The sequence below is a fragment of the Pseudoduganella flava genome, from assembly GCF_007830495.1.
GTDB classification, from domain to species: Bacteria; Pseudomonadota; Gammaproteobacteria; order Burkholderiales; family Burkholderiaceae_D; genus Rugamonas; species Rugamonas flava.
The window spans coordinates 1-57,671 of sequence record NZ_VLKW01000006.1; the positions used below are offsets into that span (position 1 = coordinate 1).

Consider the following 57,671-nt stretch of genomic DNA (forward strand, 5'->3'; position numbering starts at 1 on the left):
GTCAACGGCTGGCATGGCCGCTTCAAGACCTGGCTGCGCAGATTTTGCGGTGTGGCGAGCCGCTACCTGGCCAATTACGCCGGCTGGCAAATGGTCCTCGACGCCGCAGCACTCATCATCCCCGAGCATTGGCTGCGGGCGGCCGTTGCACCTCGGCAGCAGGAGCGAGCGTAATATCTGCGATAAGTTCCGTTCCGGGATGAAAGCTCAGCTAATGCGAACAGCGCGATAAAAAAAGGCGCCCCGGCGTGCGGCCCGGAGCGCCTTCCCCCCTCCCACCTGTTAAAAGTTGTGGTGTACGCCCAGCGCGTAGTGCCGGCGGCTGACGTCGTCCGTCGCCGTGGCCGCGGCCGGCATCTTCTTCAGCGACAGGTCCAGATACAGGTAGGTGCGCGGCGAGAGGCTGTGCTCGTAACCGACGGACGCCTGCTTCGTCTTGATCACGCCGTCCGGATGCTTCTGGCCGTAGCCCAGCAGGATCTTGCCGACGCCCACCGAGTAGTTCGCGCCCACCAGCCATGAGGTGGTATCGGTATTGGTGAACATCGTGTGGCTCTGGTCCTGGCGCTGGTAGGAGGCCATCAGTTTCAGCGGTTTCATCGCGTAGTACGACGCGGCCACCGAGTACAGCTTCGTTTCGATGGCGTTGCGCTCGTGGCCGAGCATGACGGCGAACGGACCGTTGGTGTACGTGGCGCTGACCGAATACGGGTTGGCGGACGCCATCGCATTCGCCGTGTACTGCGGCGCCGCGGCCGTGCCCTTGCCGATGATCGGATTCTGGTTGCCATTCGCTTCCTTCGATGCCACCGTCACGTTGAGCTGGAAGCCGCTCCAGACCGGCGAGTTGTAGAACACGGCGTTCGAGAAGCGGTTGGCCGAGTTGCCCGTCACGCCCAGCGGATCGCTGGTGTAGCCCGCCACCATCAGGTCGGGCTGGAAGCCGGCCACGTTGGGCAGGCCGTTCCACGGTTCGAACGCGAGGCTCGATTCCTGGTAGGCGGACAGGCCGCGGCCCAGGCGGACCGTGCCGAACGCCCCTTGCAGGCCGACCCGGCTCTGGCCCTGGAACAGCGGGCGCACATTGTTCTCCAGTGCCCCGGTGTCCGGGTCGAAGCGGATCTCCAACTGGAACAATGCCTTCAGGCCGTTGCCGAGGTCTTCGACACCGCGGAAGCCGAGCTTGTTGTTGTCCCGCCGGGTGACCAGCGTGGCATCGTTCGGCACGTGGGTCGTGCGCTGAATGCCGGCGTCGACCGTGCCGTAGATCGTCACGGAGGATTGTGCGTGCGCGCCGCCGATAGCGGCCGCCAGTGCGAGGGCAACCAAGGATTTCTTCATATAGTGTTTCCTTTGTTCAGATTGGATCGGTTTTTTGAGGAACCAGAAACGTGCTGAGCTGCGCATGCTGCGACTCGACAGGGAAACCTTAATGCGGCGCCGGTGTAAAGCCTTCCGATTGGTCGATTCGGGGCGCCGGTGTTGGTAGAAAGAGGGGAAACGCCAATTTCCTGTTGTATTTATGAAACGGTAGTTTTACGGTGCCGCGGCGTGTTCGATTCTTTCATTGGTAAGGTATCCATCGGTAGCGTAGCCGCCACGACGGCTGAACCCGTTTGCGCAGGATCAAGCCAAGGCCGGCTTGTGAGGGAGACGCAACAGTTCGTCGATAGACTGGTTGGCCAGGCAACCGATATTAAAAAAAAAGCTCAGGGCGCAGCCGCATCGACGGCCTGCGCGACAACGCAGCTTTCTGGAGACCGAAATGGCCAATCGTGAAGAGCTGGCAGTGATCCGGGGCGCGCGGTCGGGAGACGCCGCATGCCAACTACAACTCGGCAAGCTGTACCTGACGGGAGGCGCCAGCCTGCCGTGCAGCCTGCCCACCGCGCTGCACTGGCTGGCGCGTGCCGCGGCGCACGGGCTTGATGAAGCCTGGCTGCTGATCGGCCGCCACATTCCCTGGCACTACGCGAGCCACCACCGGGCCACGCTGCTTGACTGGTACGCACGCGCCTGCGACGCGGGCATCGCGGCGGCAGCCGTCACGCTGGGCCATCTGCTGCTGCAGGAACCGCCGATCGCCCATGCGGGCCTGCGCCAGCGGGCGCGGCGTGGGCTGGACGCCGCGGCGGCCGGCGGCTCGATCGAAGCACGCGCGCTGCTGGCGCGCTTGCGTGCCGGCGTTGCCGATGCGGTAGCGGTAGCGGCGGCGCCGGCCATGCCACGGGCCGCCTTGCGCGACGACGACAAGTTCGAAAGCCTGGCCGTCGCGCTGCCCGCCGCGCGGGCGCTGGCGGCGCGGGCTCCGGCAGACCCGGTCGCCTGGCGCGGCACGCCGGCGGACGCGCGGCTGCTGGCCCGCTGCGCCGAAGTCCTTGCACGCCAGGGGGCGGCCGACGAGGCGCAGCGCATGCGTGAACTGGCCGCCGCGGCCGGCGACCGCTGGGCCCAGCTGGCGCTGGGCTTGCGCCTGGCACGGATGGATGCGGAAGGAGCCCGCGTGCCCGACAGCGGCATGGCGAACTTCAAGCGCGCCGTGCGCTGGCTGACGCAGGCCGGCGAACAGGGTGTCGCGGAAGCGTGGTATGCGCTGGCGTGCATCTACGCCAAGCCGGAGTTTTCCCAGCGCAGCGTCAGCGACGCGCAGGCGTGCCTGGAGCGCGCGGCGGAACTGGGTCACGCGGCGGCGCAATTCGAATGCGGCTTGCATGCGTGGCGGCTGCGTCGCGGCGACGAGCGCAACGATGTGAAAGCGGTGTGCTGGCTGCAGAAGGCGGCCGCGCAGGGGTGCGAGCGGGCGCGGGCGATGCTGGCGCGTATTGCGCCGGCCCCGTGCGGGCCGAGCTGGGCGGCGCCATTGCTGCCGCTGGTGACGCGCGAACTGCTGCGCAGCCAGCCGCTGCTCGTCGCGCGTATCGAGCTCGCCGCGCTGTTCCACCTGTCGCGCGCCGAAGCGCTGCTGCTGGACGTTCGCGCGGCGGACCAGGGCCATTGCCTCGTCGTCGACATCCGCGCCGATTATGGACGCAGCCGGCGCCGGCTCGTGCTGGTGGAGAGCGCGCGCCAGCGCCAGGCGCTGGACCGGATCGCCCGGCTGTTCGAGGATGTCCATGCGCAGGCCGAAGGCAATTACCGCCAGCGGCTCTACCGCTTCAAGACGTGGCTGCAATCGGCCGGTGCCGAAGCGGCGCTGCTGGCCGCCTGAGCGGCAGCAGGGTCAGACCGTGATTTCGCCTTCGAACACGGTGACGGCCGGACCGGTCAGGTAGACCGGTTCGCCTTCGCCGGCCCACGCGATCGACAGCTGGCCGCCGCGCGCGTCCACGCGCACGGGCGAATCGAGCAGGCCGCGGCGGATGCCCGCCACCGCCGCCGCGCAGGCACCGGTGCCGCATGCCAGCGTTTCGCCGGCGCCGCGTTCGAATACACGCAGGCGGACGTGATGGCGGTTCACCAGCTGCATGAAGCCCGCGTTGACGCGCTTCGGGAAGTGCGTGTGGTGCTCGATCAGCGGGCCGGTCAGCTCGACGGGCGCCGCGTCGACGTCGGCGACGACCTGCACCGCATGCGGATTGCCCATCGACAGCACCGACACGAGCACGGTCTCCTTTTGCCCGGCCAATTCCAGCACGAGCGGCCACAGCGTATCGTTGCCTTCCGGCTGGCCCTGCAGGCCCTCGGTGTCGAAGGGCACGCGCGCCGGTTCGAACACGGGAGCGCCCATGTCGACGGTGACGCTACCGTCGTCTTCCAGGCGCGGCGCGATGACGCCGGACATCGTTTCGACTGAGATGCTGCGCCGGTCCGTCAAGCCCTTCTCGGCCACGAACTTGACAAACGCCCGCGCGCCGTTGCCGCACTGTTCCACTTCACCGCCGTCGCTGTTGAAGATGCGGTAGCGGAAGTCGCAGCTCGGGTTGGTCGATTTCTCGACGACGAGCAACTGGTCGGCGCCGACGCCGAAGCGGCGGTCCGCCAGCGCCTTCCACTGGGTAGGGGTGAAATCGATCTGCTGGTTGATGGCGTCGATCACGACGAAGTCGTTGCCGGCGCCATGCATCTTGGTGAATTTGAGTTTCATCGCTTGTTCGAATAGAAGGACGGTTCGCCGTTCGGACGCGTCTTGTAGCGTTTATGCGTCCAGAAATATTCCGCCGGTGCTTCGCGCACGCGCTCCTCGATGAACTCGTTCATGCGGCGCGTGGCGGCTACCATGTCGGTACCGGGATAATTGTCCCACACCGGGTAGAACTTGACGCGCCAGCCTTGATAATTTGGCAGGAAAGTCGCGATCACCGGCATCACTTGCGCGCCCGTCGTCGCGGCGATGCGCGCCGTGGCCGTCAGTGTCGCGGCGGGCACGCCGAAGAACGGCACGAACTCCGCATCCTTTTCGCCGAAGTCCATGTCGGGCAGCATGAAGTAGGGCAGGCGCTCGCGCAGCGCGCGCAGGATCGGCTTGATGCCGTCCTGGCGCGTGAACAGTTTCACCGGCTTGAAGCGGGCCCGGCCAGCCCGCAGCACCGCGTCGAATGCGGCATTCTTCTGCTGCACGTACATCGACGACGCGGAAGCTTCCATCGCGATCGATGCACCGGCCACGTCGAGGCAGACGAAGTGCGGGCACAGCAGGATGGTCGGCTTGTCCGTCATCGCCGCCACGGGAATTTCGCCCGGCGGCATGCCCGCGCTCGTCTCGATGTGGATCAGGCGCTTCAGGCGTGCCTCGGAGGCCCACCACAGCACCCCGCGCTCCAGCACGCTGCGCGAATACGCCTGGAAGTGGCTGCGCACCAGCGCGCGGCGCGCGTCCTCGGACAGCTCCGGCATCGCCAGGCGCAGGTTGACGAGCGCGATGTCGCGGCGCGCCCCCATCACGCGGAACAGCAGCGCACCGATGCCTTCACCCAACCGGCCGAGCACCGGCAGCGGCAGCCAGTGCAGCAGCCACACGAACCCCAGCAGCACCTTCATGCGGCCTCCCGGGATGCGCCCGGCGCGGCGACGCCGGCGGGAATCTTGTAGCGGTTGTAGCTCCAGTAGTACTGGGCCGGGCAGCCGGCGATCAGCTGTTCCATCGCCGCGTTGATCGCGCGGGCCTGCTGCGCCGCGTCGCCGTCCAGCGAGCCGGTGAACGGCACAAAGTGGATCAGGAAGCCGCGGCCGCGCGGCAGGCGCTCGGCATAGGTCAGCACGATCGGCGCATCGCCGCCCAGCTTGGCCATCTTGGCCGGCAAGGTCATCGTGTAGGCGGGGCGGCCGAAGAAATCGGCCCACACGCCTTCGCCTTCCTGCGGCACCTGGTCGGGCAGGATGCCGATCGGCTTGCCGGACTTGAGGAACTTGGCCAGCATCCGCACGCCGGACAGGTTGGCCGGCGCCAGCAGCATCTGGCCGCGCGCCCGGGCGCCTTCGACCAGCGGTTTGATCGCCTGCTGCTTCGGCGGGCGGTACATCACCATCAGCGGCGTGTCGTGCGAGACACGCTGGGCGGTGATCTCGAAGCAGCCCAGGTGCGGCGTCAGGAACACGATGCCGCACCCGGCGGCAAGGTGCTGTTCGACGAGCGAATAGTCCTTGACGAACACCCGGCGGGCGATGCGGGCGTCGGATGCAAGCCACACGAACGGCAGTTCAGCGATGGCTTTGCCGGCCTCGGCCACGGCTTGCCGCAGGTGGCCAGCGAAGCCGGCTCGCGCGATGTTCTCGCGCATCCGGCGGCGGTAGGAGGGCGACGCCAGGTAAACCAGCCAGCCCAATACGCTGCCCAGTGCGTGCAGCACGGGCAGGGGAAATATCGAGAAGAAACGGAAGATTCGTAACAGCATGAACTAGGAAAAATGAGCGCAACAGTTCGCGTTGCTCTACCCAAAAATTTTTGAAGAAGCGTAAAATACCACGTAAGCAGTAACCGCTGAGTTAATAGACAACTTGCGAAGCGGTATAGAAACTTCGCTAAAGCGTCGCAAGCCGTGAGGGTTGTTGCGACAGTGTAATCAACCAAACCAGGAGCTTGCGATGTCTTCCATCGACTACCTCTTCACCTCCGAATCCGTTTCGGAAGGCCATCCCGACAAAGTCGCCGACCAGATTTCCGACGCCATCCTCGACGCCATTCTGGCGCAGGATCCGAAGGCGCGCGTTGCCGCCGAGACACTTTGCAATACGGGCCTCGTCGTGCTGGCGGGCGAGATCACCACGCACGCCAACGTGGATTATATTCAGATCGCCCGCGAGACCATCAAGCGCATCGGCTACGACAACACCGACTACGGCATCGATTACAAGGGCTGCGCCGTGCTGGTCGCCTATGACAAGCAGTCGCCGGACATCGCCCAGGGCGTCGACGAAGGCGCCGGCCTGGACCTCGACCAGGGCGCCGGCGACCAGGGCCTGATGTTCGGCTACGCCTGCGACGAAACGCCGGAACTGATGCCGGCCGCGATCTACTACGCGCACCGCCTCGTCGAGCGCCAGTCGCAGCTGCGCAAGGATGGCCGCTTGCCGTGGCTGCGTCCGGATGCCAAGTCGCAAGTCACCCTGCGTTACGTGAACGGCCGCCCGGTGGCTGTGGACACCGTCGTGCTGTCGACCCAGCACGCCCCGGACATCCAGCACAAGCAGATCGAGGAAGCGGTGATCGAGGAGATCATCCGCCCGGTGCTGCCGAAGGAATGGCTGCAGGGCACGAAATACCTGGTCAACCCGACCGGCCGCTTCGTCATCGGCGGTCCGCAGGGCGACTGCGGCCTGACCGGCCGCAAGATCATCGTCGACACCTATGGCGGCGCGGCGCCGCACGGCGGTGGCGCGTTCTCCGGCAAGGACCCGTCGAAAGTCGACCGCTCGGCAGCCTACGCGGCCCGCTACGTGGCGAAGAACGTCGTCGCCGCCGGCCTGGCGCGCCAGTGCCAGGTGCAGGTGTCGTACGCGATCGGCGTTGCGCGCCCGATCAACATCACCGTGTACACGGAAGGCACGGGCGTGATTTCGGACGAGAAGATCGCGGAACTGGTGCAGGAACACTTCGACCTGCGCCCGAAAGGCATCGTGCAGATGCTCGACCTGCTGCGCCCGATCTACCAGAAGACGGCCGCCTACGGCCACTTCGGCCGCGAAGAGCCGGAGTTCAGCTGGGAGCGCACCGACAAGGCTGCCGCGCTGCGTGCCGCCGCCGGGCTGGCCTGATTTTTGGCACGCCGCTGACACCTGCCAAAACCAACGGCAGAAGCCGGGGTCAGACCCGCCGGGTCTGACCCCAGGGTTTGCTTTTGGGTTGCTTCTTGCATTCCGGGCGCGCAAGAATGCTAAAATGCTCGTTCTCCGAGGAGCGTTGCGACGGGTCGCTCGACCCGCCAGGCTCGGACACTTCTGCAACCGCGCTCACGTCAACTTTTTTCAACTTGAAAGGAGGGCGTGATGAACGCCGTACTCAAAGATTCCCAGGATTACATCGTTGCCGACATCGGCCTGGCCGGCTGGGGCAACAAGGAAATCAAGATCGCCGAAACCGAGATGCCGGGCCTGATGGCGATCCGCGAGGAATACGCCGCATCCCAGCCGCTGAAGGGCGCGCGCATCACCGGCTCGCTGCACATGACGATCCAGACCGCCGTGCTGATCCAGACGCTGGAAGCGCTGGGCGCGCAAGTGCGCTGGGCCTCGTGCAACATCTACTCGACGCAGGACCACGCCGCCGCCGCGATCGCCGCGAACGGCACGCCGGTGTTCGCCATCAAGGGCGAAACGCTGGACCAGTACTGGGAATACACCCACCGCATCTTCGAATGGCCGGGCGAAGGCGTGTACTCGAACATGATCCTGGACGACGGCGGCGATGCCACGCTGCTGCTGCACCTGGGCGCGCGTGCCGAGAAGGACATCTCCGTGCTGGACAAGCCGGGCTCGGAAGAAGAGATCTGCCTGTTCAACTCGATCAAGGCGCACCTGGCCAAGGACCCGCAGTGGTACTCGAAGCGCCTGCCGCACATCATGGGCGTGACGGAAGAAACCACGACCGGCGTGCACCGCCTGTACCAGATGCACAAGGAAGGCAAGCTGGCCTTCCCGGCCATCAACGTCAACGACTCCGTCACGAAGTCGAAGTTCGACAACCTGTACGGCTGCCGCGAATCGCTGGTCGACGGCATCAAGCGCGCGACCGACGTGATGATCGCCGGTAAGATCGCCGTCATTGCCGGCTACGGCGACGTGGGCAAGGGCTCGGCGCAAGCGATGCGCGCGCTGTCCGCCCAGGTGTGGGTCACCGAGATCGATCCGATCTGCGCGCTGCAGGCCGCGATGGAAGGCTTCCGCGTCGTGACGATGGATTACGCGTGCGAGCACGGCGACATCTTCGTCACCTGCACGGGCAACTACCACATCCTGACCGAGCAGCACATGCTGCGCATGAAGGACCAGGCGATCGTCTGCAACATCGGTCACTTCGACAACGAGATCGACGTCGCCGCGCTGAAGAAATACCAGTGGGAGAACATCAAGCCGCAGGTCGACCACGTGATCTTCCCGGACGGCCACCGCATCATCCTGCTGGCCGAAGGCCGCCTGGTGAACCTGGGTTGCGCAACGGGCCACCCGTCGTACGTGATGAGCTCCTCGTTCGCGAACCAGACGATCGCGCAGATCGAGCTGTTCCAGCACAAGGACAAGTACCCGGTCGGCGTCTACACGCTGCCGAAGCACCTGGACGAAAAGGTCGCCCGCCTGCAGCTGAAGAAGCTGAACGCGCAGCTGACGACGCTGACGGAAGAACAGGCCGCCTACATCAACGTGAAGGTCGAAGGCCCGTACAAGCCGGAACACTACCGCTACTGATCCAGTAAGGCTGAGGCCGGCAATCGCCGGCCTTTTTTTACCCACTGCTGTTCATACGAGGCTTTTCTTTTTATGCGTTTGGTCCTGACCTGGTTCATCAATGCCGCGGCGCTGTTCGCAGTGCCTTACCTCATGCATTCCGTCGACGTCACGAGCGTCACGGCAGCCCTGATCGCAGCGCTCATCCTCGGGCTCGTCAACACGCTGATCCGGCCGCTGCTGCTCCTCCTGACCCTGCCCGTGACCGTGCTCACGCTGGGCCTGTTCATCTTCATCGTTAACGGCTTCACGTTCTGGCTGGTGGCGCAATGGGTGGAAGGCTTCACGGTGACGAGCTTCTGGGCGGCGGTTGGCGGTGCACTGCTGTACAGCGTGATCTCCTGGGCCCTGTCCTCACTGTTGTTGAAAGACGCCGATGGCTGATCATAATTTTAGTATCGAGTTCTTCCCGCCGAAGACGGCGGAAGGGGCGGAAAAGCTGCGCGTGACGCGCGCCAAGCTGTCCGAGCTGCACCCGAAGTATTTTTCCGTGACGTTCGGTGCCGGCGGCACCACCCAGCAGGGCACGCTGGATACCGTGCTGGAAATCCTGGCCGCGGGCGAACAGGCCGCGCCGCACCTGTCCTGCGTGGGCGGCACGCGCGAATCGATCCGCGCCATCCTGGCGCAGTACAAGTCGCACGGCATCCGCCGGCTGGTGGCGCTGCGCGGCGACCTGCCCAGCGGCTACGGCGCGGCCGGCGAATTCCGCTATGCGAACGAGCTGGTGGAATTCATCCGCGCCGAGACGGGCGACTGGTTCCACATCGAAGTGGCCGCCTACCCGGAAGTGCACCCGCAGGCGAAATCGCCGCAGGCCGACCTGGACGCGTTCGTGCGCAAGGTGAACGCCGGCGCCAACGCCGCGATCACGCAGTACTTCTACAATGCCGACGCGTACTTCCAGTTCGTCGACTCCGCAACAAAGGCCGGCGTGACGGTGCCGATCGTGGCCGGCATCATGCCGATCACGAACTACACGCAGCTGATGCGCTTCTCGGACATGTGCGGCGCCGAGATCCCCCGCTGGGTGCGGCTGAAACTGGCCAGTTTCGGCGACGACACGGCGTCGATCAAGGCCTTCGGCCTGGACGTCGTGACTGCCCTGTGCGAACGCCTGCTGGCCGGCGGCGCCCCGGGCCTGCACTTCTACAGCATGAACCAGGCAGCCGCGACGACGGCGCTGTGGCAGCGGCTGGTGAAGTAAACTCGAAGCGCCGATCGGTTTGCCTTCACCCCAGAGGCAAACCCTGGGGTCAGACCCGGCGGGTCTGACCCCGGCTTCTGCCGTTGGGGTTAAAATCCGCCGGCGACCTGCAAGCCTTCTTCCGTAATAATCCGATCCAGCGGCACATCGTGCCCGTCGTTGTCGAACCGTGCCGCCAGGCACGAGTAAGCGATGCCGATCGTCGCCGGCCGCGGGGCCGTTTCCAGCGTGCGGTCGTAGAAGCCGCCGCCATATCCCAGCCGGTAGCCTTGTCCGTTGAAACCCAGGCAGGGCACCAGCAGCGCCGGCGGCGTCGGTTCGATGCGCAGGTCGGCCGGGATGGCGATGCCCATCGCGTCCTTGACCAACGGCTCGCCGATCCGCCACAGCGCGAAGTCCAGCGGCGCATCCTTTTTCATTACGACGGGCAGCAGCAATTGCACGCCCAGGCGGGCCAGTTCCGCATAGGCCGGATGCAGGTCCGGCTCGTCGCGCAGCGGCCAATACACACCCAGCGCTTGTACCTGGGCCTGGCGCCACCAAGTGACGATATGCCGGCAGATGTCGCGATCCCATTGGGCGCGCGTCTCGGCGGGAATGTTGCGGCGGGTACTCAGCAGTTCCTTGCGCAACAGTGCTTTCGATGTCGCGGCTGTCTGTGCGGTCGGTGCTGGTAGCCCTTCAGGCAGGCGTGTTATTCTAGGGTCGCTGGTCATGTCACTACTTGAGAGTCGTATCTTGATTTCCCCGTCGAAATGGATAGCCGGCGCACTGTTCGCGATCGCCTGCGCCGCCGCACCGCTCGCCACCCCGCAGGAATTGAATGGCGACAGCCGCAAGGAGGACGATGCGTTCCTGCTGCTGCGCGATTCCGTGCGCCGTGGCGACGCCGCGAAGGCCGAATTCTACGCGGCCCGGCTGACCGACTACGGCATTGCTTCGTACGTCGACTATTATCGGCTCAAATCCCACCTGCGTGACGCCACCACGGCCGAGATCCTCGGCTTCCTGCAGAAATACGAAGGCAGCGCGATCGCCGACCGCCTGCGCAACGACTGGCTGCTGGAGCTGGGCCGCAAGCGCGAATGGGCGCTGTTCGACCAGCAGTTCCCCCTGTTCGTGCTGCAGGACGATACCCAGGTCAAATGCTATGCGCTGCTGTCGCGCCTCGCCAAGGGCGAGAACGTCGCGGCGGATGCCCGCGCCCTGCTGATCTACCCGCCATATTACGGCGACGCTTGCGGCGCGCTGATCGCCGCGCTGGCGCAGACCCGCCAGTTCACGGAAGACGATCTGTGGGCCCAGGTGCGCCTGGCCGGCGAGACCAATGCGACCGGCCCCGCGCGCCGCACGATCATGCTGCTGAACGGCTCCGATAAAAAGGTCGCGCAGGCGATCGACGTACCCGCGCTGGTGCTGGCCAAGGGCGCCGGCGACACGAAGGCCGATCACGAGATCTTCCTGATCGCGCTGGGCCGCGCCGCGAAGACGAGCGTCAAGCTGTCCGTGCTGGCGCTGCAGAAGGCGCTGCCCCGCCTCACGCCGCAGGAGCAGGCGATCGGCTGGGCCAATATCGCGTTGCAAGCGTCGTACACGGTCGAGCCGGAAACGTCGGATTACTGGCGCCGCGCCGCCGGCGCGCCGCTGTCGATCGACCAGCACCAGTGGCGTACCCGCTATGCGCTGCGTGACGGCAACTGGCGCCTCGTGCGCGACTACATCGCCGCGATGCCCGCGCAACTGCGCCAGGATGCCACCTGGGTGTACTGGCAGGCCCGCGCCTCGGTCGCGCTGGCCGGCGGCATGACGCCGGAGGCGCAGTTCCTGTACCAGAGCATCGCCGATCGCCAGGACTACTACGGCCTGCTGGCCGCCGAGGAGCTGGGCCGCACCGTGACCATTCCGTCACCGGGCGCACCCGTCACGCCGGCGGAGATCGCGGCCGTGGCAACCAATCCCGACCTGCAGCGCGCGTTGAAATTCTTCGACATGCGCCTGCGCTTCGAGGGTACGCGCGAATGGAACTGGGCAGTGCGGCGGCTGTCGGACCGCGAGCTGATCGCCGCGGCCGAATTGGCGCGCCAGCACCATATCCTGGACCGGATGGTGTACACGTCCGAACGCACGCGCGTGCTGGCCGACTACACGCACCGCTACCCGGCGCCGCACGACGACATCATGCGCCCGACGACGAACACGCTGGGCCTCGATCGCGCCTGGGTGTATGGCCTGATCCGCCAGGAGTCGCGCTTCGTGATGACCGCGCAGTCGAGCGCCGGTGCTTCCGGCCTGATGCAGGTGATGCCGTCCACCGGCCGCTGGGTCGCCAACAAGATCGGCCTGACGGGCTTCGTGCAGGAGATGCTGTCGGACGTGCGCACCAACATCCTCTTGGGTGCGAACTACATGAACATGGTCCTGGGCAGCATGGACGGCTCGCAGGTGCTGGCCACCGCTGCCTACAACGCGGGGCCGGGCCGGCTGCGTGCGTGGCGCTCGGCGCTGACGAAGCCGATGGACGCCACCGTGTTCATCGAATCGATCCCGTACGCGGAAACCCGCACCTACGTGAAGAACGTGATGACGAACGCCACCTATTACGCCGCGCTGTTCGAGGGCAACCCGCAGTCGCTGAAGCGCCGGCTGGGCGTCGTCACGCCGAAAGGCTATACCGAGCAGGAACAGCAGCAAGCCACTTTCTCGAGCCGCTGACGCGGTTCCCATCCACCTCACCATCCATGCAAACGATCGAACTCGACCCTACCCTGAGCCAGACCCTCGCCGCGGCGCGCCAGCCCGGCCTGACCCTCGTCATCGGTAACAAAAATTATTCGTCGTGGTCGATGCGGCCGTGGGTCGCGCTCACCGCGTTCGGCATTCCGTTCACCGAGGTGCGCGTGCTGCTCGACCAGCCGGACACCGCCAACAACATCGGCCGCTACAGCCATGCCGGCCGCGTGCCTGTGCTGCTGGCCGGCGACATCACGATCTGGGATAGCCTGGCGATCTGCGAATACCTCGCCGAGCAGTTCCCGGACAAGCACATGTGGCCGCAGGATGTGGCCGCGCGCGCGCTGGCGCGTGCCGTGTGCGCCGAGATGCATTCGAGCTTCACGAGCCTGCGCACGACGATGCCGATGAATATCAAGTGCCGCTTCCCCGGCAAGGGCCGCACGCCGGCCACGCAGGCCGACATCGGCCGGGTCAGCGAGATCTGGGAAGAGTGCCTGTCCCGCTACGGCCACAACGAATTCCTGTTCGGCGACTTCTCGATCGCGGACGCGTTCTTCGCCCCCGTCGTGATGCGCTTCATGACGTATGGCGTGGCGCTGCCGCCGGCGCTGTCGGCCTACTGCGAGCGCGTGCAGCGCCACCCGGCCGTGGCGCGCTGGATCGAAGGCGCGCTGGCCGAAGCGGAAAGCCTGCCCAAGTACGACGCGATGCCCGACGAATGAAAACCTATGTCGTCGGCGGGGCAGTGCGCGATGCGCTGCTGGGATTGCCCGTCAAGGACCACGATCACGTCGTCGTCGGCGCCACGCCGGACGAGATGATCGCGCAGGGTTTTCGCGCCGTCGGCAAGGATTTCCCCGTGTTCCTGCACCCGCAAACGCAGGAGGAATACGCGCTGGCGCGCACCGAGCGCAAGACGGCGCCCGGCTACCGCGGCTTCGTGTTCCACACCGCGCCGGACGTCACGCTGGAGCAGGACTTGGTGCGCCGCGACCTGACGATCAACGCGATCGCCCAGGCCGACGACGGCACGCTGACCGATCCGTTCGACGGCCGCGGCGACATCGCGCGCCGCGTGTTCCGCCACGTGTCCGATGCGTTTGCCGAAGACCCCGTGCGCATCCTGCGCGTGGCCCGCTTTGCCGCCCGCTATCCCGAGTTCACCGTGGCGCCGGAAACCAATGCGCTGATGCGCCGTATGGTCCACGAAGGCGAGGTCGATGCGCTGGTGCCGGAGCGCGTGTGGCAGGAACTGTCGCGCGGGTTGATGGAGCAGCGGCCGTCGCGCATGCTGCAGGTACTGCGCGCGTGCGGCGCGCTGGCCCGCATCGTGCCCGAGCTGGACCGGCTGTGGGGCGTGCCGCAGCCGGAGAAGTGGCATCCCGAGATCGATACCGGTCTGCACATGGAACAGGTGGTCGACTACGCGGCCAGCCAGGAGTACGAGCTGCCGGTGCGTTTCGCCGCGCTGCTGCACGACCTGGGCAAGGGCGCCACGCCGAGCGAAACGTGGCCGGCCCATCACGGCCATGAAGGCCTCGGCGTGCAGCTCGTGAAGGACGTGTGCGCGCGGCTGAAGGTGCCGACCGAGTGCCGCGACCTGGCCGTGCTGGCCGCGCGCGAGCACGGCAACGTGACGCGCGCGCTGGAGCTGCGCTGCCGCACGCTGGTCGTGCTGTTCGAGCGCTGCGACGCGTTCCGTAAACCGGCCCGCTTCACGCAGCTGCTGGCCGTCTCCGAATGCGATGCGCGCGGCCGCGAAGGGCCGGCCGCCAGTTTCCGCGATGCGCCGTTCCCGCAGCGCGCGCACATGGAACAGGCGCTGGCCGCCGCGCGCGCCGTCAACGCCGGCGAGATCGCCCAGGCGTGGACGGAACACCCCGACCGGATACCGGAGATGGTGCGCAACGCCCGCGTGCGCGCGGTGCGGGAAGCGCTGGCCCGTCCCGATGAACCGGATGACGAAGGGGAGGCGGCATGAGCGGCCTGAACCTGTTCCGCAACCCGCTGCACAAGTGGCTCGGCAGGGCGGAGCCGCGCCCGACGGTGCCCGTCAAGGAATTGCGCGAACGCGACCGCCGCCGCATGCTGCGTCACTTCCTGCAGATCGAAGGGCGCGACCGGCTGCTGCGCTTCGGCTCGCACCTGTCCGACGAGCAGGTGGCGAAGTACGTCAACGCGATCGACTTTCATCGCGACATGGTGTTCGGCGTCTACAACCGCGTGTTCCGGCTCGTCGCCGTGGGGCACCTGGCCTTCGCGGAAAAGCAGCCGCACAAGAACGACGTCACCGAGAAGGATCGGGTGGCGGAGTTCGGCGTCTCGGTGCTGAAGTCGGCGCGCGGTCTCGGCATCGGCTCGAAGCTGTTCGAGCGGGCCGCGATCGTCTGCCGCAACCACGATGTCGACACGCTGTACATGCATTGCCTGTCGTCGAACCAGATCATGATGCACATCGCGAAAAAGGCGGGGATGGAAATCCACCGCGACTACGGCGAGGCGGATGCCTACCTGAAGCTCGGCCCCGCCAACCCGGCCAGCGTGCTGCAGGAAGCGATGCAGGAACAGCTGGCGACGATCGATTACGCGTTGAAGGCCAATGTGCGGCGGGCAGCCAAGCTGTGGGACATGCTGCCGGGCCGCAAGCCCAAGCAATAAGCGGGATCAGACCAGCGGCAGCGCCGTCGTATCCTTGATCCGCTGCAGCGCGAAGCTGGACTTCACGTCCAGCACGGCCGGGTGGCGCAGCAGGGTCGCCATCATGAAGCGCGAGAAGTGGTCCATGTCCTCCACGTGCACGCGCAGCAGGTAATCCATCTCGCCCGTCATCGCATAGCAGGCCACCACTTCCGGCCACTGCTCGACGGCGACCGCGAAATCCTCGCGCGGCGACGCGGTGCCCGGCAGCGCGCCCAGCGCGCGGGCATTGCTGTGCGCGGCCGCGTCGCTGTGCTTCTCCAGGCGCACGTTCACGTAGGCCAGCAGGCCCAGTCCGATCTTGTCCGGATCGAGCAGCGCCACGTACTGGCGGATCACGCCTTCCTCTTCCAGCCGCTTGATGCGGCGCAGGCATGGCGATGGCGACAGGCTTACCTGCTCGGCCACGTCCTGGTTCGACAGGCGGCCATCTTCTTGCAAGATTGCAAGAATTTTGCGGTCTGTCTTGTCAAGCGCGATCTTGGTCATCTTCCCCTCATTTTATGTTGTTTGCCGCAATATTATTGCTCAACTCCGGCAAGCACGGGAAATGTTTGCAATTAAATTCTCCGGGGCGAAGTCTATACTTTGCGCTATTCTGATAAAGGAGACGCACATGCAATTCACGCCCTGGGAGAACCCGATGGGAACCGACGGCTTCGAGTTCGTCGAGTTCGCCGCACCCGATCCGAAAGCGCTCGGCGCGCTGTTCGAGAACATGGGTTTCACCGCCATCGCCCGCCACCGCACGAAAGACGTGACGTTGTATCGCCAGGGCGAGATCAATTTCATCATCAATGCCGAGCAGGATTCGTTCGCCCAGCGCTTCGCGCGCCAGCACGGCCCCTCCGTGTGCGCGATCGCGATCCGCGTCGATGACGCGGCCTACGTCTACAAGAAAGCGCTGGAAATGGGCGCCTGGGGCTTCGACAACAAGACCGGGCCAATGGAGCTGAACATCCCCGCCATCAAGGGCGTTGGCGATTCGCTGCTGTACCTGGTGGACCGCTGGCGCGGCAAGAACGCGTCGAAAGGGCTGGCGCCGGGCAGCATCGGCGACATCAGCATCTATGACGCGGACTTCGTCGCGATCCCCGGCGTGGATCCGAACCCGGTCGGCAATGGCCTGACCTATATCGATCACCTGACGCACAACGTCTACCGCGGCCGCATGGCCGAATGGGCCGGCTTCTACGAAGGCCTGTTCAACTTCCGCGAGATCCGCTACTTCGACATCGAAGGCCGCCTGACGGGCCTGAAGTCGAAGGCGATGACCTCGCCGTGCGGCAAGATCCGCATTCCGATCAACGAATCGTCCGATGACAAGTCGCAGATCGCCGAATACCTGAACGAGTACCACGGCGAAGGCATCCAGCACATCGCGCTGGGCACGGACAACATCTACCACTCGATCCAGGGCATGCGCGACAAGGGTATCGCATTCCAGGATACGATCGAGACATACTACGAACTGGTCAACCGCCGCCTGCCGAACCATGGCGAGAACCTGGAAGAGCTGCGCCGCCTGCGCATCCTGATCGACGGCCAGGCCAACAGCGAAAACGAGCGCGAACTGCTGCTGCAGATCTTTACGCAGAACGTCATCGGGCCGATCTTCTTCGAGATCATCCAGCGGAAGGGCGACCAGGGCTTCGGCGAAGGCAACTTCCGCGCGCTGTTTGAATCGATCGAGTTGGATCAGATTCGCCGCGGGGTATTGGAGGATCCTGCTAGCACAGCAGCTTAAGCATGCAGCACCCCAGGAGCAAACCCTGGGGTCAGACAGGAGAACGGGCTTGCAAGCCCGTTCCGCTTTGTCGGCAAGGAGCGGTGCTCCTTGAAACCCCGCCAAAGCCCCGACGGGTCTGACCCCGGCACTTGCCTCTGGTTTAAAGGCAAGCCGGCAGCACCCCGACAGAGGGCGCGCCGGCTTTGGCACTTAGAGAGAATTGGAGACACCCATGAACGCACCTCACAAGGGTACGGAGCTAGGCACGCCGTCGCACGACATCACGCTCGACGACAAATGGACCCTGGAGCGCGGCCGCGCGTTCCTCACCGGCACGCAAGCGCTGATCCGCCTGCCGATGCTGCAGCGCGAACGCGACGTCAAGGCAGGCTTGAACACCGCCGGTTACATCACCGGCTACCGCGGCTCGCCCGTCACCTCCGTCGACCAGACGGCGATGAAGGCGAAAAAATACCTCGACGCTCACCACGTCAAATTCCACCCCGGCATGAACGAAGACCTGGCCGCCACGGCGGTCTGGGGTACCCAGCAAACGAATCTGTTCCCCGACGCGAAGTACGACGGCGTGTTCGCCATGTGGTACGGCAAAGGGCCCGGCGTGGACCGCTGCGGCGACGTGTTCAAGCACGCCAACAATGCGGGCAGCTCGCAGCATGGCGGCGTGCTGGTGCTGGCCGGCGACGACCACGCGGCGAAATCGTCGTCCACCGCGCACCAGTCCGACCACATCCTGGCTGCCTGCGGCATCCCGGTGCTGTATCCGTCGTCCGTGCAGGAATACATCGACTACGGCCTGCATGGCTGGGCGATGAGCCGCTATACCGGCCTGTGGGTGGCGATGAAATGCGTGACCGACATCATCGAGTCCGGCGCCGTCGTGGACTTCGATCCGGACCGCGTGCAGATCGCGATGCCGGACGACTTCGAGCTGCCGCCGGGTGGCCTGAATATCCGCTGGCCCGATGCGGTGCTGGACCAGGAAGTGCGGATGAACAGCTACAAGTGGTACGCCGCGCTGGCGTACTGCCGCGCCAATAAACTGAACAAGATCATCTGGGACAGCCCGCGGCCGAAGATCGGCATCATCACGGCCGGCAAGTCCTACCTCGATACGCGCCAGGCATTGGCGGATCTCGGCATCGACGAGCAGGCAGCCGCCGGCATCGGCATCCGCCTGTACAAGGTCGGCATGACGTGGCCGCTGGAGGCGGACGGCGTGCAGGACTTCGCCCGTGGCCTCGACGAGATCATCGTCATCGAAGAGAAGCGGCAAATCCTCGAATACGCGCTGAAGGAAGAGCTGTACAACCTGCCGGACGGCCAGCGCCCGCGCGTCGTCGGCAAGTTCGACGACACCGGTGAATGGTCGAATCGCCACCGCAGCGGTCACGGCGACTGGCTGCTGCCGGCAACGTATGAACTGAACCCCGCGCAGATCGCCCGCGCGATCGCCAGCCGCATCACGCACTACTGCGCCGGCCACCCGGTGGCGGCACGCGTGCAGGAACGCATCGCTTATCTGGAAGCGAAGGAGCTGGTGCTGAAGAATGTGCCGGCGAAGGCCAATCCGCAAACGGACCGCACGCCGTTCTTCTGCTCCGGCTGCCCGCACAACACGTCGACGAAAGTGCCGGAAGGCTCGCGCGCGCTGGCCGGCATCGGCTGCCACTACATGGTGCTGTGGATGGACCGCGAAACGTCCACCTTCACGCACATGGGCGCGGAAGGCGTCACGTGGGTGGGCCAGGCGCCGTTCACGAACGAGAAGCATGTGTTCACGAACCTGGGCGACGGCACCTACTTCCATTCCGGGATCCTGGCGATCCGCGCGGCCGTCGCCGCGAAGGTGAACATCACCTACAAGATCCTGTACAACGATGCCGTCGCGATGACGGGCGGCCAGAACGTCGACGGCCCCCTCGATCCCGGCATGATCTCGCGCCAGATCGCTGCCGAGGGCGTGAACCCGATCATCGTTGTCACGGACGACCCGGACAAGTACCCGGACGATTACCCGTGGGCGAGCGGCGTCACGGTGCGCCACCGTTCCGAGCTGATGGACGTGCAGAAGGAGCTGCGCGACAAGCCGGGCGTATCGGCGATGATCTACGACCAGACCTGTGCGTCGGAAAAGCGGCGCCGCCGCAAGCGCAACGAATATCCCGATCCGGCCAAGCGTGCCGTCATCAACGAGGCTGTGTGCGAAGGCTGCGGCGACTGCTCGGTGCAGTCGAACTGCCTGTCGGTGGAGCCGCTGGAGACGGAGCTGGGGCGCAAGCGCCAGATCAACCAGTCCAGCTGCAACAAGGATTACTCGTGCGTGTCCGGCTTCTGCCCGTCGTTCGTCACCGTCGAGGGTGGCCAGTTGAAGAAGCCGAAGAAGGCGGCCGCCGGCGGCGAGATTCCGGCACTGCCGGCGCCCAGCCTGCCGTCCACTGAGCAGCCATACGGCATCCTCGTGACCGGCATCGGCGGCACGGGTGTCGTCACGGTCGGCCAGATCCTCGCGATGGCGGCGCACGTGGAAGGCAAGGGCGCCGTAGTGCTGGACATGAGCGGGCTGGCGCAGAAGGGCGGGCCGGTGATGTCGCACGTGCGGCTGGCCGACCGGCAGGACGACCTGCATTCGACACGCGTTGGCACGGGCAGCGCCGACCTGGTGATCGGCTGCGACCAGATCGTGACGGCCAGCCGCGATGCGCTGTCCCGGATGGGCGAAGGGCGCACGTGGGCCGCGATCAATTCCACGGGCGCCACGACGGCGGCCTTCGTGAAGAACCCGGACTGGCAGTTCCCCGGCGCCAGCTCGCAATCCGAGATCGTGCGGGCCTGCGGCACGGAGCGCGTCGATTTCATCGATGCCGGCCGGATCGCCACGGCACTGATGGGCGACTCGATCGCCACCAATATGTTCATGCTGGGCTACAGCTTCCAGAAGGGCCACGTGCCGCTGACGGAAGCGGCGCTGATGAAGGCGATCGAGTTGAACGGCGTGTCGGTGGCGTTCAACAAGGCCGCGTTCACGTGGGGCCGTTACACCGCGCACGACCTGGCGGCCGTGACGAAGATGGCAGCACCGGCGCAAGTGATCGAGTTCAAACGGAGCCAGACGCTGGATGAAATCGTCGCGCGCCGCATTGAACTGCTGACCGCCTACCAGAATGCGGCCTTTGCACGCCAGTACAAGGACTTCGTCGACACGGTGCGCGCCGCCGAGGACAAGCTGGGCAAGGGCAGCAAGCTGACGGAAGCCGTGGCACGCTACTACTACAAGCTGATGGCGTACAAGGACGAGTACGAGGTCGCCCGCCTGCATACCGACCCGGCCTTCCGCGCCAAGATCGAAGGCATGTTCGAAGGCGACTACCAGGTGAAGTACCACCTGGCACCGCCGCTGCTGGCGAAGAAGGACAAGGACGGCCACCTGGTCAAGCAGCAGTTCGGCCCGTGGATGCGCCATGCGTTCGCCGTGCTGGCCAAGCTGAAGGGCTTGCGCGGCACGCCGCTCGACGTGTTCGGTCATACGGCCGAGCGCAAGATGGAGCGTGCGTTGATCGCGCAGTACCGCGACACGGTGGCGGCTCTGCTGCCGAAGCTGACGGCGGAGAACCTGGCCACGGCCGTGGCGATCGCCCGCATCCCCGAGGACATCCGTGGTTACGGGCACGTGAAGGAACGCCACTTGAAGGCGGCGAAGCAGAAGGAGGCAGCGCTGCTGGCGCAGTATCACGCGCCGGCGGCAGCTCCCCACGCGGCCTGAGCTGGAGGGAAGGACTGCCGGGGCAGGCTAGAATGACGCCCCATGAAAGCATTCCTTCCCATTCTTGTCCTGGCCGCGCTGGCCGGTTGCGGAGGCGGTTCGTCGCCCGCCGCGGATGTGCCGCAGCCGCCACCGCCACCGGTTCCCGTCGATCCGCCACCGGCGCCACCTCCCGTGGAGCCGCCCGCGCCGCCGCAGCCGGCACCGGGACTCGACTACTACCGGAACCGTTGCGTCGCCAAGCCCGGTGCCATCCCCGGCACCTTGCAGGACGAGCAAAACTATCTGAGGTTGTGGATCGATGCCACCTACCTGTGGTACCGGGAAGTGCCGACGGTGGACATGAGCGCGTACGGCAGCGCCGTCGATTACTTCAATGTGCTGAAGACCCCGGTGCTGACCGCCTCGGGCCGGCCCAAGGACCGCTATCATTTCAGCTACCCGGATGAGAAGTGGGCCGAGTTGTCCGCCGGCCAGCAGCAGGGCTACGGCGTGACCTGGGTGCGGCGCGGTGACAGCCGGCCGCGCGACTGGCGCGTGGCCCTCGTCGAAGCGGGCAGCCCGGCTGACAGTGCAGGCCTGCGACGCGGCGACCGCCTGCTGGAGATCGACAGCATCGATTTCATCAACGCGACCGGTGACGCTGTCGACAGTCTCAATCGCGCGATCAACCCGGCGCCCGGCACCTCGCACCGCTTCGTGCTCGACCGCGGCGGAGAGCGGATCGGCGCTACCCTGGCGGCGGCCCGGGTGACCGTGGCGCCGGTGCAGAACACCCGTGTCATCGATACCGCCGATGGTCGGGTCGGATATCTGACATTCGGTAGTCACATCGCGGCGGCCGAGGCCCAGCTGATCGCAGCGGTGACGACGTTGCGCGACGCCGGCGTGACCGATCTTGTTCTGGACATGCGCTACAACGGCGGCGGCTTGCTGAGCATTGCCAGCGAGCTGGCCTACATGATCGCCGGGCCCGGTGCGACGACTGGCAAGACGTTCGAACAAACGCTGCCGAACGACAAGAGCCGGCAGTCGTTGCCGATCCCATTCATTGCGAAGACGTTGCGCGGCCAGGTGCTGCCCGCGCTGAACCTGAAGCGCGTGTTCGTGCTGGCCGCCCCCGGCACCTGCTCGGCCAGCGAGTCGGTCATTAATTCGCTGCGCGGCATCGACGTGGAGGTGCACCTGATCGGCGGTACCACGTGCGGCAAGCCATATGCTTTCCTGCCGACGTCTCATTGCGGCACGACGTACTTCGCGATCCAGTTCCAGGGTATCAATGCAAAAGGTTTCGGCGATTACAGCGATGGCTTCGCGCCGACCTGCACCGTCGCCGACGACCTCGCGCATCCGGTCGGCAGCAGCGGCGAGGCATTGCTGGCGACGGCGCTGCATTATCGCACCGCCGGCGAGTGCCCCGTTCCCTCGGCGGCGGCACGCAGCGCGGCACGGCTGCCGGCGCTGGTGCCGGTGCGACCCGAAGCGGCGGAGGTCACGGTGCACGACCTGCCATGAGCGCATAAGAAAACGCAAAAGGATTCTTTCAAAAAAGGCAAAAGTCCTGCTATGGTTGGGTTCCCATCAGGACCAATCATGCCGACAATGAAGACCAAAAATCTGATCGCCGCCGCATTCTGCTCACCTTTCTGCGGCGTGCCCTTGCTGGCGCACGCGCAGGTGGACACCTCGCCAGAAGCGGGTGCCACCGTCGTCGTCACCGGCTCGCGGATTCCGCGGGCCGGCCTCGAAGGACCCTCGGCCGTCACCGTCGTCACCGGCGAGGACATCACGCGCCAGGGCTACAAGAACGTGTTCGACGCGCTGTCGAACCAGCTGCAGAACAGCGGCTTCACGCAGGGCGCGGACTTTGGCAACACCTTCACGCCGTCGGCCAACGCGATCAGCCTGCGCGGCCTGGGGCCGAACCACACGCTGGTGCTGCTGAACGGCCGCCGCCTGGCCGACTTCCCGATCGCCTACGAAGGCACCGTCAACTTCACGAACCTCGCCAACATCCCGTCCTCCGTCGTCGACCGCATCGAGATCCTGTCCGGCGGGGCATCGGCCATCTACGGCTCGGATGCGATCGCGGGCGTCGTCAACATCATCCTGAAGAAGGAGGTCAAGGGCTACGACGTCAACGTGAAGCTGGGCGGCACGAGCCGCGGCGGCGGTGCCGAACGGCGCGTGCAGTTCACCGGCGGACAGTCGTTCGACCGGCTGCACACGCTGTTCGCGCTGGAAGCGAGCGAGCGCAATCCGATCGATGCCACGCAGCGGGACTTCATGGACACGCGCTCCGGCACGCCGTCCTCCGTGCTGTCGCGCCGCAACGTGACGGCCGGGCGCTACATCGATCCGGGCGACACGTGTGCCGCCATCGGCAACCTGTTCGATAACAGCGTGATCCGCTACACGTCGCGCACCGGCAGCTATTGCGCCAGCCCGAAGGTGGGCCCGCACTACTGGAGCGTGCAGACCAGGAACCTCAGCAAGAATGCGTACGGCAGCGTCACCTACGACCTGAACGACGACCACACGCTGTTTGCCGACGTGCTCGCGGGCGCGAACACGACGCAGAACAATACGCGCGGGCTGTCGTGGACTTCCGCGTCGACGGGCAACAGCTACTTCCTGAATCAAAACACCGGCAACTACGAAGCGTGGACGCGCTACATCGCGCCGGAAGAAATGGGCGGCGTGGAACAGTTCTACCGCACGTGGAACGACCGGGCGTTGGCCGCTTCGCTGGGCTCGCGCGGCCGCATCGGCGGCACGGGCTGGCGCTACGAGGCAGGCTACAGCGCGTCGTGGTACAAGAGCGAGAACCACGTGCCGCGCGCGCTGGCCAACATCGACAGCTTCTTCCTCGGCCCGCGCGTGGGCACGGACGAAGACGGCGTGGCGATCTACGCGCCCGATCCGGCCCGGCTGGCGCGCCCGTTGACGCCGGCCGAATTCGGCGCCGTCAAGGGCCTGTCGCACAGCGAGGACGAGTCGTGGACGCACACGCTGTCCGTCACCGCCAACGGCCCCATGCTGCAACTGCCGGCCGGCCCGCTGCAACTGGCCGTCGTTGCCGAGGCGGGGCGGCAGGGCTTCTCGAACCGGCCCGACCCGCGCATCAACGAAGGCTACTTCAACACTGCCACGCGCAGCGACGTGACGGCCGGCACGCGCACGCGCTATGCCGCCGGCGCCGAAGCCAGCATCCCGATCGTGCGGCAGCTGACCGGCACGCTGGCCGGCCGCTACGACCGCTACGAGTTCGCCGACCGCAGCAACGGCAAGTTCACCTACAACGCCGGGCTGGAACTGCGGCCCGCGAAGGAGCTGCTGCTGCGCGCGACGCGGTCGACGAGCTTCCGCGCGCCGGACATGAACTACATCTACAAGGCACGCGGCACGGGCTACTACTCGTCCACCACGGATTACTACCGCTGCGGCCTGGCCGGCCAACCGCTCGACACGTGCGAGTACGCGAACGTGTCGCCGGGCGCCGACTACGTGCAGTACGGCAGCCGCGACCTGAAGCCGGAGCGGGGCCGTTCGTACGGCGCCGGCATCGTGTGGTCGCCCAGCACGGCGTTCGACGTGTCGGCCGACTACTGGAACATCCGCATCGACGACCTCGTGACGAACCTGTCGGCCGACACGCTGCTGCGCGACGAGGCGACCTGCCGGCTGGGCCAGCAGGACATCGCTTCGCCGACCTGCGTCGATGCGCTGGCCCGCATCACCCGCTATGCCGCCGATTCGCTCGTCAAGCCGGGCGAGATCAAGGAGATCCGCGTCAACCCGATCAACGCGGCGCAGCAAAGCACGAGCGGCTTCGACGTCAGCGCGAAGTACGCGTTGCGCACGGCCGGCTATGGCACGTTCACGCTGCGCGGCGCGTACACGAAGACATTGACCTTGCGCTCGAAGCAGTTCGCCGGCGACGCGGTGTCCGACGACCTGCACAACCTGGAAGGCACGGACTGGCCGGACAAGCTGGCCGCGAGCCTGAACTGGAACGTGGGGCCGTGGTCCACCACCGTGTTCGCGACGCGCTACGGCAAGATCCCGAACGCCGCGCAGACGGCGTACCTGTCGCCGACCACGCTGGTCAACGCGAGTGCCGTGTACCAGGTGAACAAGCGCTTGAGCGTGTCGCTGATCGTCAACAACGTCGCCAACCGGATCAAGTCCGATACGTCGGGCGGCTGGCCGAACTACCCGGTCGGCAATTACAGCCCGGCGGGGCGTACCGGCTGGGTCGAGTTGAACTACCACTTCGGGACCTGATGTGTACTGCACCGGCCGGCATCATGTAAGATGCTCCGGCCGAGCGGGACCGGCACGCGATCCGTGCCGGTCCCGTTTTTTTTTCGTCCACCTGTCCGGAGCCTGTAGATGATTCTTCGCACCGCCCTGTCGCTCGCAATCGCCGCCGCCGTCCTGCCATCGCACGCCGCCCCCGTTCTCACCACCGTTGCCGAACGCTCCGGCTTCGAGGCCACCGGCCGCTACGACGAAGTGATCAAGCTGTGCGCGGACTTCCAGAAGGCTTATCCGAAGGCGGTGCGCTGCTTCGAATTCGGCCGCACGCCGGAGAACCGGCCGATGCTGGCGCTGGCCGTGTCGAAGACGGGCGCGCTGACGGCCGCGGAAGCGAAGAAGCGCAACCTGCCCGTGCTGCTGGTGCAGGGCGGCATCCACGCCGGCGAGATCGACGGCAAGGACGCCGGCTTCCTCGCGCTGCGCCACTCGCTGGAAGGCAAGGCGGCAAGCGGCACGCTGGACAAGCAGGTCGTGCTGTTCGTCCCCGTATTCAACGTGGACGGGCACGAGCGCTTCGGTCCGAACAACCGCCCGAACCAGCGCGGCCCCGTGGAGATGGGCTGGCGCGTGACGGCGCAGAACTACAACCTCAATCGCGATTACGTGAAGGCCGATGCGCCCGAGATGCAGGCGATGCTGGCGCTGGTGAACCAGTGGGACCCGCTGGCCTACATCGACCTGCACGTGACGGACGGCGCGAAGTTCGAGGCGGACGTGTCGATCCAGGTCGAGCCGGTGCACGGCGGCGACGCGGCGCTGCGGGCAGCCGGCACGGCGCTGCGCGACAACGTGATCGCCGACCTGCGCAAACAGGGCTCCGATCCGAAGCACTTCTACATCTCGTTCGCGAAGACGGACGACCCGCAGTCGGGCTTCATCGACGAGATGTCCACTGCGCGCTACTCGACCGGCTACTTCTACCTGCGCAACCGCTTCGGCATGCTGGTCGAAACGCACTCGTGGAAGGATTATCCGACCCGCGTGAAGATCACGTACAACACGATCGTCTCACTGCTGGACCAGGTGGCCACGCACGGCACCGAATGGCGCACGGCGGCGCTGGCGGCGGATGCGCGCGCGGCGGCGCTGGGCGGCCAGGACTTCCCGCTCAGCTACAAGACGACGGACCAGACGCACACGATCGACTTCCGCGGCTACGAATACAAGCGGGTGCCGTCCGACGTCTCGGGCGGCACGTGGACGCAATACGACGAAACGAAGCCGCAGCTGTGGAAAGTGCCGCTGCGCGAGGAGATCGTGCCGGACTTCGTCGTCAAGGCGCCGGCCGGCGGCTACCTCGTGCCCGCCGCCCATGCCGCCGCCGTCGGCGCGAAGCTCAAGCAGCACGGCGTGACGTTCAAGGTGCTGGCGGGCGCGCCGGGCAAGGTCGACGTGGAAGCGTTCCGCGCCACCGAGACGAAGCTCACCCCTCAATCGTTCGAAGGCCACCAGATGCTGGCGGTGAAAGGGGCATGGAACGCGGAACAGCGCGACGTGGGGCAGGGCGCGTTGTTCGTGCCGATCGCCCAGCCGAAGGCGCGGCTGGTGATGACGATGCTGGAACCGCAGGGCGCCGACTCGCTGCTGGCCTGGGGCGCGTTCAACACGGCGTTCGAGCGCAAGGAGTACATGGAGGAATACGTGGCCGAGGAAGTCGCGCGCGAGCAGCTGCGCGACCCGGCCGTGGCGGACGCGTTCAAGGCAAGGCTGGAGAGCGACCCCGCCTTCGCGAAGAGCCCGCACGCGCGGCTGGAATTCTTCGCGAAGCGTCATCCTTCGTGGGATGAACGGTTCAACCTGTACCCGGTGTACCGCACGGCGCGCACGTACTGACGGGGCGGCGGCTTTCCGATCCCGGCGCGACCGTGAGAGAATGCACGTCTCATTTCTCCCGCGGCGCCGTCCTGGCGGGCCGCTGCAACAGAAGACGAATCATGAACGTTAGCGAAAAATCACGAACCCCCGCGGCTGCGGAGGAACCGGACAGCGGCTCGGACGCTCCGATGTCCGTCACGTCCAAGCGCTTCGAGCTGCTCGAGGGCGGCATCCGCCGCGCAACCGGAAAGGCGATCAAGGACTTCAACATGATCGAGGAGGGCGATCTCGTGATGGTGTGCCTGTCCGGCGGTGCCGACAGCTACACGATGCTCGAGACGCTGCGCCACCTGCAGCGCATCGCGCCGATCGAGTTCCGGCTGGTCGCCGTCAACCTGGACCAGAAGCAGCCGGGCTTCCCGGAACACGTGCTGCCCACCTATCTCGACGGTATCGGCGTGCCGTACCGGATCGTCGAGCAGGACACGTACAGCATCGTCAAGGAAAAGATCGAGCCGGGCAAGACCACGTGCTCGCTGTGCTCGCGCCTGCGCCGCGCCATCCTGTACCGCACCGCGAAGGAACTGGGCGCGACCAAGATCGCACTGGGCCACCACCGCGACGACATCCTGCACACGTTCATGCTGAACATGTTCTATGGCGGCTCGATCAAGACGATGCCGCCCAAGCTGCGTGCCGACGATGGCGAAAACATCGTCATCCGTCCGCTGGCGTACTGCAAGGAAAGCGACATCAAGAAGTACGCGGCCGCCAAGGGCTTCCCGATCATTCCATGCAATCTGTGCGGCTCTCAGCCGAACCTGCAGCGGCAGGCGATGCGCGAAATGCTGAATGGATGGGAAAAGACCAATCCGCTGTGGGTGCGCAGCATGATGACGGCGATGCAGAACGTGGTGCCGTCGCACATGCTCGACCGCGAGCTGTTCGACTTCACGACTTTTGAGACGCTGGGCAGCCGTTCGTTCGACGGCGATATCCTGTTCGATGCCGAGAACACGGCCGAAACGGGCGGCGGCGTCGTGAAATTCCTCTGAGTCCGAACAAAGTGTTTTCGCCGGGCCCGGCACTGTTGTAATTGAACAGTCATTTGCTAAGCAACCTGCATAAATGGTTGTTTAATTGCAAAGCTCTGTTACGATAGTTCCTGCCTGAGAGGACGGGGACACACCTTCCCAGGGCACTTTTCCAGACATTGCGACCTTAGGGAAGGGGGAGCCATGGACAACATGGATGGCATCGATGCTTCGGTGCCCGATCCGTTGTCGCCGTTCGGCGCGCTGATGAGTGCGGCGTCCGATGGGGAGGCGATGACACAGCTGCAGGCCGCCGTGCGCAGCCTCGGCTTCGAACAGATGATCTTCGCCGTCATGCCGCGGCCGAACGTCAATCCGGCGGACGTCTACCTGCGCAGCAACTACCCGCAGGCCTGGCGCAGCTACTACGACGAGCATCGATTGCGCGAAACGGACCCGACGGTGGAGTACTGCTTCAAGGCCAGTGCGCCATTCATCTGGATGCCGCAATCGTTCAAGACCGATGCGCAGCACGCGCTGTACGAGGAAGCGGCGACGTTCGGCCTGCGGGTCGGCGTGACGTTGCCGATCCGCGGACCGGGCGGCGAGGTGGGCATGCTCACCTGCGTGCGCGACCAGCAGCCCGGCGCGGCATTCCTGAAGGACCTGAACCACCACCTGCCGGGCCTGACGCTGCTGCGCGACGTCGCCTTCGATGCGATGAAGCCGTACGTCCGTCCGGCCGAGCCGCCCGAGGAAGCGCCGGTGCTGACGGCGCGCGAACTGGACGTGCTGCAGTGGATGGCGGCGGGCAAAACCGCATGGGAGATCGGCCGCATCCTCAGCATTTCGGAGGCGGGCGTCAATTTCCATATCGGGAACCTGCGCACCAAGTTCGCCGTCGGCAAGCGCAACGACGTGGTGCTGAAGGCGATCCGCCTTGGCCTGATCAGCCTGCCGGGCTGACGGCGTCGCGCAATGCGTGCAGCGGGCCGCCGTCGTGCGGGGGCGCCGGCGCCGGGGCAGGTACGCGCGCCTGCGCCAGGTCGGCGTCCGAGACGACGCGCAGCAGATATAGGCGGATCAGCAGCAGCACCGGCAGGGGAATCGGCATGCCGCGCTCGAAGCGGCTGCCGCTCGACTGCGTGACGCCGAAGCGGTTCCAGAACTCCGTCTGGTTTTCGCGCAGGATGTAGCGCAGGTCGCGCATCAGCTGCTTGTCTTGCGGCGTGAGCCAGTGCTGCGCGGGCGCGGCCGCCGCGCGCCCGGCAAAAACTTCATCGTTCATTGGGATCTCCGTGAGCTGGCGTCCCCGGGTGGGGGCGCCGGCGGTTCAATGCAGCGTGCCGAACAGGGCCTTGCGCGTCGTTTCGCCCAGGTGGATTTCCAGTGCGATGGCACGCTCGACACCAATGCGCAGCGGCGGCCCCATGCGGGTGGTCTCGACGCCGGCATGGCGCAGCAGGCGTTCAACCGCGGTCGTCGTGACCGTCACATACTTCGCGATATCGTGCTCGTCGGCGAACTGGACGATGGCGCGCATCGCGATCAGCGCCCGCTCGGCAAAGCCGTATTGGCTGTCGCCTTCCGTCTCGATCGCAAACCGGCTCAGTTCCCAGATGCGCTTGTCCTGCGGGGCGGCTGCGCCATGCAGCAGTTCCGGGAATGTATCCTTCAGCATGTACGGCCCGTCGGTCGGCATCATCCTCCAGCAGCCGCACACCTTGCTCGCCTCGTCGCGAATCACCATGTAGTGCGGTTCCAGCGCGTCATACCCATCGATTTCCATTCCCGCCAATACCGGAACATCCCATCCCATCCGATCGCGGAATACTTTCGCACGCAATACATGCAGGGCGTGCAGGTCGTTGCGATCGAAATGATTGCGCTGTCCAATTTGAATCATCGAGCCCATTTTATTCTCCTGGCGGTAGTTGGCGATATTCGGTCTAGGGAATCCGGTTTTGCGTTTTTATTTGCGCTCAACCGATGTGGCTACTTTATGCAAACAGGGTAAGCCGCAAAACTAGCAGGACAAATAGTGGAATGGCGCCGACAACCTAGCAGTTCTGCTAGCGCGGCGCCGGCGCGATGGTGCTAAGCGCGCGGCACGCGCGCGCCTGCGCTCTATGAAACCCGGGGAGAGCGTGTATCCATGCGCCATTGCGACGGCTGGGCCGGTGCGCGGCGGCAAGCGCTGGCGGCGGCGCGATGCCCCGGTTCGCTTACCTATCAGTTCTCCTAGCTGTCCAGCAAATGGCGTTTCGATAATATGACTTCACCACATCGCGTGGCGCAGTAAATAAACCGAACTTAACCTGATAGGAGAATCACCATGAAAAACGACATCAAAGCCGCCATCCCCGCCGACACCACCGATAACAAAGCCGATTCGCTGGCCGATATCGCGCAAGAAAACTTCGAAGTCGAGGACATCAACGACCTGAATATGTTCGCACCGCTGTCCGATATTTCGCTGTGCAGCAGCAGCAGCACCAGCTCCTGCAGCTCCTGCTGCTCCTGAACGGATTAATTCCGTTGACAAGGCGGTGATGGTCGGAACGGCGTTGCGACCATCGCCATTTTTTTTCAACCGCGCCCGATGGCGCGTATCCAGGCCAAGGCGCGCCAGCCTGCGCGACGCCGGGCATGGACCCCCGTGATGGAGCCGACGTGTCGAACATCGCCCTCAAAACTGTAGAGCCGGTCGGCCACGACCGTGATCCAGACCGGATTTCGACCGTGCTGTCGCCGCTGTTCCTGTTCCGCCTGGCCGGCCTGCCGCTGGCGGCGCTCGGCGCGATCGAATCGTGCAATGTGCGCACCCTCGTCGAGCGCATCGATGGCCACCAGGCCACGCTGCAGGCGCTGGCCGAGCCGCTGAGCGCACAACTGCACGGGATCATCAACGTGCTCGCCAAGGACGACGCGCTGCGTACCGATATGCGCGAGCTGATCGAATTGAAACGCGCGGTGCACAATGGCCGCGCACCGAAGCGTGCCGCCGCCCTCGACGTGGCGCGCCGCTACCTCGATGGCGCCCAGGCGGCACAGCTGGATGCCTGGGCCGCCGCCGCCCAGGGCCAGAAGGACAGCCTGGCCGGCTGCGCGGACGCCCTGGCGCAAGACCTGGAAGCCTCGCGCGTGGCGATCCATGGATGGGCGAACCGCCCCGTCTTCCAGCGCGCGCTGCAGATCGCCAATGCCCAGCTCGAAGAAAAGCTGGACCGCTATTTTGCGCGCCCGGAAGCGCAGATCACCCATAAACACCGGCTGCTGGACAATGCACTGTTCGGCTACTTCCTGCGCGCCTGCACCAAGACCAGTCCATTCAGCACGTTCGGTATCGTGTCCCACGGCCTGTGGAGCGACCTGCCTGCCGCCGCCCCGGCCCACCTGGCGCAAGGCTTCGGCTACCGCACCCGGACGCGCCTGAACGCGGCACTGCTGGCGCGCATGGCATCGTCGATCGCGAAAGCGAAGATCGCGCGCGCGACGGTGGAGCTGCGGCTCAACCCGACGGCGCTCGTCAACGAGGACCGCGTGCACTTCCTGCGCCTGCGCTCGCGGCCTCTGTCGCGCCTGATGGCGTTCGGCTCGCTGACGTCGCACGGCATGTTCAGCATCGCGCTGACGGACCCGCTGCGGCGGATGCTGGAGCTGTTGCGCGCCACTCCGGCGCTGCCGTTCCGCAGCCTCGTCGAGGCGCTGGCCGGCAACGGCCAGTCACCGGGCGAAGTCACCTCGTGGCTGATGTACCTGCTCGACGTCGGGCTCGTCGAATCGACCGATACGTACGACGCCGGCAGTTACCGCGACCTGCTCGAACACGTGCGCCGGGGCGCCGCCGAGATCGGCGCCGACGTGCTGACCCGCTTTGTCGAGCGGGCCGACGCGATCACCGGGCAGATGGATACGGACGACGTGGCGCGCCGCCGCGAGCTGCTGGGCGGGATCGCCGCGGCCGTCGGCGACCTGGAGACGGAGGCGGACGGACTGCAGCTGAAACTGGAGTCGTCGACGATCTTCTACGAGGATGCCGCCCTGGACGGCGGCCGCCATGGCCTGCCGTTCGCGGGCAACGCGGAACTGATCGGCAACCTGAAGACGCTGCAGCAGCTGCAGCCCGTCTTCGACGTCAACGCGCCGCTGCGCGCCGCGCTGGCGGAGTATTTCAAGAAGCGCTTCGGCGCCGGCGGCGTCTGCACCGACGTGCCGCGCTTCTCGGAGGAATTCGCGCGCGAATGCGCGGGCCCGTTCCAGAACGTCAGCGCCGAGGCCAAGACGATCGAGTATTTCGACGCCAGCTTCGACACGCGGCACAGCGCCAACATCCGCGCCTCGCGCGTGCTGCACAGCCTGCGCAACCTGACGTTGCGGCACTTGCGCAGCCTTGGCCGGGCGGGCGGCACGGACGAGATGGTCATCGATCCGGCCCGGTTGGCGGCATTGCGCTCGCAGATGCCGACCCGGCTGCATGGCGTGTATTCGGGTTCGCTGTTCATGCAGCCCTGCGCGGGCGATGCCCGGCAATGGGTGCTCAACAAGGTGTATGGCGGCTCGGGCCAGCTCATGTCCCGCCTGCTGTACCTGTGGCAGGACGATCGCGACGACCTGGCGACGCGCACGCTGCGCGCCTACATCGCCGCCAACGTCCCGCCCGATACCGTGGTGGCCGAACTGCCGGGCAACGGCGACTCGAACCTGAACTTCCACCCGGTGCTGGTGGACCACGTGATCGGCGGCGCGCCGCGCACCGATGGGCCGCACGAGCGCGTGCACATCCCCCTTGCCGAGCTCCTCATCCGCCACGACCCGCCCACCGATACGCTCGAGCTGGTGTCGGCGCGCGACGGTCGGCGCGTGCTGCCCGTCTATCTCGGCGGCCTGGTCAGCGAACTGCTGCCGGACGTGCAGAAGATGCTGCTGTTGTTCGGCGTGGCCACGTCCGTGTCGCTGCCGAGCTGGGACCGGCTGTTCCATGCCCGCGAAGTCACCGCCATCGACGCCTATCCGCGCGTGCGTGTCGGCAACGTCGTCGTGCTGCGCCGCATGTGGGCGATCGCGCCCGCCCTGGTGCCGCGCCGTGCGCCGGGCGAGAGCGACGCGGAGCTGTACCTGCGTACCCGGAACTGGTGCCGCGAGCACGGCGTGCCGGCGCGCAGCTACATCACGTTCACCCGCACCGATTCGGTGGAGGCAAACCAGCGCAAGCCGATGTTCTTCGATCTCGCCAGCATCCGTTCGCTGCTCGCGTTCCAGAAGGAGCTCGAGAAGCACGAGGGCGTGCTGTGGCTCGCCGAGCCGCTGCCCGACCCGGTGCCGGACGGCGCGCGCCACCACTGCGAATACATCTTCGACCTGACCTCCATCACGAGGAGCTGACATGCAACCGACTTGGGAAAGCCTCCACATCCATTACAACAGCGACCCGTTCTGGCTGCTGACGGAAGCGATCGATCCGCTGATCCGCAAGCTGTCCGACGATGGCCTGCTGGCGAACTACTTCTTCATCCGCTACTGGGAAAAGGGCCCGCACATCCGCCTGCGGCTGCGCCCGGCCGACAGCGCCGCCGTGCCGGCGCTGCTGAAGACGGTGAGCACCGGCGTCGAGCAATTCCTCGCCCGGCGGCCGTCGATCTTCAAGTTCCCGTCGCTGTACATGTCCGACATGTTCAAGAACTTGTTCATCGAGGAATACGGCGAGCCGGCGCTGTACCGCAAGTACGGCAAGAAGGGCCTGATTCCGTTCGAGCGCAACAACACCATCCAGCCGGCCCGCTACGAACCCGAGTACGAGCGCTACGGCGGCGCGCGCGGCACCGCCATCGCCGAGGCGTATTTCGAGTCGTCCAGCGCCGTCACGCTGCAGGTGCTGAAGGGCCAGAACGGCCACGATTTCCGCATCGTGCTGGGCCAGGCATTCCGCTTCTTCGCGTACGTCTGCCTGATCTTCTTCGACGCCGCCGAACGGGCCGGTTTCGCCCTCGCGTACCACCGCCAATGGGCGCAGTTCGGCGGCCGCAAGGGGCCGTCGCGGGGGCCGGAATTCCATTTCAAGTACGAGCGCCAGCGCGAGTTCCTGGCCGCGGCCATCGCGTCGTGCGAGGAAACGCTGGCCGACCCGGCCACCGCGACGCCCGTCGAAGCGGCCTGGATCGCCACGCTGACGACGCTGAAGGACAGCCTCGCCCAGGCCCAGGCGGACGGTGCGATCGTGGTGCCGGAGGAGCGCGGCGGCATGGCCGGTTACGTGCGCTACCTGCTGCCTAGCTACATCCACATGCACAACAACCGCCTCGGCCTCGCCATCTCGGACGAGGTGTACCTGGCTTACCTGGCCCATCATGCCTTCGCCGATCATGTCTGACGCCGCCCTTCTCTCCCTGCGCGTGCGGCGCAGCCCGCTCGCAACGATCGGCCCGGCGATGCGGGTCGGCGGCCAGGTCATGCACTACGTGAAAAACGGCGCGACCTTGAACTACTACCGGCTCGGCACCCGCGAAGCGTGGCTGCTGGCGCAGCTGGACGGCAGCCGCGACTGGGCCGCGATCGGCGCCGCATACGGCGAGCGGTTCGGCGCGCCGCTCAGTGCTGCCGGCATGCGCCAGTGCATGCAGCTGTTCGGCAGCCGCGGGCTGCTGGAAGACCCCAGCGGCACGGCGCCGGCCCAGGTCGCGCCGGCACTGCCGCGGCTGACCGTGAAAGGCTGGGGCGAGGTGTACCTGCGCCTCGCCGACCCCGACCGTGCCGTGCAATGGCTGGCGGCGCGGCTGGCCGTAGTCGACGGCCGCGTGGCCGCCTGGTGCATCGCGCTGCTGATCGGCGCCTGCGAACTGTACGCGCTCGTCAACCACGCGGCGCTCGGCGCCACGCTGGCCGCCACCATCCGCGCGCCGTCCTGGCAGCTGATCGTCGCTTACTGCGCGATCGTCTATGGCGGCGCGGTGCTGCACGAGCTGGCGCACGGCACGATGTGCGCACGCTACGGCGGCCGCGTGCACGACATGGGGCTGATGTTCCGGTACCTGATGTTTTTCCCGTACTGCAAACTCGACGACCTCGTCGTGCTGCCCCATGCGCGGGCCCGCGCGGTGACCCTGCTGGCCGGCGTCACGGTGAACCTCCTGATGCTGGTGCCGTTCGTGGCCGTGCACCGGCTGGCGCCGGCAGGCAGCCTGGCCAGCCAGCTGAGCGCGTTCGTGCTGGTGTTCTACAACCTCTCCGTGCTCGTCAACCTGCTGCCCGTGCTGCGCTTCGACGGTTACCTGCTGGTCAGCGTCGGCCGCGGCCGGCCGGAGCTGAAGGAGGAGGCGGCAGTGGCGCTGCGCGGCGCCTTCCAGGGGCGGACGGGCGACTGGCCGCTGCTGGCCTACGGAGCGGGCTATGCGCTGGTCACCGCGGCCGCCGTCACGGGCGCGTTGTACCGCTGGGTCAGCTGGACCGTCGCCAAGGACATGCTGTGGGCCGCCTTCGTGCCGCCGCTGCTGCTCACCGCGCTGTATGTCCGCTACGGCCGCAAGAAGGGCGCGGCCTGAGCCGCCATCATTGAAAGGAACCGCCATGTCAGACATCAGCGCACAACTGCATTTACTGAAGATCGGCCGGCCCGCGCCCGAGACTGCGCCGGCGCCGCGGCGGGCCTGGCTGCCGGCCGCGCTGTGCGGCGGCGCGGTACTGTGCGCCGCCGCCGCCGTGTTTACGCTCGACCTTACGCTCGGCCGCGGCACACCCGCCGCGACGCCCGCCCCGGTTCCGGCCCAGGCCGCCGCGCCGGCCGCCGCCCCCACCGCCGCCGATACCGCCGCCGATACCGCGGCACCGGCCCGGCTGATCGCTTCCGGCTATGTGGTCGCCCGGCGCCGCGCCACCGTGGCCGCCGAAGTCACCGGGCGGCTGCTGGACATCCTCGTCGAGGAGGGCCAGCAGGTGCGCGCCGGGCAGGTGCTTGCGGTGCTGAACGCCGGCATGGCCGACAGCGAACTGGCCGGTGCGTCGGCACGCGTCGCGTCCGCCGATGCGGGCGTGCTGGCCGCCCAGGCCGACCTGGCCGAAGTGCGCGACACGGCGGCGCGCAACGCGACGCTGGCGCGCACCGGCTTCATCAGCCCGGCCAGCGTGGCGCACGACAACACCCGCGTCGCCAGCCTGGAGGCGCAACTGGTGCGTGCGCGCCACGAGGCCGCCGCGGCGCGCGCGGATGCCGTGCGGCTGCAGGCGCAGCGGCGCCAGTACGACATCCGTGCGCCGTTTGCCGGCATCGTCGTCGACAAGAATGCGCAGCCCGGCGAAATCGTGTCGCCGATCTCGGGCGCCGGCGGTTTCACGCGCTCGGGGATCTGCACGATCGTCGACATGGAAAGCCTGGAGATCCAGGCCGAGGTCAACGAGACCTTCATCGGCCGGGTGCATGCGGGGCAGACCGTCGACGCCGTACTCGACGCCTATCCCGGCATGAAGATTGCCGCCCGCGTGCTGGCCGTCGTGCCGACCGCGAACCGCGACAAGGGCACCGTGCGCGTGCGCATCGCGCTGCTCGAGGCGAATCCGAAAATCCTGCCCGACATGGCAGTGAAAGTGACCATACATAACACCTAATCCGCACTCAACCCACACCTGACCTGAAGGGAACGATCATGTCCGCCTTATTCCAACTGCAAAACGTCGGCAAGACCTACCAGCGCGGCAAGGAAAGCGTGCGCATCTTCGCGCAGCTCGACCTGGCCATTCCGGAAGGGGACTTCGTCGCGATCATGGGGCCGTCCGGTTCCGGCAAGAGCACGCTGTTGAACCTGCTGGGCGGGATCGACCGCGTCAGCAGCGGCTCGCTGCGCTTCCGCGAGGAGCCACTGGATACGTACAGCGAAAGCCGGATGACGCAATGGCGCGCCGCCAACGTCGGTTTCATCTTCCAGTCGTACAACCTGATGCCGATGCTGAGCGCTGCGCAGAACGTCGAGCTGCCGCTGCTGCTGACTGGGCTGAACCGGCGCCAGCGCGAGCAGAACGTGAAGATCGCGCTGGACGTCGTCGGCCTGGGCGAGCGCGCCCGCCATTATCCGCGCGAGATGTCGGGCGGGCAGCAGCAGCGCGTCGCCATCGCGCGGGCGCTGGTGGCCGATCCCGCGCTGCTGCTGTGCGACGAGCCGACCGGCGACCTGGATCGGCAGACGGCCGACGAGATCCTGGGCGTGCTGCGGCTGCTGAACCGCGAGCACGGCAAGACCATCGTGATGGTCACGCACGACCCGGCCGCGGCTGCGTATGCGAAGCGTACGCTGCACCTGGACAAGGGCGTCTTCGTGCAAAGGGAGGCCGAACATGTCTGAGTTCACGCTGATCAGGAAAAACCTGCTGCAGAAGCCGCTGCGGTTTTTGCTGATGTATATCGTCATCGCCGTCGCGTTCCTGCTGTTCGGCCTGCTGCAAGCCGTGCAGGGCGTGATGACCGCGTCCGGTAGCGCCGACCAGGGCGAACGCCAGATCGTCTCGAACCGGATCAACTTCACGCAGCCGCTGCCATATGCGTATGTCGAGCGCATCGCGGCGCTGCAGGGCGCCAGACAGGCGACCCACACCAGCTGGTTTGGCGGCTACTTCCAGGAGCCGCGCAATTTCCTCGTCTCGTACGCCGTCGATCCGCAAGGTTACCTGCCGGTGTACCCCGAGCTGCGCATGGATGCGCGGCAGCGCGAAGCCTTCGTGCGCGAGCGCCGCGGCCTGCTGGTCGGCCATGCCACCGCCGCGCGCTTCGGCTGGACGGTGGGCCAGCACGTGACGCTGCACAGCACGATCTTCAGCAACCGTGCCGGCGGCCACGCGTGGGACTTCGTCGTCAGCGCCATCTACACCAATGCGCTGGAAGGCGGCGACGAGCAGGCCGTGTTCCTGCACTACGACTACTTCAATACCACCCGCACGTTCGGCACCGACAAGGTCGGATCGATCGTGGTCACGCCGCGTGCGGCCGGTGGTGGCGCCGCGCTGGCCCGGGCGATCGACGCCGCATTCGCCAACACGCCGGACGAGACGCACACCGTCAGCGAGCAGCAGTTCGCCCGCGCGTTCCTGGCCCAGTTCGGCAATGTCGGCCTGATCGTCACGATCGTCGTCGCCGCCGCATTCGTCACGATGCTGCTCGTCGTCGGCAACACGATGATGATGAACGGCCGCGCACGCAGCCGCGACATCGGCATCTTCAAGTCGCTCGGCTTCCCGCGTGCCGCGGTCGCCCGCGTCGTCGTCGGCGAGGCGCTGCTGCTGGCGGTTACCGGTGCGCTGGGCGGGCTGCTGCTGGCGCGCGGCATCGTGGCCGTGCTGCACGCCAGCCCGAACTTCGCCGCGCTGGCGATGACGCCGGCCATCTGGCTGGCCGGCCTGGCGGCCGCGCTGGCACTGGGCCTGCTGACCGCCGCCGTGCCGCTGCGCGCGGCGCTGAACCTGAACGTTGCCACCGCCTTGGGGAGGGCTTGACCATGTTTGCCACACTGCGCCAGATCGGGGCCGCCGCCCGGATCAGTTTATTCAGCCTGCCGCAGCGCCGCGCGATGTCGCTGGCCGCCGCGGTAGCCATCGCGATGGTCGTCTTCGTGCTGCTGGGGGCGCTGGCCCTGGACAACGGCTTCCGTCACGCGCTCGACAACAGCGGCTCGGCCGACCTGGCGATCGTGCTGCGCGCGGGTGCCGGCGCCGAAGTGAACAGCACGCTCGACAAGCAACAGCAGGACCTGCTCGACGATGCGCCCGGCGTCGTGCGCGAACAGGGCCGCGCGCTCGTGTCACCGGAGCTGTACATGGTGGTCGACGGCACGCGCAAGGCACATGGGGAGCAGGCCAACATGACGCTGCGCGGCGTGACCCCGGCCGCGCTGGCGGTGCGTCCCGCCGTGCGGCTCGCCCAAGGGCGCATGTTCCGCCCCGGCAGCAACGAGCTGGTCGTCGGCCGCGCGCTGCAGCGCGAGTTCGCCGGCCTGGCGCTGGGCGCGAAGGTGCGCATCCATGCGGTGGACTGGACCGTCGTCGGCGTGCTCGATGCGAACGGCAGCGTGTTCGAATCGGAGATGTGGGCCGACCTGCACGTGCTGCAAAGCCTCACGGGACGCGGCAGCTCGATCCAGTCGCTGCGCATGCGCCTGACGGGTGCCGACAGTCTTGCCGCGCTGCGCCGCTACGCCGGCAACGACCCGCGCCTGGCCGTCGACATCAAGACGGAGCAGGAGTACTACGCGGAGCAGGCGAAGCAGAGTTCGGACCTGATCAATGCGATCGGCAAGCCGCTGGCCGCGCTGATGGCGCTGGGCGCGCTGGCCGGCGCGCTGAACACGATGTACAGCTCGGTGGCCGAACGGGCGAAGGAAATCGCCACGCTGCGCATCCTCGGCTACGGCCACTTGTCCACGCTGTGCGGCACGATGCTCGAGTCGCTGGCGCTGGCGCTGGCGGGTGCCGCGGCGGGGACGCTGGGCGCATATCTGGTGTTCAACGGCATGAGCGCGTCGACCGTCAGCGGCGGGCTGTCCACGCTCGTGTTCCATATGGCGCTTGCGCCGGCACAGCTGGCCAAGGGCATGGCGTGGGCCATCGCGATCGGCGTGCTGGGCGGGCTGTTCCCCGCCATCCGGGCGATGCGCCAGCCGCTCGTCAACGCGTTGGCGGAGTGACGATGATGACCCAGCCTACCCACGCGCCGGCCGGCGGCCGCGCCGGCAACGTGTTCATCTTCTCCGCGCATGACGGCGTGCGCAGCCGGCTGGCCGATGCCGCGGGCGGACAGGGCGCCGCCGTGCACGCCTGGTCCGATGCGGACGACAGGGCTGCCTTTGCGCAAATGCACGGGGCTGCCGCACGCGGCGTCGGCATCGTCGCGGTGGAGCGCTACCTGCTGTTCTTCCCGGTCGGCGGCGGCGTACAGGCCTGCGCGCGCTGCCTGCGCCAGGCGCGGCTGGCGCAGAAGATCCCCCATGAGCTGGCGGCGCACCGGCGCGGCAGCCAGATCGACGAATGCGCACCCGCCCACCTGTCGCCGTTCGCGCTGGACCTGGTGCCCGCGTTGATGGCGTTCGTCATCGAACGCGCCGACAGCGGCATCGCGCTGGACCTGGTGGCGCTGACCACCGTGCCGTTCGGCCTGCACGGCCAGCGCAGCTGCGAGCTGTGCAACCCGCCGCCCGCGGCGGACACACAGGCGGCACCGCGCCTGGAGCACCGCTACAAACGCCACGCCGGCGCGTATCGCTGCCGCCAGCTGGGCGACTTCGCGATCGACGTCGGCCGCTACATCCACCCCGTCAACGGCATGCTCGGCAAGCAGCTGCTGCAGAACCGCGAGCTGCCGTTCTATGCGCTGTCGAACGGCCGCTTCTTCGAATCGGAGCTGGCGCGCGAGGCGCCGATCGACTGGTTCGGCACGGCCCAGACCTACCGCGACAGCGCGGTGGTCGGCATCATCGAGGGCCTGGAGCGGCATGCCGGCTTGCTGGCGCGCGACCGCGCACCCGCCGTGCGGGCCAGCTACGCGCAGATCGCCGGCGAAACGCTGCATCCGGCCAGCCTGGGCCTGTATGAAGACCACATCTACGACAGCGATCCATCGCTGCGCCGCTTTACGCCGGAGACGGAATTCACGTGGGTGCGCGGGCATTCGATCGCGCGCGGCGGGCCGGTGCTGGTGCCGTCCGACTTCGTGTACTACGGCGGACGCCAGATGATCTACGGGAATTCGAGCGGCTGCGCGACGGGCAGCTGCGTCGAGGAAGCCCTGCTGTTCGGCCTGCTCGAGACGATCGAGCGCGACGCGTTCATGCTGCACTGGCTGGCCCGGCTGGCGCCGCGCCACATCGCCCTCGACACCGTCGAGGACCTGGAGTGCCGCACGATCATCGCCCGCCTGACTGCCGCGGGCGCGCAACTGCATCTGCTCGATGCGCGGCTGGACCTGCCGATTCCCGTCGTGCTGGCCGTGATCGTGCGTGAACCCGGCCAGTACGGCACGTTCTCGATCGCCGCCGGCGCCAGTTTCGATCCCGGCGAGGCGATCCGCCGCGCGCTGGGCGAAGTGGCCGTGCATTTCCACGGCTTCGAGGAACGCTCGCGGCGCGCGGCGGCCGAGCGCTGGGGCGACGGCGGACCTGACTTCGCCAGCGTCACGGGCCTGGAAGACCATGCGCTGCTGTATGGCCAGCCGCAGGTGCTGCACCATGCGCTGTTCCTCGTCGAGAATGGGGAGGAGCGCAGCTTCGGCGACACGTATGCGGCCTGGAATGCGGTACGCCCGAGGTCGCTGTCGCTGCTCGACGACCTGGAATTCTTCTTTGCCGCGCTGCGCGAGGCCGGCCACGGCGACGTCGTGTGGGTCGACCAGAGCTCGCCCGAACAGATGCGCGTGGGCCTGCGCACGGTGCGCGCCATCGTGCCGGGCATGCTGCCGATCGATTTCGGCCACGGCCGCTGCCGCGCCGCCACGTTGCCGCGGCTGTACGAACTGCCGCAGCGGCTCGGCCTGCGCGCGGATCGGCTGCAGCCGGCCGACCTGCATCGCGCCCCCCATCCTTTCCCCTGAACCTTGCGGAGAACCATCATGTCGCTCATACAGCAATACCAGGCCAGCTTCAGGGACCGCAATGCCTACCTGTCGCAGGAATTCACGTCCGGTCCGGTGGACTGGGACGACGCGCCGTTCAAGCACACGGTGCGCCCGGGCACTTTCGAGGTACCGCTGCCGGCCGGCGCGCAGCTGGCCGAGCGCCCGGCGCCGGGCGTATCGCTCGCCGCCCTGGCGTGGGCGCTGTGGCATGCCAACGGCCTGCTGCGCCGCAAGCTCGACGTGGACTGGACCAAGTCCGCGTCCGTTCTCAATCACGGCCGCGCCAGTTACGCGCGCGGCACCGCCTCGGGCGGCGGCCTGTACCCGGTCGAACTGTACCTGTTCGCCGACGGTCTGGCCGGCCTGCCGAGCGGCATCTACCACCATTGCGAGGCGCGCTCGGTGCTGCAACGCCTGCGTGCCGGGCGCTGCACGCCGGCGCTGGCGGCCTGCTGGCACGGCAGCGCGCGCGCCGGCGCCAGCTACCTCGTGCTGACGGTGCGCTTCTGGAAGAACGTCTTCAAGTACAAGAACTTCGGCTACCAGGTCGTTACCGAGGACGTCGGCGCGATGTTGGGCACGCTGCTGCAGGTGCTGGGGGAGCTCGGCATCGGCGCGCAGGTGCGCTACCGGTTCGCCGACCGGAGGCTGGCCGCCGCGATGGGGCTGGACCTGGACGACGAAGCGCCGATGGCCGTGCTGGAGCTGGCGCCCGATAGCGGCGGCGCCGTGCTGGCCGACGGCGGCGCCTGGCAGGGCCGCGCCGCCGCACCGCTCGAGCGGTCGCGCCGGGTCGCGGTGCCGGAACTGATCCGCCAGCTGCATGCGGCGACGCTGCTCGATGACGTGCCGCCGCCGCGCGCACTGGAGCCGTGGCTGCCGGCAGGCAGGCGCACCGCGTTGCCCGCACCCGCGCCGCTGGCGACGGATACGGAACTGTTCATGCGCCGGCGCAGCAGCATGGGCCGGCAGGACGCGGGCGCCGGGGTATCGCCGGAACAGCTGGCCACGCTGCTGGCGGCGGCGATGGCGCCGTACCGTTCGGACGTGGTGGCGCAGCCGGCCGGGCCGCGCGCGGTACGGCTGGCCGTGTTCGCCCAGCACGTGCCAGGACTTGCCGTGGGCGCCTATGCCTACGATCCCGCCGCGCACGCGTTGCAAGAGGAGGGCGGCGCGCCCGACCCGGCCGCCGGCCTGCAACGCATCTACTACCTGGAAAACTACAACATCGCCGAGACGGCGCTGCTCGTGGCCGTCGTGGCGCGGCACGAGGAAGCCTATGCCGCGTGGGGCGAACGCAGCCTGCGCATCTGCAATGCCGAGGCGGGCATGATCGCCCAGCGCACCTACCTGGCGGCGGCGCGGCTGGGGCTGTCCTGCGGCGCCGCGCTGGGCTTCAACTGCGCCGAGGCGGACAGCCTGTTCCAGCTGCAGCGGCCGGCCGAGAGCATCGTGATGATGCTGATGATTTCCGGCCAGGGCGCGCCCTCCGGCTTCACGGCGCGCTTCGACGGCTAGCGCCCGTCCACCATTCAATCGACTATCGGAGCACATCATGAACACAGAACAGATCAGGCCCCTGCTGCCGCACGACACGGTTTTCCTGCCGACCGACACCGGCATGTACTTGCGCCGCAACGAACGGGTGGTATCGCTGACCGGCAAGGGCATCCACCCGATGTTCCTGCGCCTGGCGCCGCTGCTGGACGGCACGCGCACGCTGGCTGCGCTGACCGCCGCGCTGCCGGCCGACCGCGCCGAAGCGGTCACGCGCATGTTGACGACGCTGATCGGCAAGCAGGTGCTGATCGCCCGCGTGCAGGACGACCACGACCTGCTGGCGCCGGCCGAACACGCCCGTTACGGCGCGCAGCTGGCGTTCCTCGAACATCTGGTGGCCGCACCGTGCGCCGCGTTCCTGCGCTTCCGCAGTGCGCGCATCTACCTGGACGGCGACGGCCCCGCCTGCCGTGCCGCCGGCAAGGCGCTGCTGCGCAATGGTGCCGGCCACCTGTACGTCGCGGCCGGCGTGGACGCCGACGTGGCCGCCGGGCTCGCGGCGTTTGCCGCCACCCACGGCGATGGCGCGCAGGTGGTAGCGCTGGACGTACCGTTCGCGACGGCGCACGCGCACCTGGCCTTCGACCATGCCTGCTACGTGTCGGACCGGCCCGACTTCGGCGCGCTTGCCGAGTTGGCGCGCCAGGGCGCCGCCGCCGGCGTGGCCGTATTCCCGGCTGTGACGATCGCGGGCGCCGCGCGGCTCGGTCCGCTGCCGGCGGTGGACGGCCCCGGGTGCTGGCATTGCGCATTCCTGCGGCTGCTCGACCAGCTGCCCGCGGCGGCCGCCGCGCCGCTGTGGCGCCGGCGCGCGCTGGGCGAGCGCTGGCAGGGCGATGCCCAGCATGACGGCGCGCCGCTGCTGCAGGTGATGGGCAACGGCCTGGCGTTCCGCGTGTTCCAGCATGCCTGCGGCATCGCCGCCGACGGCCACGTGCTCGAGTCGATCAGTGCGATGACGCTGGAGTCGAAGAGCGCGGCCGTGCTGGCGCATCCCGATTGCCCGGTCTGCGCCGGCCACACGAGTGCCGCGCCGGTGCGCGAGCTGACGCCGCTGGAAGCGCAGCAGATGCTGGTCCAGCCCGAGGTCGGCGTGTTCGCCGGCTTCGACGACGACACGCTCAAGCAGGTGCCGGTATTCCAGAGCCTCTTGCGGCGCGACGCCGTGACGGCGTTCCCCGGCAACAGCCTGGTGTCCAACGCACAGGCGCGGCAGCAGGCCCTGCTGGCCGCGGCGGTGGCCTACACGGTGGCGCGCGGGCCGCGCCGCCAGGCGCTGCTGTCCGACGCGCGGGCTGTGCGCACTGGCCTGCCCCGCGTCGACGGCGCGCAGGTTGCCGGCAACGTCGGCCAACCCGGCGGCCCTGGCGCGCTGCCGGGTTGGTTGCGTGCCACCGATCTGGGCCAGGACAGCGCATGGCTGCTGGCCGGCACCGATGTGTACGGGGGCATGCCGCCGGACGGTGCGATCGTCGAGCAGCCGGCCGCCGGCATCGGTGCCGGGCTGGCGTTCGCGGACGCGCGGCAGGCGGCGTTGACGTCGCTGCTGACGCATGCGGCGCTGCGCCTCGTGGCGGACGGCGCGCTGGCGCCGCGCCAGGTCGACCCGGCCGATGCCGATGCCGCCGGCGCGGCATTCTTCGCGCTGCTGCGCCAGGCCGCCCCGGCCAGCACGGCATGGACGCTGACGGCGGGGCCGTTGACAGTCGTGCTGCTGGCGCTGGACCCGGCCGGCACACCGGCGGCACGGGTGCTCGCGGGCGCCGGTACGTCGTTCGACGCGGCGCTGAAGGCCGCGCTGGCGGAGGCGCTCGCAGTCGCGGCGGACGGCGCCTCATTGGCCGCGTGGGAGGACTTCCTGCCGCCGGCGGCCGGCTACGGGCCGTTCCAACCGCCGGCGCAGGCTGGGGTTCCGGCACACGCCGGGCTGGCCGCGCTGGCCGGTGCCGGCGCGGACCATCGCGGCGAGGTGCTGTACTGCGACATCACGCCCGCCGACCTGGCGCAAGCGGGCGTGGTGGTCGTCAAGGCAACCCTGGCGCGCGTGGCGGCGGGGGAGGAGGAGGGGGAGGAGGAGGGGGAGGGCAAGCCTGCCACCCTATCAGAATGTGGAGTATGAACGGGGCGCCTGGTGCGCTAGACTGGGCACCACACTTCATCGATGCGAGAGGTCATCCGTGAGCTACACCAGCACCCACCATCCGGGCCTTGCGCTCGGCGGCGTTTTCCTTGCCCTGTTCGGCGGCACCTGGCTGGCCGGCGCCAGCTACCAGTATGCGGGCCCCAGCGTGCCGCTGCTGGCGGCGGTGGTGCTGCTCAGCCTGCTGCTGGCCGGCTGGGCGGTACGCACGTTCCGGGCGCGGCGGCGCGGCTGCACGGCGCCGCAGGACCCAGCGGTGCGCCAGCGCGTGCGCCGTGGGCTGATCGCCGTGAACGCGGTGCAATGGACCAGTATCGGCGTTGCCATCGTGCTGCTGAACGCCACGGGCCACGCAGGCTGGATCATGCCGTGCGTGGTGCTTGTCGTGGGCATCCATTTCTTCCCGCTCGGCCGGCTGTTCCGCTACCGCGGCTACTACGTGACGGCGGCGGCGCTGGTCCTGGTCGCGCTGCTGTACATGGCCGCGGGCGCCGGGCCGCAAGCCGCCGCGCTGACGCTGTTCGCGACCGGCGCAATCCTGTGGGCCAGCGCGGTCGCCTTGCTGCGCGCGGTGTAGCGGGCGCTTACGCCGCCGTGTCTTCCTTGATGTGGAAGACCTCGACGCCGACGCCTTCGCAGTCGGGGTACACGTCCGGCTTCATCGTCGACACGCGCACGGCGCGCACGCGCGGGTGCGCCAGCATCTCTTTCGCGACGTCGTCGCACAGCGTCTCCTGCAGGTGCACGTGACCCTGCGCCATGCGGCGCGCGATCGTTTCGCGCATGAAGTCGTAGTCGACGACTTCGTGCAGCTCGTCCGCCTTCGGCGTGGAGACAGCCAGCGGGATGTACAGGTCGACGTTGATCAGGACGCGCTGCTCGCCCTTTTTCTCGAAGTCGTGCACGCCGATATTGATCAGCACTTCGTAGTTGCGCAGGAACAGCCGGCGGCAGTTCTGCAGGCTCGGATGGGTGAGGGCGGACAGCATGTGTATGAGGGTATCGATGTGAATGGTTATTTGGCGAGGAACATCACGTCGCGCGACAGCGGCAGCAGGTGCTGGCCGCCGTCGACCAGCAGCGTGGTGCCCGTCACGGCGCGCGCGGTGGCCGCGTACAGCACGGCGGCCGCGACGTCCTCGGGGGTGCTGGAACGGCCCAGCGGCGTCTGCGTGTGGGCCTTCGCGAAGCCTGCCTCGCTCTGGTCGCCGGAGACGAGCGTGATGCCGGGCGCGACGCCGACCACCCGCACCTTCGGCGCCAGCGCCTGCGCCAGCACCGTCGTGGCCGTGTGCAGCGCCGCTTTCGACAGCGTGTACGACAAAAAATCGGGATTGAGATTGTACAGCTTCTGGTCCAGCAGGTTGACGACGACGCCTTGCTCGCCGTCGGCCGTATGCGCGTGCAGCGCCTGCGCCAGCAGGATCGGCGCGGCCGTGTTGGCGCGCATGTGCGCGTCCAGCTTGGCCATCGTGAAGTCGGCCGCGCTGTCGTAGTCGAACAGCGAGGCGTTGTTGACGACGCACGTGACGGGGCCCAGCGCCTCGATCGCGGCCGGCAGCAGGCGTTTCACGGCCGTTTCGTCGGCCAGCTCGCCATGCACCAGCGCCGCACGCCGGCCCAGCGCCGCGATCTCGCGCGCCGCGTCTTCCGCTTCGGCGCGGGAGGCGCGGTAATGGATCGCCACGTCCCAGCCGGCGCGGGCGAACGCCAGTGCGATCGCGCGGCCGAGCCGGCGGCCGGCGCCCGTTACCAGGGCTACGGGGGCCACGGGGGCGCGCGCCCCTTGTCGGTCTGTCGTCATCTCTGTCAGTCTTTGCCGGGCGCTGCGCCCGATTCGCTACAATGCGGGAATGTCTCTTCCCGCACCTTCTCCGGACGCGCTGGCCGCGTCCCAAGCCCTGCAGCAGCAGATCGCCGCCGACGTGGCCCGCCACGGCGGCAGCATTTCCTTTGCCCGTTTCATGGAGCAGGCGCTGTATGCGCCGGGCCTCGGCTACTACAGCGGCGGCGCCGTCAAGCTGGGCAAGGATGGCGATTTTACAACCGCCCCCGAGCTGTCGCCGCTGTTCGGCGCCGCACTGGCGCGCGTCGCAGCCGACATTATCGCCCAAAGCGTCCCCCGCATCCTGGAATTCGGCGCCGGCACCGGCAAGCTGGCGCGGGATGTGCTGACCGAACTGGCCGCGCTGGGCGTCACCGTCGAGCAGTATGCGATCGTCGAGCTGTCCGGCGAGCTGCGCGCGCGCCAGCAGGAAGCGCTGCGCGACTTCCCCCAGGTGCGGTGGCTCGATGCGCTGCCCGATACGTTCGACGGTGTGATCCTCGCCAACGAGGTGCTGGACGCGATGCCGGTGGATCTTGTTGTCAAGACCGAGGAAGGCTGGCGCGAGCAGCGCGTCACGGTGCGTGACGGCCGCTTCGACTACGTGGCGGTGGAGCTGGAACCGGCGCTGGCCGAACAGCTCGTGCGCCAGGTGCCGGAGCATGACAGCCTGCCGGCAGGGTATGTGACGGAACTGCACCCCACCGCCGGCGCGTTCATGGGTACAGTGGGTGCGCTGCTGGCGCGCGGTACCGGCGCCGCGATCCTGCTCGATTACGGCTTTCCGGCCCACGAGTACTACCACCCGGACCGCTCGGCGGGCACGCTGATGTGCCACTATCGCCACCACGCGCATCCCGATCCGTTCCACCTGCCCGGCCTGGAAGACATCACGGCGCACGTCGACTTCACGGCGATGGCGCTGGCGGCCCAGGATGCGGGCGCGGACGTGCTGGCCTACATGAGCCAGGCCGCGTTCCTGCTCGGTGCCGGGATCGGCGACCTGCTGCTGCGCACCGATCCGGCCGACGCGAAGGCTTACCTGCCGCAGGCGAACGCGCTGCACAAGCTGCTGTCGCCGGCGGAGATGGGAGAGTTGTTCAAGGTGCTGGTGGTCGGCAAGGGCATCGAGCTGTCCGCCGTGCTGGCGGCCAGCGACCGGGCGCACCGGCTGTAGCAGGCACTGTCGTTTCTGTGCGAAACGTATTATAAGTTCGGCTATTATGGTTGACCTGGCGCGAAACCCCGTCGTGACGCGCGGCTGACAATATTGGAACGATGGGCAAGATACACACACACTATGACAATCTGAAGGTGTCGCGGGGCGCGCCGCAGGAGGTCATACGTGCCGCGTACAAGGCGCTGAGCCAGAAGTACCATCCCGACAAGAACCCCGGCGACGAGCGTGCCGCCCGCATCATGGCGATCGTCAACACGGCGTACGGCACCCTGGCCGACCCGCAGCGCCGCAAGGAACACGACGAATGGATCGCGCAGGAGGAGTACGAGATCGAGCTGCTGGACAGCACGCGCTCGGACGATCCGCGCAGCGCCGATGCGCCGGCCCAGGCCTGGCCCGAGCACGTCGGCGTGCCGCGCCGGCGCCGTCCGCTGGCGCGCGACTGGCGCTGGTGGGCCACGGCCGTCGCCTGCGTCGGTGCCGGCTGGATCGCCGGCGTGATGACGGTGACGGAACCGCGCCAGGTGTCCACCGTGCTGGCCGCGGCGTGGGGCGGCAAGGCGTCGGCGGACGGCGGCGCGCCGCCTTACCCGCGCGTCGAGCAGCAGTCGGACACGCGCGAGGGCTGGTCGGCGATGCCGCGCCATTATTCGCCGGAAGCGGATACGCAGCCGCCGCCCGTCAAGGTGGTGGCGCTGTCGCAGGTGATCGTGCCGGGGCAGTCGGGCGACTGCGAGAATGAAACCAATGCGCTGGTGGCGCCGAACGGCGAGCCATGGCCCACGCAGTCCGGCTACGTCGAAGGCTTCCCCCTGATGAACAAGGGCGACGAGATGCAGCTGGCGCTCGACAACAGCGGCAACCCGCTGCCCGTGTTCATCAAGGTGTACGACCTGGACCGCCGCGCCAACGTGCGCTACGCGTTCGTGCAGGCGCACGACAAGTTCGTCGTCGACCAGCTGGCGAACGGCAAGTACGAAATCCGCTACCAGAACATCGACCTGGCCGGCAAGAGCGCCTGCTCGCGCAAGCAGCAGTGATCAGGAGTGCAATCCCTCGTTGAGCCCCATCTCGGGGCTCGACATCAGCTTGTCGATGTCCATCAGGATCAGCATCCGCTCGGCCACCGTGCCCAGGCCGATCAGGTACTCGTTCGAGAACACGGTGCCCATCTCCGGCGCCGGCTTGATCTGGTCCGGCGTCAGCGTGATCACGTCCGACACGCTGTCCACCACCATGCCGACGACGCGCCCGCCGATGTTCAGGATGATCACGACGGTGAACTGGTCGTACACGGGTTCGCCCAGGCGGAACTTGATCCGCATGTCGACCACGGGAATGATGATGCCGCGCAGGTTGATCACGCCCTTGATGAACTCGGGCGCGTTGGCGATGCGGGTCACCGCTTCGTAGCCGCGGATTTCCTGCACCTTCAGGATGTCGATGCCATACTCTTCCCTGCCCAGGGTGAAGGCGAGAAATTCCCGCCCCTGGCCATCGCCGCCTGCCTGTTCTGGCTTGTCGTCCATGGAGGTTGCTCCTAAGTGTGGTTGACCAAGCGCCGGGCAAGCGGAATTTTCCTCAGGAAATAATTCGTTGTCAGCGGTGCCGCTCTGAATTATGCTGACAGGGAACTGCCCGAAGGAGAACGCATGACCGATGCGACTGCCGCCGATGATAACTGGCTGCTGGACGAAGAGGAAGACGAGCACGCGCTCCAGGGCGCGCCCGACCAGCGTCAATGGCGCGTGCTGATCGTCGACGACGACGAGGACGTGCACGCCGTCACGCGCCTGGCGCTGCGCGGCGTGGCCTTCAAGGGCCGCGAACTGGAGCTGTTTTCCGCGTACAGCGCGCGCGAAGCGTACGACATCCTGGCCGGCACGCCGGACATCGCGCTGGTGCTGCTGGACGTCGTGATGGAGACGGACGACGCCGGCCTGCTGCTGGCGCGCCGCATCCGCGAGGAATTGCACAATGCGCTCGTGCGCGTCGTGCTGCGCACGGGCCAGCCGGGGCAGGCGCCGGAACAGCGGGTGATCATCGAATACGACATCAACGACTACAAGGCCAAGACGGAGCTGACGACGCAGAAGCTGTTCACCACCGTCATCTCGGCGCTGCGCGCGTATGAAAGCCTGAACATGCTCGAGCGCAGCCGCGTCGGGCTCGGCAAGATCCTGGCCGGCGCCACGAACCTGTACCAGATCCATTCGCTGCGCGAATTCGCCTCGGGCGTGCTGAACCAGGTGTCGGCGATCCTCGACGTGGGCGCCGACGGCGTGCTGTGCCTGATGCAGGGCGACACGGGCGAGGCCACCGTCGTGGCGGCGACGGGCGGCTACGCGACGCTGGCCGAGAACGCGCACTTGCCGGACGCCCACGCGCTGGCGCCGACGATCGCCCAGGCGTTCGCGGAAAAGAAAAGCCAGTTCAACCATCCGCACAACGTGCTCTACATCCACACCCGGGAAAACCGCGACGTCGCCATCTCCGTCACGCCGCCGTGGCCGCTGGCGCAGATCCAGCGCGACCTGCTCGAGGTGTTTTCCGAGCGCATCGCCGCCGCCTTCGACAACCTGTACATGTTCGGCCAGCTGCGCAAGGCGCAGGAAGCAACGGTCGTCGCGCTGGCCGACCTGGCCGAGTTCCGCGACGGCGGCACCGGCGGCCACGTGAAGCGCGTGCAGCAGCTGTCCTGCGCGCTGGCGGCCCGGCTGAAGGAGCGGGGCGCCTATCCGGACCAGCTGACGCCGGAGCTGCTCGACATGATCGGCCTCGCCAGCATCCTGCACGACGTGGGCAAGGTGGCCACGCCGGACCACATCCTGCTGAAACCGGGCCCGCACGACGACGAGGAGCGCGCCCGCATGCGTGCCCACGCGGACGTCGGCCGCGGCGTGCTGGAACGCGCGGCGGCGATGGTCGATGGCGTCAGCTACCTGACCTACGGCGCCGAGATCGCCGGCGGCCACCACGAGCACTGGGACGGCAACGGTTATCCGAACGGGCTGAAGGGCGAGGAGATCCCGCTGTCGGCCCGCATCGTCGCAGTCGTCGACGTGTACGATTCGCTGCTGCACGAGCGGATCTACAAGGAAGCCTGGCCGCGCGATGCGGCGCTGGCCTACATCCGCGAGCGCAGCGGCAAGCAGTTCGACCCGGAGGTCGTGCTGGCGCTGGACGACATCGTTGCGCGCGACGCAACCCCGGCCTGACGCATACACTGAAAATCGCGCCGGTGGCCATTTTCCGGCAACGTTTCCGAATACCCAGAGTTCCTACTCAACCATGACGCAACTGAACGGTCTTACCGCCCTCCTTGTCGAGCCGAACGCCGCGATCCGGTCGAACGTGCAGAACATGCTGAACCTGCTCGGACTGGCCCGCGTCGAGGTCGCGACCAGCGCCCAGCAGGCGATCCGCGCGCTGGCGGCGCGGCCGGTCGACCTGATCCTGTGCGAGTACGAGCTGGAAGGCGGGCAGGATGGCCAGCAGCTGCTCGAGGACTTGCGCCAGCAGGAACTGATCGCGCCGGCCACGCTGTTCTTCATGGTCACCGCCGAGGGGCTGCTCAGCAAGGTCACCAGCGTGGCCGAACTGATGCCGGACGATTACGTACTCAAGCCGTTCAAGGCCGATACCCTGCTGGCACGCATCGAGCGGGCGCTGGAGCGGCGCGCCACGCTGCTGCCGGTGCAGCAGTTGCTGGAGCGGGGCGAGCACCGCGCGGCGATCGCCGCCTGCGTGGAGCAGGAGAAGGAGCAGCCCCGCTACAAGGCCGACTTCATGCGGCTGCGCGCGGAGACGCATCTGCTGCTGGGCGAGCCGGAGCAGGCCGAGCACATCTACGCCGCCGTGTGGAACGAACGCGCGATCCCGTGGGCGCGGCTGGGGCAGGCCAAGACGCTGGCGCTGCGCGGCCATGTCGACGCGGCACGGGCGATGCTGTCCGAACTGCTGGGCCATAACGACCGCTTCCTGGCCGCCTACGACTGGCTGGCCAGGGTGCACGAGGAAGCGGGCGAGCTGGCCGAAGCGCAGGCCGTGCTGTCGGACGCAGCCACGTTGTCGCCGCACGCGGTGGGCCGGCTGCGCCGCCTGGGCGAGGTGGCGCTGGAAGCAGGGGACGCGGACGCCGCCGAGCGCGCCCTCAAGCAGGTGCTGCAGCGTGCCCGCAATTCGGAATTTCGCAACCCGGAAGACCATGCGCGCCTGGCCCAGTCGCTGCTGAGGAAGGGCGATACGGCGCAGGCCGAGCTGGTGATCAGGGACATGGAGCGGCAACTGGCGAACCGCGAGACGACGCCCGTGTGCGCGGCGATCGCCACGGCGATGCTGCTGGAAGCGACGGGCGATACGGCCCGCCTCGGCCAGGCGCTCGACACGGCGCTGGCCGGGGCACGGCTGGCGCCAAACCTGTCGGCCGGCATGAAGCTGGAGCTGGCGCGTACGTGCCTCGCGGCCGGCCGTGAACAGCAGGCGGCCGAGGTGATGAAGAGCGTGATGGCCAGCGCCGGCGGCGGCGCGCCGATGGCCAAGGCGATGCGGCTGCTGGAGCAGACGGGCAAGGGCGATCTCGCGAACCAGCTGGCGAAGGAAAGCCGCCATGCAGTCGCCACGATGGTCGCGCAGGGCGCGGCGCAGGCGAAGGCGGGCGACCTGCGCGGCGCCGTCGACACGATGCTGGATGCCGTGCACAAGCTGCCGGGCAATCCGCAGGTGGTGTTCAACGCGGCGGTGGCCGTGCTGAAGTACCTGGAGCGCGCCGGCTGGGACGAGCACCTGGGCACGAAGGGCCTGGAGCTGGTGTCGAACCTGCGCCGCCTCGACCCCGGCAACCCGAAGCTGGCGGCACTGGGCAACTTGCAGGAAGAGCTGCTGAGGAAGTACAACGTGCGGCCGGGCCGGCGCATCGTCAGCGTGCGCCAGCGCGCCTGAAGGTTCAGCCGCGCAGCCGCTCAGCCTCCGTTGACGCGGCGCGGCCCGCCCAGCGCGGCGCTGGCGGTGCGCTCGAACTCGTCGACGCACATCGGCCGCGCGAACAGATAACCCTGCGCCTCGTCGCATAGCTTGCCGCGCAGGAACTCGGCCTGCGCCGCCGTCTCCACGCCCTCGGCAATCACGCCCAGGCCCAGCGAGTGGGCCAGGCCGATCGTTGCGCCGACGATCACCGCGTCGTCCGGATCCGTCTCGATATCCTTGACGAAGCCGCGGTCGATCTTGATGCGGTCCAGCTCGAACAGCTTCAGGTAGGACAGCGACGAATAGCCGGTGCCGAAATCGTCGATCGCCACGCGGATGCCGCGCGCCCGCAGTTGCTGCAGCAGCGCGCGGCTGAGTTCAGGGTCCTGCATCGCCGCCGTCTCCGTGATCTCGAGTTCCAGCAGCGCCGGGTCGATGCCCGAGGTGGCCAGCAGCTCGTCGAGCTGGCCCAGCAGCGCGTCGCCGTGGCACTGCCGCGCGGACAGGTTCACCGCCAGCCGCAGGTGCCCCAGGCCGATGCCGCGCCAGCGCTCCAGCAGCGCCACGGCGCGGCGCAATGCCCATTCGCCCAGCGGCAGGATCAGGCCCGATTCCTCGGCGATCGGAATGAAGCGGTCCGGCCCCACCGTGCCCAGTTCCGGGTGGTGCCAGCGCACCAGCGCCTCCGCACCGATCAGGGCGCCGCTGGGCAGGTCGACCTGCGGCTGCAGGTACAGTTCGAACTCCTGCTGCTCCAGCGCCTGCCACAGGCGGCTTTCCAGCAGCAGGCGCTCGTGCGTGGCGGCATTCATGTCGTTCGAGAAGAACTGGAAATTGCCCCGGCCGCGGCTCTTCGCTGCGTACATTGCCGTGTCCGCATGGCGCAGCAGCGTGGCCGAGTCGGCGCCATCCACCGGGTACATCGCCACGCCGACACTGGCGCCGCTGTGCACCGTCAGGCCCTGCAGCGGGTACGGTGCCGCCAGCGCTTCGACGATGCGCGCGGCCATGTGGCTGGCGGCATCCGGCGTGAGGCCGGCGGTAACGACGATGAACTCGTCGCCGCCCAGCCGTGCCAGGGTGTCGACGTCCGGCAGCAGCTCGCGCAGCCGGTTCGCGGCCGCCTGCAGCAGCTGGTCGCCGACCTGGTGGCCGTGCGTGTCGTTGATCTTCTTGAAGTGATCGAGATCGAGGAACATTACTGCGGCGCCGCCGTGGTTGCGGCGCGCCTGCGTCAGCAGCTGTTCCAGCCGCAGGTTCAGCGACAGGCGATTTTCCAGCCCCGTCAACGGGTCGTTGTGGGCCAGCCGGTAAATGCGCTCCTGGGCGCGGCGCTGTTCCGTCAGGTCGTGCAGGATGGCGACGAACAGCCGTTCGCCCGGCAGGTCGACGGCGCTGGCCGAGATCGCCAGCGGGAAGGCGGCGCCGTCGCTGCGCCAGCCGGTGGCCTCGTGCTCGCGCGTGCCGGCCGCGGCGATGCGCGCCAGCAGTCCCGCCGCCGTGTCGTCCTGCGCCACCGGCAGCAGGCGCGCCAGCGGCAATCCCGCCATCGCCTCCGGGGCGTAACCGAACAGCCGGCCCGCGGCGACGTTCGCGCCGATCAGCATGCCGTCGCGGGCGATGGTGAGGATCGCGTCGGCGGCGTTGTCGAGGATCGCCTGCAGGCGCGCCTCGCGTTCCTGCAACTGCGCCGTGCTCTCCTCGACCTGGGCACGCACGGCCGCTTGTTCGCCGCTGCTCTGCAGCAGCAGGCCGCCCAGCAGGCTGGTCAGCAGCAAACCCGCGGCCAGCACGGACCAGCTGCGCCAGCCCTGCAGCTGCACGGCGTCGGCCGGCGCCGGTGCCAGCGTCAGCTGGTAGGCGCGTCCGCCGAAATGCAGCGTACGGTGGAACACGCCGGCAGCGTCGGCATGGGCAAGCGGTGGGCTCAGCAAGTCGCCCGTCGCCGCGTCGCGCAGCGCCGCCTGCAGATGGGGGAAGCCGGCCTCGCGCACGGCGCCGCCCAGGTAACGGTTCAGTTCCAGCGAAATCAGCAGGACGCCGACGGGTGAGCCGTCGTCCGAGCGCACGGCTTGCAGCAGCGACACGCCTTTGTACAGGTCGGGGTGGAACAGCTTCAGCGGCGCGCTCGCGACCGGCTCGCTCGACGTCATCGCCAGCTGCACGGCGGCCGCGCGCAGCGGCTCGGACAACGCATCCAGTCCGCTGTACAGGCGGTTGCTGCGCGGCTCGATATAGGTCGCCACCACGTATTCGTCGCGCTCGGGCGCGGTGCGCAAGCCGCCGTTCTCGTCCGGTTCGCGGATCGCGAATGTGGGGTCGATCTTCTCGCGCGCCCACGCTTCGAACGCGGCACGCTCGGTGCCCGCGACGGGCTTCAGCCAGCTCATCGACAGGATCTCGCGATGGCGTGCATGGTAGCCGCGGGCGAGGTTGTGGAAGTCTTGCTGGCGGATGTTACGGCCGTGGCTGTTGATCGCGCTGGCCATCGCGAACAGGAAGCGCTCGTGCTCGGAAAGCTGGGCCTGCACCATGTCGGCAGCCTGCTGCGCCTTCAATTGAATCTGCTGCGTTTGCTGGTTCCATTCCCAGCGCCTCACTTGCAGGAAGATCACGACGAACAACGCCGTCAGCACGAGCAGCGGCGCGCCCACCGTCCAGCGGCGGCGGCGCCATAGCGCGCGCGGCTGGCCGAATGCGATCCACGCCAGCGGCGCGGCGATCAGCATGCCCAGCGCGTCGCCCATCCACCATGCCAGCCACGTGGCCGGCAGGTCGTGCCCCGACAGCACGCCCAGCAGCGCGAGCGCGCACAGCGACAGCGTGCTGCTCGTCAGCGACAGCGCCGGGGCCAGCACGAGGAAACGCAGCACGTCGCGGCCGGCGCCGATCTCGGGCCGCACCCAGCGGTTGAAGGCATGCATCGCCACATACGCCTGCAGCGCGGCGGCAACCGCCGCGGCAACGGCGCCGCCCGTCAACAGCCCGGCCGACAAGCCGGTCGCACGCGGCAGCGAGATCAGGTTCATCAGGAAGGCGCCTGCGGCAACGCCGGGCAGCAGCGCCGGGCCGCCGGTCACGAGTGCCGCCAGCGCGATGCCGGCCGGCAGGAACAGCGGCGTGGCGAAGCCGGGCGCCAGCGCGAGCTCGAGCCCGATACAGCCGGTCGCGGCGTAGGCCGCCGCCAGCAGCAGGTTGGCCAGTAGCGGGCCATGCTGTCGTGAGATCAAAATCGGGGCGCTCCAGTGGGGCCGGCAAACGGCTGACTTGCGGATTCTATAGCAAAGCATGCAACGCAAAAACAACACTTGCATTTTCTTCGAGGCAGCCGTTACAATCTCGCCCCGAAGCAGACAGATGAGAGTCAACTGCGTGCGAGACACGAGAGTTTATGTGTTAAGACGTTGACAGTTTTGTTTTTATGCTTCATACTCTGCGGTTCCTCGCGGAGGGGTGGCCGAGTGGTTAAAGGCAGCAGACTGTAAATCTGCCCTCTTATGAGTACACTGGTTCGAATCCAGTCCCCTCCACCAAGTTTTGCAAGGAAACTGAGTGACAATGTAGTGAACGGAACCTCGCGGGTGTAGCTCAATGGTAGAGCTGAAGCCTTCCAAGCTTAAGACGAGGGTTCGATTCCCTTCACCCGCTCCAGTTTTCGTTGCAGTAGTAAAAAAGCCCTTGTAGCTCAGTGGTAGAGCACTCCCTTGGTAAGGGAGAGGCCACGTGTTCAATCCACGTCAAGGGCACCAGAATTCGCGGTTAGCAGTACCTAATCTGACAGTCGGGCGCGTGCCCAGCAATATCTTAAAAATTGTTAGGAGTCTAAAATGGCAAAAGAAAAGTTCGAGCGGACTAAGCCGCACGTGAACGTTGGCACCATCGGTCACGTTGACCATGGCAAGACCACCCTGACCGCTGCTATCGCAACCGTTCTGTCGAAGAAATTCGGCGGTGAAGCAAAAGCTTACGACCAGATCGACGCTGCTCCGGAAGAAAAAGCGCGCGGCATCACGATCAACACCGCACACGTTGAATACGAAACGGCTTCCCGCCACTACGCGCACGTTGACTGCCCGGGCCACGCCGACTACATCAAGAACATGATCACCGGCGCAGCGCAGATGGACGGCGCGATCCTGGTGTGCTCCGCAGCTGACGGCCCGATGCCGCAGACCCGCGAACACATCCTGCTGGCACGTCAGGTTGGCGTTCCTTACATCATC

Annotated in this window: 45 protein-coding genes, 3 tRNA genes and 1 riboswitch (1 of these 49 running past the window's edge); of the genes, 36 read left to right on the forward strand and 12 right to left on the reverse strand. The window is 67.3% G+C overall.

Translation table 11 applies throughout. The features are described from left to right. Positions 1-282: 282 nt before the first annotated feature. Positions 283-1,341 (reverse strand): porin, encoded by a 1,059-nt coding sequence (locus IP92_RS15960; protein WP_145876716.1) that lies wholly within the window; start codon positions 1,339-1,341, stop codon positions 283-285. A gap of 424 nt (positions 1,342-1,765) precedes the next feature. Between IP92_RS15960 and IP92_RS15965 the strand changes: the two genes are divergently transcribed. Continuing rightward, positions 1,766-3,208 carry a tetratricopeptide repeat protein gene (locus tag IP92_RS15965; protein ID WP_145876718.1) on the forward strand — a complete coding sequence of 481 codons (1,443 nt, stop codon included), beginning with the start codon at positions 1,766-1,768 and terminating at the stop codon, positions 3,206-3,208. A 12-nt stretch (positions 3,209-3,220) separates the two neighbouring features. On the opposite strand, the gene dapF is transcribed toward IP92_RS15965, so the two are convergent. From dapF to IP92_RS15980, 3 genes are read right to left on the reverse strand one after another with little or no spacing between them, the layout of a single operon-like run. Further along, entirely contained in the window at positions 3,221-4,084 is an 864-nt protein-coding gene (dapF, locus tag IP92_RS15970) for a diaminopimelate epimerase (RefSeq protein WP_145876720.1), read from the reverse strand. Further along, positions 4,081-4,977, reverse strand: coding sequence for an LpxL/LpxP family acyltransferase (locus IP92_RS15975; RefSeq protein ID WP_145876723.1), 897 nt, complete (start codon positions 4,975-4,977; stop codon positions 4,081-4,083). The genes dapF and IP92_RS15975 overlap by 4 nt, the downstream gene beginning before the upstream one ends. Next, positions 4,974-5,831: a lysophospholipid acyltransferase family protein gene (locus IP92_RS15980; protein WP_145876725.1), complete on the reverse strand. Its 858-nt coding sequence runs from the start codon at positions 5,829-5,831 to the stop codon at positions 4,974-4,976. The genes IP92_RS15975 and IP92_RS15980 overlap by 4 nt, the downstream gene beginning before the upstream one ends. A gap of 190 nt (positions 5,832-6,021) precedes the next feature. Here IP92_RS15980 and metK point away from each other — a divergent pair, with 190 nt between their 5' ends. From metK to metF, 4 genes are all read left to right on the forward strand, one after another. After that, positions 6,022-7,191 (forward strand): methionine adenosyltransferase, encoded by a 1,170-nt coding sequence (gene metK, locus IP92_RS15985; protein ID WP_145876727.1) that lies wholly within the window; start codon positions 6,022-6,024, stop codon positions 7,189-7,191. Between the two features lie 131 nt (positions 7,192-7,322). After that, positions 7,323-7,395, forward strand: a riboswitch (S-adenosyl-L-homocysteine riboswitch). 27 nt (positions 7,396-7,422) lie between these two features. Next, a complete protein-coding gene (gene ahcY / locus IP92_RS15990; protein ID WP_145876729.1) occupies positions 7,423-8,838 on the forward strand; it encodes an adenosylhomocysteinase in 1,416 nt (471 codons plus the stop codon). Between the two features lie 72 nt (positions 8,839-8,910). Beyond that, entirely contained in the window at positions 8,911-9,261 is a 351-nt protein-coding gene (locus IP92_RS15995) for a phage holin family protein (RefSeq protein WP_145876731.1), read from the forward strand. Continuing rightward, on the forward strand, positions 9,254-10,084 hold the full coding sequence (metF, locus tag IP92_RS16000; protein WP_145876734.1) for a methylenetetrahydrofolate reductase [NAD(P)H]: 831 nt from the start codon (positions 9,254-9,256) through the stop codon (positions 10,082-10,084). Before IP92_RS15995 ends, metF begins: the two co-directional genes overlap by 8 nt. Positions 10,085-10,173: 89 nt before the next feature. Here metF and IP92_RS16005 read toward each other — a convergent pair whose 3' ends face one another. Next, positions 10,174-10,800: a 5-formyltetrahydrofolate cyclo-ligase gene (locus IP92_RS16005; RefSeq protein ID WP_145876736.1), complete on the reverse strand. Its 627-nt coding sequence runs from the start codon at positions 10,798-10,800 to the stop codon at positions 10,174-10,176. A gap of 22 nt (positions 10,801-10,822) precedes the next feature. Here IP92_RS16005 and IP92_RS16010 point away from each other — a divergent pair, with 22 nt between their 5' ends. The 4 genes from IP92_RS16010 to IP92_RS16025 are packed head-to-tail and all read left to right on the forward strand — an operon-like array spanning position 10,823 to position 15,475. Beyond that, the gene (locus IP92_RS16010) at positions 10,823-12,796 is read left to right on the forward strand and encodes a lytic transglycosylase domain-containing protein (RefSeq protein WP_145876738.1); all 1,974 of its coding nucleotides are present in this window, start codon (positions 10,823-10,825) and stop codon (positions 12,794-12,796) included. Positions 12,797-12,822: 26 nt separating this feature from the next. After that, positions 12,823-13,539, forward strand: a complete 717-nt coding sequence (locus tag IP92_RS16015; protein WP_145876741.1) for a glutathione S-transferase family protein — start codon at positions 12,823-12,825, stop codon at positions 13,537-13,539. After that, a complete protein-coding gene (locus IP92_RS16020) occupies positions 13,536-14,798 on the forward strand; it encodes a multifunctional CCA addition/repair protein (RefSeq protein ID WP_145876742.1) in 1,263 nt (420 codons plus the stop codon). The genes IP92_RS16015 and IP92_RS16020 overlap by 4 nt, the downstream gene beginning before the upstream one ends. Beyond that, positions 14,795-15,475, forward strand: coding sequence for a GNAT family N-acetyltransferase (locus IP92_RS16025; RefSeq protein WP_145876744.1), 681 nt, complete (start codon positions 14,795-14,797; stop codon positions 15,473-15,475). Before IP92_RS16020 ends, IP92_RS16025 begins: the two co-directional genes overlap by 4 nt. A gap of 6 nt (positions 15,476-15,481) precedes the next feature. On the opposite strand, the gene IP92_RS16030 is transcribed toward IP92_RS16025, so the two are convergent. Next, a complete protein-coding gene (locus tag IP92_RS16030) occupies positions 15,482-16,003 on the reverse strand; it encodes an Lrp/AsnC family transcriptional regulator (protein WP_145876746.1) in 522 nt (173 codons plus the stop codon). A gap of 127 nt (positions 16,004-16,130) precedes the next feature. Between IP92_RS16030 and hppD the strand changes: the two genes are divergently transcribed. From hppD to IP92_RS16065, 7 genes are all read left to right on the forward strand, one after another. After that, positions 16,131-17,261, forward strand: coding sequence for a 4-hydroxyphenylpyruvate dioxygenase (gene hppD, locus IP92_RS16035; protein ID WP_145876748.1), 1,131 nt, complete (start codon positions 16,131-16,133; stop codon positions 17,259-17,261). A gap of 214 nt (positions 17,262-17,475) precedes the next feature. Next, the gene (locus tag IP92_RS16040; RefSeq protein ID WP_145876750.1) at positions 17,476-21,024 is read left to right on the forward strand and encodes an indolepyruvate ferredoxin oxidoreductase family protein; all 3,549 of its coding nucleotides are present in this window, start codon (positions 17,476-17,478) and stop codon (positions 21,022-21,024) included. A gap of 42 nt (positions 21,025-21,066) precedes the next feature. Continuing rightward, a complete protein-coding gene (locus tag IP92_RS16045; protein ID WP_145876752.1) occupies positions 21,067-22,539 on the forward strand; it encodes a S41 family peptidase in 1,473 nt (490 codons plus the stop codon). An 87-nt stretch (positions 22,540-22,626) separates the two neighbouring features. Then, the gene (locus IP92_RS16050; protein ID WP_145876754.1) at positions 22,627-25,311 is read left to right on the forward strand and encodes a TonB-dependent receptor plug domain-containing protein; all 2,685 of its coding nucleotides are present in this window, start codon (positions 22,627-22,629) and stop codon (positions 25,309-25,311) included. A 111-nt stretch (positions 25,312-25,422) separates the two neighbouring features. Beyond that, the gene (locus tag IP92_RS16055; protein WP_199271991.1) at positions 25,423-27,180 is read left to right on the forward strand and encodes a M14 family metallopeptidase; all 1,758 of its coding nucleotides are present in this window, start codon (positions 25,423-25,425) and stop codon (positions 27,178-27,180) included. Positions 27,181-27,350: 170 nt separating this feature from the next. Then, entirely contained in the window at positions 27,351-28,217 is an 867-nt protein-coding gene (ttcA, locus tag IP92_RS16060) for a tRNA 2-thiocytidine(32) synthetase TtcA (RefSeq protein WP_145876758.1), read from the forward strand. Between the two features lie 183 nt (positions 28,218-28,400). Further along, positions 28,401-29,162: an autoinducer binding domain-containing protein gene (locus tag IP92_RS16065; RefSeq protein WP_145876761.1), complete on the forward strand. Its 762-nt coding sequence runs from the start codon at positions 28,401-28,403 to the stop codon at positions 29,160-29,162. On the opposite strand, the gene IP92_RS30220 is transcribed toward IP92_RS16065, so the two are convergent. Together IP92_RS30220 and IP92_RS16075 are read right to left on the reverse strand one after the other, a co-directional pair. Further along, on the reverse strand, positions 29,146-29,484 hold the full coding sequence (locus IP92_RS30220) for a hypothetical protein (RefSeq protein WP_199271793.1): 339 nt from the start codon (positions 29,482-29,484) through the stop codon (positions 29,146-29,148). The two genes, IP92_RS16065 and IP92_RS30220, sit on opposite strands and share 17 nt — an antisense overlap. Positions 29,485-29,529: 45 nt before the next feature. Continuing rightward, entirely contained in the window at positions 29,530-30,111 is a 582-nt protein-coding gene (locus IP92_RS16075; protein ID WP_145876763.1) for an acyl-homoserine-lactone synthase, read from the reverse strand. Positions 30,112-30,531: 420 nt separating this feature from the next. On the opposite strand from IP92_RS16075, the gene IP92_RS16080 reads away from it, so the two are divergent. From IP92_RS16080 to IP92_RS16130, 12 genes are all read left to right on the forward strand, one after another. After that, positions 30,532-30,720, forward strand: coding sequence for a hypothetical protein (locus IP92_RS16080; RefSeq protein WP_145876765.1), 189 nt, complete (start codon positions 30,532-30,534; stop codon positions 30,718-30,720). Positions 30,721-30,869: 149 nt separating this feature from the next. Beyond that, positions 30,870-33,581, forward strand: a complete 2,712-nt coding sequence (locus IP92_RS16085; RefSeq protein WP_158206776.1) for a lantibiotic dehydratase — start codon at positions 30,870-30,872, stop codon at positions 33,579-33,581. 1 nt (position 33,582) lies between these two features. Further along, entirely contained in the window at positions 33,583-34,566 is a 984-nt protein-coding gene (locus IP92_RS16090; RefSeq protein ID WP_145876768.1) for a thiopeptide-type bacteriocin biosynthesis protein, read from the forward strand. Beyond that, positions 34,559-35,734, forward strand: coding sequence for a M50 family metallopeptidase (locus IP92_RS29925; RefSeq protein ID WP_158206777.1), 1,176 nt, complete (start codon positions 34,559-34,561; stop codon positions 35,732-35,734). Before IP92_RS16090 ends, IP92_RS29925 begins: the two co-directional genes overlap by 8 nt. Before the next feature lie 25 nt (positions 35,735-35,759). Next, entirely contained in the window at positions 35,760-36,794 is a 1,035-nt protein-coding gene (locus tag IP92_RS16095; protein ID WP_158206778.1) for an efflux RND transporter periplasmic adaptor subunit, read from the forward strand. 38 nt (positions 36,795-36,832) lie between these two features. Beyond that, the gene (locus tag IP92_RS16100) at positions 36,833-37,525 is read left to right on the forward strand and encodes an ABC transporter ATP-binding protein (RefSeq protein ID WP_145876774.1); all 693 of its coding nucleotides are present in this window, start codon (positions 36,833-36,835) and stop codon (positions 37,523-37,525) included. After that, positions 37,518-38,669 carry an ABC transporter permease gene (locus IP92_RS16105; RefSeq protein WP_158206779.1) on the forward strand — a complete coding sequence of 384 codons (1,152 nt, stop codon included), beginning with the start codon at positions 37,518-37,520 and terminating at the stop codon, positions 38,667-38,669. Before IP92_RS16100 ends, IP92_RS16105 begins: the two co-directional genes overlap by 8 nt. Before the next feature lie 2 nt (positions 38,670-38,671). Then, positions 38,672-39,856, forward strand: coding sequence for an ABC transporter permease (locus tag IP92_RS16110; protein WP_145876778.1), 1,185 nt, complete (start codon positions 38,672-38,674; stop codon positions 39,854-39,856). Between the two features lie 2 nt (positions 39,857-39,858). Continuing rightward, entirely contained in the window at positions 39,859-41,754 is a 1,896-nt protein-coding gene (locus IP92_RS16115) for a YcaO-like family protein (RefSeq protein ID WP_145876780.1), read from the forward strand. Between the two features lie 18 nt (positions 41,755-41,772). After that, entirely contained in the window at positions 41,773-43,296 is a 1,524-nt protein-coding gene (locus IP92_RS16120) for a SagB family peptide dehydrogenase (protein ID WP_145876782.1), read from the forward strand. Positions 43,297-43,333: 37 nt separating this feature from the next. After that, positions 43,334-45,457: a hypothetical protein gene (locus IP92_RS16125; RefSeq protein WP_145876784.1), complete on the forward strand. Its 2,124-nt coding sequence runs from the start codon at positions 43,334-43,336 to the stop codon at positions 45,455-45,457. A gap of 58 nt (positions 45,458-45,515) precedes the next feature. After that, positions 45,516-46,055: a hypothetical protein gene (locus tag IP92_RS16130; RefSeq protein WP_145876786.1), complete on the forward strand. Its 540-nt coding sequence runs from the start codon at positions 45,516-45,518 to the stop codon at positions 46,053-46,055. A 7-nt stretch (positions 46,056-46,062) separates the two neighbouring features. Here the strand turns inward: IP92_RS16130 and IP92_RS16135 are convergent, their stop codons facing one another. Together IP92_RS16135 and IP92_RS16140 are read right to left on the reverse strand one after the other, a co-directional pair. Continuing rightward, a complete protein-coding gene (locus IP92_RS16135; RefSeq protein ID WP_145876788.1) occupies positions 46,063-46,467 on the reverse strand; it encodes a dihydroneopterin aldolase in 405 nt (134 codons plus the stop codon). 26 nt (positions 46,468-46,493) lie between these two features. After that, positions 46,494-47,282 (reverse strand): SDR family oxidoreductase, encoded by a 789-nt coding sequence (locus IP92_RS16140; protein WP_145876790.1) that lies wholly within the window; start codon positions 47,280-47,282, stop codon positions 46,494-46,496. Positions 47,283-47,331: 49 nt separating this feature from the next. Here IP92_RS16140 and IP92_RS16145 point away from each other — a divergent pair, with 49 nt between their 5' ends. Both IP92_RS16145 and IP92_RS16150 read left to right on the forward strand, forming a co-directional pair. Continuing rightward, positions 47,332-48,480, forward strand: a complete 1,149-nt coding sequence (locus IP92_RS16145) for a class I SAM-dependent methyltransferase (RefSeq protein WP_145876792.1) — start codon at positions 47,332-47,334, stop codon at positions 48,478-48,480. Between the two features lie 101 nt (positions 48,481-48,581). Continuing rightward, complete coding sequence (locus tag IP92_RS16150) at positions 48,582-49,523, forward strand: J domain-containing protein (protein WP_145876794.1); 942 nt, start codon at positions 48,582-48,584, stop codon at positions 49,521-49,523. Here the strand turns inward: IP92_RS16150 and IP92_RS16155 are convergent, their stop codons facing one another. Further along, positions 49,524-50,012 (reverse strand): chemotaxis protein CheW, encoded by a 489-nt coding sequence (locus IP92_RS16155; RefSeq protein WP_145876796.1) that lies wholly within the window; start codon positions 50,010-50,012, stop codon positions 49,524-49,526. It abuts the gene before it with no gap. 123 nt (positions 50,013-50,135) lie between these two features. Between IP92_RS16155 and IP92_RS16160 the strand changes: the two genes are divergently transcribed. Continuing rightward, positions 50,136-51,701 carry a DUF3369 domain-containing protein gene (locus IP92_RS16160; protein WP_145876798.1) on the forward strand — a complete coding sequence of 522 codons (1,566 nt, stop codon included), beginning with the start codon at positions 50,136-50,138 and terminating at the stop codon, positions 51,699-51,701. A 73-nt stretch (positions 51,702-51,774) separates the two neighbouring features. Further along, positions 51,775-53,424 carry a tetratricopeptide repeat-containing response regulator gene (locus tag IP92_RS16165; RefSeq protein ID WP_145876800.1) on the forward strand — a complete coding sequence of 550 codons (1,650 nt, stop codon included), beginning with the start codon at positions 51,775-51,777 and terminating at the stop codon, positions 53,422-53,424. A 20-nt stretch (positions 53,425-53,444) separates the two neighbouring features. Here the strand turns inward: IP92_RS16165 and IP92_RS16170 are convergent, their stop codons facing one another. Continuing rightward, positions 53,445-56,678, reverse strand: coding sequence for an EAL domain-containing protein (locus IP92_RS16170; RefSeq protein WP_229418821.1), 3,234 nt, complete (start codon positions 56,676-56,678; stop codon positions 53,445-53,447). 217 nt (positions 56,679-56,895) lie between these two features. On the opposite strand from IP92_RS16170, the gene IP92_RS16175 reads away from it, so the two are divergent. From IP92_RS16175 to IP92_RS16190, 4 genes are all read left to right on the forward strand, one after another. Further along, positions 56,896-56,981 (forward strand) — tRNA-Tyr (locus IP92_RS16175). A gap of 44 nt (positions 56,982-57,025) precedes the next feature. Further along, positions 57,026-57,099: transfer RNA gene (locus IP92_RS16180), tRNA-Gly, on the forward strand. A gap of 23 nt (positions 57,100-57,122) precedes the next feature. After that, positions 57,123-57,197: transfer RNA gene (locus tag IP92_RS16185), tRNA-Thr, on the forward strand. Between the two features lie 78 nt (positions 57,198-57,275). Continuing rightward, positions 57,276-57,671, forward strand: part of the annotated coding region (locus IP92_RS16190) for an elongation factor Tu (RefSeq protein WP_145877476.1) (this coding region is incomplete at its 3' end). The annotated region continues 413 nt past the right edge of the window; 396 of its 809 annotated nt are in view.

Bases quoted from the DNA above. Each gene is read 5' to 3' on its own strand.
- IP92_RS15960 (WP_145876716.1), bottom strand. From the start codon at position 1,341: ATGAAGAAATCCTTGGTTGCCCTCGCACTGGCGGCCGCTATCGGCGGC.
- IP92_RS15965 (WP_145876718.1), top strand. From the start codon at position 1,766: ATGGCCAATCGTGAAGAGCTGGCAGTGATCCGGGGCGCGCGGTCGGGA.
- dapF (WP_145876720.1), bottom strand. From the start codon at position 4,084: ATGAAACTCAAATTCACCAAGATGCATGGCGCCGGCAACGACTTCGTC.
- IP92_RS15975 (WP_145876723.1), bottom strand. From the start codon at position 4,977: ATGAAGGTGCTGCTGGGGTTCGTGTGGCTGCTGCACTGGCTGCCGCTG.
- IP92_RS15980 (WP_145876725.1), bottom strand. From the start codon at position 5,831: ATGCTGTTACGAATCTTCCGTTTCTTCTCGATATTTCCCCTGCCCGTG.
- metK (WP_145876727.1), top strand. From the start codon at position 6,022: ATGTCTTCCATCGACTACCTCTTCACCTCCGAATCCGTTTCGGAAGGC.
- ahcY (WP_145876729.1), top strand. From the start codon at position 7,423: ATGAACGCCGTACTCAAAGATTCCCAGGATTACATCGTTGCCGACATC.
- IP92_RS15995 (WP_145876731.1), top strand. From the start codon at position 8,911: ATGCGTTTGGTCCTGACCTGGTTCATCAATGCCGCGGCGCTGTTCGCA.
- metF (WP_145876734.1), top strand. From the start codon at position 9,254: ATGGCTGATCATAATTTTAGTATCGAGTTCTTCCCGCCGAAGACGGCG.
- IP92_RS16005 (WP_145876736.1), bottom strand. From the start codon at position 10,800: ATGACCAGCGACCCTAGAATAACACGCCTGCCTGAAGGGCTACCAGCA.
- IP92_RS16015 (WP_145876741.1), top strand. From the start codon at position 12,823: ATGCAAACGATCGAACTCGACCCTACCCTGAGCCAGACCCTCGCCGCG.
- IP92_RS16020 (WP_145876742.1), top strand. From the start codon at position 13,536: ATGAAAACCTATGTCGTCGGCGGGGCAGTGCGCGATGCGCTGCTGGGA.
- IP92_RS16025 (WP_145876744.1), top strand. From the start codon at position 14,795: ATGAGCGGCCTGAACCTGTTCCGCAACCCGCTGCACAAGTGGCTCGGC.
- IP92_RS16030 (WP_145876746.1), bottom strand. From the start codon at position 16,003: ATGACCAAGATCGCGCTTGACAAGACAGACCGCAAAATTCTTGCAATC.
- hppD (WP_145876748.1), top strand. From the start codon at position 16,131: ATGCAATTCACGCCCTGGGAGAACCCGATGGGAACCGACGGCTTCGAG.
- IP92_RS16040 (WP_145876750.1), top strand. From the start codon at position 17,476: ATGAACGCACCTCACAAGGGTACGGAGCTAGGCACGCCGTCGCACGAC.
- IP92_RS16045 (WP_145876752.1), top strand. From the start codon at position 21,067: ATGAAAGCATTCCTTCCCATTCTTGTCCTGGCCGCGCTGGCCGGTTGC.
- IP92_RS16050 (WP_145876754.1), top strand. From the start codon at position 22,627: ATGAAGACCAAAAATCTGATCGCCGCCGCATTCTGCTCACCTTTCTGC.
- ttcA (WP_145876758.1), top strand. From the start codon at position 27,351: ATGTCCGTCACGTCCAAGCGCTTCGAGCTGCTCGAGGGCGGCATCCGC.
- IP92_RS16065 (WP_145876761.1), top strand. From the start codon at position 28,401: ATGGACAACATGGATGGCATCGATGCTTCGGTGCCCGATCCGTTGTCG.
- IP92_RS30220 (WP_199271793.1), bottom strand. From the start codon at position 29,484: ATGAACGATGAAGTTTTTGCCGGGCGCGCGGCGGCCGCGCCCGCGCAG.
- IP92_RS16075 (WP_145876763.1), bottom strand. From the start codon at position 30,111: ATGGGCTCGATGATTCAAATTGGACAGCGCAATCATTTCGATCGCAAC.
- IP92_RS16080 (WP_145876765.1), top strand. From the start codon at position 30,532: ATGAAAAACGACATCAAAGCCGCCATCCCCGCCGACACCACCGATAAC.
- IP92_RS16090 (WP_145876768.1), top strand. From the start codon at position 33,583: ATGCAACCGACTTGGGAAAGCCTCCACATCCATTACAACAGCGACCCG.
- IP92_RS29925 (WP_158206777.1), top strand. From the start codon at position 34,559: ATGTCTGACGCCGCCCTTCTCTCCCTGCGCGTGCGGCGCAGCCCGCTC.
- IP92_RS16095 (WP_158206778.1), top strand. From the start codon at position 35,760: ATGTCAGACATCAGCGCACAACTGCATTTACTGAAGATCGGCCGGCCC.
- IP92_RS16100 (WP_145876774.1), top strand. From the start codon at position 36,833: ATGTCCGCCTTATTCCAACTGCAAAACGTCGGCAAGACCTACCAGCGC.
- IP92_RS16105 (WP_158206779.1), top strand. From the start codon at position 37,518: ATGTCTGAGTTCACGCTGATCAGGAAAAACCTGCTGCAGAAGCCGCTG.
- IP92_RS16110 (WP_145876778.1), top strand. From the start codon at position 38,672: ATGTTTGCCACACTGCGCCAGATCGGGGCCGCCGCCCGGATCAGTTTA.
- IP92_RS16115 (WP_145876780.1), top strand. From the start codon at position 39,859: ATGATGACCCAGCCTACCCACGCGCCGGCCGGCGGCCGCGCCGGCAAC.
- IP92_RS16120 (WP_145876782.1), top strand. From the start codon at position 41,773: ATGTCGCTCATACAGCAATACCAGGCCAGCTTCAGGGACCGCAATGCC.
- IP92_RS16125 (WP_145876784.1), top strand. From the start codon at position 43,334: ATGAACACAGAACAGATCAGGCCCCTGCTGCCGCACGACACGGTTTTC.
- IP92_RS16135 (WP_145876788.1), bottom strand. From the start codon at position 46,467: ATGCTGTCCGCCCTCACCCATCCGAGCCTGCAGAACTGCCGCCGGCTG.
- IP92_RS16140 (WP_145876790.1), bottom strand. From the start codon at position 47,282: ATGACGACAGACCGACAAGGGGCGCGCGCCCCCGTGGCCCCCGTAGCC.
- IP92_RS16145 (WP_145876792.1), top strand. From the start codon at position 47,332: ATGTCTCTTCCCGCACCTTCTCCGGACGCGCTGGCCGCGTCCCAAGCC.
- IP92_RS16150 (WP_145876794.1), top strand. From the start codon at position 48,582: ATGGGCAAGATACACACACACTATGACAATCTGAAGGTGTCGCGGGGC.
- IP92_RS16155 (WP_145876796.1), bottom strand. From the start codon at position 50,012: ATGGACGACAAGCCAGAACAGGCAGGCGGCGATGGCCAGGGGCGGGAA.
- IP92_RS16160 (WP_145876798.1), top strand. From the start codon at position 50,136: ATGACCGATGCGACTGCCGCCGATGATAACTGGCTGCTGGACGAAGAG.
- IP92_RS16165 (WP_145876800.1), top strand. From the start codon at position 51,775: ATGACGCAACTGAACGGTCTTACCGCCCTCCTTGTCGAGCCGAACGCC.